The following is a 56,059-nucleotide window of genomic DNA, read 5'->3' on the forward strand; positions in this document are numbered from 1 at the left end:
CTTCTAATAGCTTCCGAGTAGAAGCCCATTTCTTTTTCACTTCTTCTTTAGTCATGTGGCATCGGATCCCCACTATCATCAATTCTTTCGTAGTGTTGTTTGTTAGGCTGTTCTTCTTGTTGCTTTTTGAACCACTCTGGCATTGGTTCGTTAATTGGTTGACGTTTACGTGAGCCACTCTTTTGCTGATATTCACGGCTCATTTGTTGCTCGTGTTGTTGTTCAGACTTTTTAGCTTGTTCCACCGTTTTAATTGACTGTTGATCGTATCGTTCAAACGTTTTTGCTAAATAGCGATCAGCGCCCTTAGAAGCTATATTTCTTCTTAATGCATACGTAATTACATGAAGAACTAAGTCAGCTCCATATTTATTCGTCCACTCAGTTAAATCTTGTTGAGCAATTCCATTAGGAAATCCCCAGTTGTTTTGCCAAAGCTCGAAAACATCTTTGACGGAATGCTGTGCATCACTTAACACTTTATTAGTATTATTTAAATCAGTATTAGTGTTATCAGTGATTAGTAGTCCTTGATTTTCCGGAATCGGTTTTTCCGATTTCGATTTTTCTGGTTTCGGTAAATCGCCTTTCGGCACCGAACTGTGATTTTCTGGTTTCGGTATTTCTTGGAGAACATAATCATACGTTGAAAATTTACCGTCTTTCCGATTTTGAGTTCGCTTCAAATAGCCAAGTTCCATTAACTCTTTCATCGCACTGCTTACAGCTGATTCACCATCTTTAAAATGTGTAGCAATCTCACTGATATAGAATTGCCAATCATCTGGCTTACTCCACATATACGCAAAGAGTCCTAAGGCTTTAAGGTGCATTCTTGGATCATTGATTATGTCATTATCAATGATCGTGAAGCCTTTAATCTTAATTTTTTTAACGCGTGCCATGTTTCTATACCTCGATTTCACTTGCATGTATAAATCCGCTTAACATCTTCGTTTCACGGCAATAATCACATTTGCCACAATGAACAGGTTCTTCTTCTCCAGTCATCACTTTCCAAAAATGCGGTTGTAGTTCTTTCACTTTGTCTAAATCGGCTTGCATTTGGTAATCATCATCAACGCCGTTAAAATCAATTGCCATTTTGTCAGGAGGCGTTTGCTTGCTGATCGCAAAGATAAGTGGCTGGCACTTTTTACCAAAGGTCTGCTTGATTAATTCACGATAAACGGCCATCTGTAGGTCATATTCTCGGTCTTGAATAAATGGCACATATCTATGTTCATAAGTGTTCCAGTGACCCTTGTGGATGTCGTCAACGGTCTTCAAATCACAGAAGTAGCCTTTATCAAGCACAAGGCTGTCAATCTTGCCTTTCCACAAGTAGCCGTCAATCTCACCTGTTACGATTACTTCCTTGTCGCCTGGAGCGTAGAAGTAATTGAACATATCATCGGCTTGCAACGTTTGAATCATGCTATTAGCACCCTTAAATTCAGCTCTAAGGTGTCCGTTTGGATTAGTTTTTGTTGGGTGGGTCATAAGTGCTTTCTTATTCTCTTCGATAAAGTCTTGGTGACTCTTAGCGCTCTCAAAGTAAGAATGTACGTAATTACCAACAAGAAGAGGAACAGGGCTAGAAACGGGTTGCCAATCCTCCTTGAGCTTAGCTAATGCACGAGCTTCACACTTCTCAAAATCCTTGAATAGTGAGACACTCATATATTGCCAATCGGTCTCATGAGAGTAGTAATTATCAGCTGTCAGCTTCATCGGCTGGCTTGATTGTTCTCTCGTTGAAGAGTTCTGTTTGTCCGTCTGCAATTTCTTCACTTGATTCTTCATTGCTGTTGCCACTATTGCTTACCCCTTTAGCCTTTGCTTCTTGTGACTTTTGAAATCCTTCTAGTAATTCATCAGTACTTTGTTTTTCATCCTCAACAGGTGTGACATCTCGGCGCTCATCATCGTATTCGTTGCTTGTTGTATCGTTGATAGCACCCGTTAAGAGGTGGTCGCTATCATCAGAAGTGTTAATGAACATCTTAGCGGCACGATTAAGCACAGTACGCTTTGCCATTTCTGAGCCGAACTTATTCTGTACGTCATGCGTCTTAGATTGATTCCAACTAACTTTGATCTGTTTTTTTGTCATAATTGTTAAATGATCCACACCATCAGCAGTTGTAATAATGGCATAAGCTCCAATTAATTCATTGTCTTGGTTCGTCCAATCAAGATGAGTGTTTTCAGTATCAAGGACTAAATGTCCATGACGATCAATCGAAGTATTTACTTGATCTCCTTCATAAATTGCTTGAGCATCTACATCAGTAATGTTCTCTAGCCTTAGAAGAGCAGCGGTTGTTCCAAAATAACTGCGTCGCAACTGTAATTCGTTGCCATAAGCGATAAAATAGCATTGATCTTTTGCGGGGCTTAATCCTTGCACCACCATATCCATCAAGGATTGAATAATTGAATTAGGCGTACATGCTTGTAACACAGGAGTTTTACCTTTAGTTTTGACAGCTTGGAGCCTTAAAAGTGCTTGTGTTAGCGCATTTGGAACACTGTAATTCGCTGGTAAATCTAAGCCTTGATTTTGCTGTTTATTTATACGTGCATCTATTACGGTTCTTAATTGACCAACAGCTAATGCACCAGTTTGATTGATATTAACGCTACTAAGAATACTATTTGCTTTGTCTTGCAATTCTTGATTAATCGCTACTTGATTATTCATGAACTAGTCCCTCCTCATCAGCTAGGCGATATGCCTCAGCTTCTACTTCTTTTGCATCTTGCTTAAAATCGCTCTGATTATCTAGATCGTCTAACAGATATGTCATTGCCCGTGCTATGTCATAATCATAAGCGCCATCGCTTAAAATCAGATTCACGTTATAGAGGTTTCTTGCTAAAACTTTCTGCATTCTTTTAAGTCGTTGTTTATAAAATTCATTCATGTGTTATAATCTCCTTAGTGTTATAATTTTCTTAGTTACTTATTGCCATCGGCTGTGTCAGAGCCGGTGGCTTTTTTAGTCTTTAAATCCCATAACATCAGCAGGTAGAAAAATAGTAGGAATACTGCTCCTCCATAATCTCCTAAGCCTGTGCAATAGGTTATCCATGCGCCTATCAGCATTGCTGTTACTTTGGAATTAACGATCTTTGTTAGTGTCATTTGTTTCACCTCCTTTCACTGATATAATCATCTCGTTAGGAGGTGATTATTTATGCAAGATAAAATTGTTGTTAGCTCTTTTTGGGCAACCGTATTAGTAATAGGCACATTACTTTCTCCTATAGTGACAATTATTCTTAATCGGATTTTTGATCTCGTTGCGAAACGCCTTAACAATCAACACGAAAGATATGAATCTTATAATTCTCGGAGAAGAGAATTACTTGAGCAATATTTAGTTGGTTTAGTAGAAGCAGAGAGAGCAGAAACTCCTGAAGAACGAAAAAACTTAAAATTGATTGAAGTGTCTTACTTACTGATTCCATATTTACCAAACTATATGCAAGAAACTTTTCAACGTTATGCTCTTGAAGCTGCTAACCGAAAACATGACGCAAAAAGTAATGCAGATTTTCAAACGGTTACCATTTTTATTAAAGAGTTGCTAGACCCACGAGGACGCAGATGGATATACTCCACAAAGCATAAAAAATGGATTTGGAAGCGTCCAAATAAAGCATTATCATGTTTCCGACAATGGCGGTCAAAATGGAAATAGTTAGTAAACTCATCTACCTATTCCTCCTTAACAAACGTAATTCTTGAAATAGCTGATTTACTTCTTCAGGAGCAGGTCGGCTATTTTTATCCGACAAAACTTTTAAGATGTAAGTTGCTAATGCTTTGTATAATTCTTTTTGCACGTCACTACCTCCTAATGCTTCTTCTGATAACGTGGCTTAAGCACGTTTAGCTTCTCACCTTCGATAACGTTGACAATTGCTCCAATTAAGAAGCAGCCAATAATCGTCAACACGCACCACGCTAGATACGCCATTTAATCACCTCTCAACGCTTTTACATATGGACTTTCATGATCTTCGTAGTATCTTTCTGATCGAAATGTTTCAAACTTTTGATATTCCTTCAGATCAACGCGACCACTGGCAAGAAATACTTTTTGCCAATCTGGATAGTTTTCTTGTGCCCATGACCTGCGTCTGTTAAAGGTTGATAATGACATAGGAACTTCAATTTCCTTATTTCCAACCTTTTTTATTGACTTCCAAACATTGCAAAACTCTAGCCTGTTCATCTGGTATAAATATGGGCTCATCTAATCACCTCCTAAGCCTCAATTACTGGTGCATTTAAGAACTTATTAATGAAATATTGTTGTCCTTTGCCAGTCACTTTCGTTGTAATGTTGACAGTTGTATGCCCATCAGAATGATTAATTACTGTTTCTTTAGTCTTAAACAGGCCTAATTCCATCGAACGCTGAGTAGGAACATTACGATTACTTCCTCTTGTTCCCAAGTAGCCATTCTTTCTCATCCAAGCAAACAGTCTATTTTGCCCAATATTTACTCCGTTTTGGCGAAGGATTTTGGCAAGCTGTCCAATTAGAATGCTTGAGTTGCTTGTAGAAACCGCGTCCGCAAACAGTGCCTTTGGCTTCATCTGCTCGTTCTCTGCTTGAAGTTGCTTACGTTGCTCTTGTTCCCTTTTTAACTGAGTAGCAAGATTAATGATTGTATCTGGATTAAGCAGCGCTTTTTCAATCGTTTGTGGTGTCATATAGGCACCATGCTTACGGATGGCTGGTAGCACTTCACTTGTTACCCAGTGCTTGAATTCTTTGGCGGTTGGTAACTTGCTACCAAGGATTAATGAATAAAGACCCGATTCATTGATGAGTGTTACCTCTCGATGTTGGCCTGCCAGAACGATTCGTTCAGTCAGCTTGTCATCTGCATCAACGTGGTCTCGGATTGCCTTTGGACCATTTGAATACTGGAGGATAGCCGTAAGATCACGTCCAATAAAATATGGTTCATCGTTAAGCGTCATTGTCCGGACTTGTTGTCCATGAAAATTAAATAATTGTGGTTCGTTCACACGAGTCATCTCCTTTTCAGTAAAGTTCATTTCGATAATCGCAATATTTTATTTAAAAATTTTTTCAATAGGTATCCCTAGTTTCTTTGCTAAAGGCGGTAATTCGGTAGCTTGAAATCTATATTTCCCTTGTTCACGACGATAATATTTTTCTGGTTCCTTAAGGCCTAAAGCAGAAGCCATATCACCATACGTAAAGCCCTTTTTTGACCGTAATTGTTTAATTAAATTAAGATTTATAGTACCTGGCATTTATTAACCTCCTTCCATTACATTGCGATAAGCGCAATTAATTTACGATTATTATATTACATTGCTATTTTCGCAAAGTCAAGGTTTTTATTGCAAAAATAGCAATATATATTAAAAACATTTGCGAATTGCGCTATACTTATTGCGTAAAGCGCAACAAGAAAAGGAGGCCATCCGTTTGAACGATGACATTTTACGAGAAAAGATAATAAAGCTACGAGAAGAACGTGGTTGGAGTCAGGCAGAACTCGCTCGACGCATAAACATGAATAATACTGCCTTAAACAAAGTTGAAAAGGGAACTCGCAAATTGTCTAGTTCTGAACTCAGTGAGTTGGCTTCTGCTTTTAACGTTACTACTGATTATCTCCTCGGTCGGACACCTACACCTCAATTTACTCGGCGAGATGAACGTGACGTACAAAAAACACTTGAAGAAATGTTCAACGGTTTAAGCGATAAAAACGCCCTTTCCTATATGAAAAACGGCGACCAAGAAATTGATGAAGAAGATGCTGAACTATTACGGGCTTCTCTTGAAAATGCAATTCGTATGTCAAAAATTCTTGCAAAAAAGAAATTCACCCCTAAAAAGTATCGAAAGAACGATGACTAGGGGTGAATGTGAATGCGTAATGCTGATTGGATAAAACAAAAAGCGTTAGAAGTTGTATATGATGCTGGTACAAATAATCCTATGAAAATTTGTGAAGAGAATGGGATCTACGTTTGTCACCAAGATCTTGGCAAAGCTTTTCTTGGACACTATACAAATATAAGACGCATCCCATTAATCACGCTTTCATCGCAAAATAGTGAATTTGAAAATACTTATACATGTGGTCACGAATTAGGTCATCATTATTGTGATCATGGGAATAACACCGAGTGGCTTTCAAGGCAGAATTTAAAATTTAATACTTGGGGTTCAGAATATGAAGCCAATCTTTTTATGGTTAATATTATGTTAGCTGACGTTGACTTATCTGAATTTGAAACAAAGGAACAACTACTAAAAACATATGGTATTCCACTCTGGGCATCACGATACGTTGATCTTTTAAAGTAAAACTTTTCAAACAAAGGCGAAGAACGAAAAGAAATTATCAACTGGGTTAAAGAGGATGACTAACTTTTATGACCAAAATCTGATGTCGTTAAAAGCTGAATTTTATTTATATTAAGGAGTGTCATTTTATGGCTAAGAAAATTACGGATAAAGATGGAAATGTCTATGTGCAGAAAAAGGCATGGTATAAACGTTGGTGGGTATGGGTAATAATTGTACTTGTACTATTATTTGGAATCGGATCAATGGGAAGCGATGACAATAGTACTTCTTCATCATCAGATGCAGCTACCGAAAGTTCAACTAAATCTTCAAGTAGTAGTACCCATGCAACTTCACAGCAAACTGCTGCACTTCATTCAGCCGAAACATACGCTAATGATATGAATATGTCTAAAGCAGCTATCTTAGATCAATTAACTTCAGATGCTGGCGACAAATTTGCCCAATCAGATGCTCAATATGCTGTTGATCATGTAAAAGCTGATTGGAATAAAAACGCCTTAAAATCTGCAGAATCCTATCAAAAGGATCAAGATATGTCAACCGAAGAAATCCGCGATCAATTAACATCCCCTGATGGAGATCAATTTACTCAGGAACAGGCTGACTATGCTATCAATCATTTATCAAAATAAGCAATAATTTATATATTATTACCGGCATTATGCCGGATACATAGTTGTCCAACCAAATTGATGACATTAAAAGCTATTTAATATTCAAGTTTTAAACCGGTCGAAATCGACCGGTTTAAAAAGCACTATAAAAGAACGTATGTACGGGAAGGACTGTTTATTATGAATAAAAATGAACTGCTGGAATATATAGATACTAACTCCACCGCCATTACTATTTTCAAGGATAAGGTACGAACTGAGCAGGAAGCCAAAAATAAAAAGCGTCAACCCGCTAAGCGATGGAACGAAGCTAAGATTGAGCGCACCGTAGATAAATTTACCGATGATTTTATCAGTAATGTTTACGACAAGTTATATAAGGGGGTGAAAGCCAATAGAAATACACCAAGAAATAAATGGATTGAGTTTATCGAAACTAACGAAATCCTTGATAGTTTAGAAGAATCAGTAAGTATGATGGAGATTGGAGAAGATTAATTATGTGGATGCAAGAACGCAATGGGAAATTCCGCTTCTTTGAGCAATATAAAGATCCTCTAACTAATAAGACTAAAATCATTAGTATTACAATGAAAGACCATAAAAAGAGTACTGCTAAGCAAGCTCAAATTATTCTAGATAATCGCATATCCAAAGCTTTATCAAAAGTCGGTATCGGAAAAATAATTCATGGAATTACACTCAAACAGTTACTTGGTGAATATACTAAATATGAAAAGCCGCGAATTAGGAGATCAACGTATTATAGCCATCAAACAATGGTTAATACCTTACTAGATATTTTTGGCAACGATGCCTTAGTTGAAAAATTTACCCCGCTTATCATTACTGAAAAACTAGAAAGTCTAATGTATGGGGATAGAGAGTTGTCCAGTGGCTATGTATCACGATATAAGTACTATCTACACAAGTTATTTGATTATGCCGTAAAACACTCATATACAAAAGATAACCCAGTTGATAACGTTAAAATTGATTATAAGGCCCCTGCTAATGGTCAACAAATTAAAGATAAGTTCCTCGAAGCTGACGAACTGAAAGCCGTGCTCAAGTATCTATATAACAATACTAGAATCTACGGAGAACTTTGCGAATGGTTATATCTCACCGGGCTACGTTTTGGTGAAGCAGCCGCTTTAAGTTTTGATGACGTTTACCAAAAGGACAATCATTGGTTTGTAGATATAACTGGCACATTAGAGTATAAACGAATTAAAATCAAAGAACAAAAAAAGAGTGACGCACCTAAAACCTCATCCTCAGTCCGTAGCGTTGTACTACCAAAGAAAGCCGTTCAAATTTATCTTGATCTGAAGAAAAAATCTAATGGCAAAGGTTTTATCTTCGCAACCGAAAACGGCACACCGATCCAAACGGCATCAGTAAATACTGTTTTAAGATCAGCAAAGAAGAAACTTAAACTTAATAAACCACTAAGTACTCATGTATTCAGACATACCCACATCTCGAAAATGGCCGAGTTAGGAATTCCGCTATATGTAATCCAACAAAGAGTTGGTCACTCCAGTAGTAAGATTACCTCCCAGATATATCTTCATGTGACACAAAAAGCAATTGAAAAGGAAGCGTCAAAACTTGATGAACTATAAAAACCTACCAAAAACCTACCATTTGCTTCGAAAAATTATTTTTACTCTTTCTTTTTTCTTAAAAATGATTTTAAAACAAAAAAGAACCCTTGATACACAAGGGTTCTGCACTACTAGTTGTCGCGACGACGTTCAGCGATACGAGTAGCCTTACCAGTACGTTCACGTAAGTAGTAGAGCTTAGCACGACGTACACGACCGTAACGAAGAACATCAATCTTGTCAACACGTGGTGAGTGAACTGGGAAAGTACGTTCAACACCTACACCGTTACTGATCTTACGTACAGTGTAAGTAGCACTGATACCAGCACCGTGGCGCTTGATAACAACACCTTCGAACATTTGGATACGTTCACGTGAACCTTCAACGATCCGAGCGTGAACACGAACAGTATCACCGGCACGGAATTCTGGAATATCATCCCGTAATTGACTAGCAGTAATCTTTTCGATTAACTTATTTTGACGCATAATATATTTCTTTCCTTTCGCCGACATTCATGTCCTGTATGACGGGCAGCGGAATACCGTTATTCACAGCTAAACAGCCAATAACTACTATACATTGTTTTCGGCTGTCTTTCAAGGGTAAATTAATGGGTTTCTTTATTAATGATTGAATGACGAATTCCATAGATAAAGTAAATTAACAAACCGATCACAAACCAACCAACCATTAAAATTTTTGCATCAGTATTTAGGCCCCAGAAGATCACTGCCGAAAAGATCGCTGAAATTGCTGGAAGCACTGGATATAATGGCATCTTAAACTGAGCTTCGGGCAAATCTACCCCTTCCCGCGGACGCAAGGCATAGATTCCCAGAGAAACAAAGATAAATGCGACCAGAGTTCCCGCAGAAACAAGGGTTGCTAAGAACGTAAACGGAAAAACAGAACCCAAGATCATGGCCAAGAAAGTAATCATCCATAATGCATGATTAGGGACGTGCTTATCATCGATTTGTCCAAGTGATTTTGGTAGTAACCCGTCCCGTCCAAAGGCATAAATTAGTCGAGAGGAAGCTAAAAGAATTGCGATTAATGCCGAGAAAATACCAACAATCGCTACAACGGAAAGCAAGTTCGCCGTAATATAGTGTCCCGACTGTCTTAAAGCCCAGGCTGCTGGTTCTGCATTATTTGCATAACGGCTATATTTAAACATCCCCACTAATACGAGCGAAACTGCAATAAAGAAGCCTGTTCCTAGTAATAGCGTCCCGATCAATCCTCGTGGCATTGTCTTTTGCGGATTAATCGTTTCAGCGGTATTAGCCGCAATCGCATCAAAGCCGACATAGGCAATAAAGATTTGCGCAGTCCCAGCTAATATCCCCTGCCAGCCTCCAAAAGTGGTGCCTGGTTGATGAGCAGGGAGAAATGGGACATAGTTTTGCGGATGGATTGCAGTTGCCCCCACAACGATAAACATTAAAATTACTAGTAGTTTTACACTAACAATAATATTTTCAATCCGGCTAACCTGATGAACGCCACGGGAAATTAAGATTCCAACAATTAGAATTGCAAAGGCGGCCAGAATATCAATATAAGACCCTGTATGTGGATCAAACCCACCAGTTAAGGCATGCGGTAATTTAATCCCAAAGCTGCCTAAAAAGCCTTGCATATAAGCTGACCATCCAGACGCAACAAAGGCGACTGAAATAAAATACTCTGCTAAAAGCGCCCAACCAGCAATCCAGCCAAAGAATTCACCAAACAAAACATTGATCCAGGAAAAGGCGGAACCAGCAAAAGGTAGTACCGAGGACGTTTCCGCATAAGCTAATGCCGATAATCCTGCACCAATTGCGGCTACAATGAAGGCCAATGGAACCGCGGGACCAGTATGCTCAGCTGCCACAATCCCTGGTAAAGTAAAGATAGCCGTTCCCACGACCATCCCCGTTCCTAATCCAATTAAGTCTCTTGTTCGCAAGCTAGGGGTTAGTTGCGCATCCTTTTCTTCATAAACGCGGGGGTTCTGCTTAAGAAATAATCGTTTAATTAATTTTTTCATTCACGTCACCTTAGTCTGGAACAGTTGGATCTTCATCCAGCTTAATATCTTCTAACATTAATTGTTGTTCTCGACTGAGCTTAGCGGTTTTTAAAAGATCTGGTCGGCGGTGAAGAGTCCGTCGTAGTGATTCGCGCATCCGCCATTCTTTAATTTTCTGATGATTACCACTCGTAAGGACTTCCGGTACTTTCATCCCCCGAAAATCTGCTGGACGTGTATATTGAGGATATTCTAACAAACCGTTACTAAATGAATCTCCCATTGGTGAAGACATATTACCGAGGACACCAGGAACAAAACGAACGGTTGCATCAATCATCACCATCGCTGCTAATTCCCCACCTGTTAGTACATAATCACCAAGAGAGGCTTCATCGGTGACTAAATTACGGATTCGTTCATCATATCCCTCATAATGACCGCAGATAAATGTTAAGTGGTCTTCTTGGGCTAATTCTTTGGCGTAAGCTTGATCAAACTTTCGACCAGCGGGATCCATTAAAATAACCCGTCCCTTTGAATACTGATCTTTCGTTTGTTCATGAATTGCATCCATTGCGTCAAAAATCGGTTGCGCTTGAAGAAGCATCCCCGCTCCCCCACCAAATGGCGCATCGTCAACATGATTATGCTTATCGGTAGTATATTGACGAAAATCGGTCACATTAATGTCGATAAATCCATTATCTTGTGCCTTACCGATAATGGATTCCCCCATTGTTGCTTGAAACATATTGGGGAACAAGCTTAAAATATCAATCCTCATTATTCAAGTCCTTCCATTAATTCGACTGTTACAAAATTCTTATCAAGATCAACGTTTTTAACAACCTCATCAATCACTGGTAATAATAAATCCCGTTTTTCTGGGCGTTCAACAACCCACACATCATTCGCACCAGGAGATAGAATTTCCTTAATTTTCCCCAGGTGACGGCCATCTGTTGTTTCAACGTCTAATCCAATAATCTGGTGGTAGTAATATTGACCATCGTCTAAGGGTTGTTGATCATCAGCACTGACCATTAATTCATGGTCACGGAATTGTTCAACATCATTGATATTATCGTAGCCGACAAACTTAACAAGAACAAAGCCCTTATGTTGCCGCGTACTTTCAATCGTCAATGGTAAAGGTTCGCCTGATTGTTGTAGGTACAAGGTATTTCCCTTGGCAAATCGTTCATCAATAAAATCAGTAGTTGCTAATACGCGCACTTCTCCGCGAACACCATGAGTATTTACAATTTTACCAACATTATAATATTCCATAAATTCCTCCTTAAAAGACAAAAACTCCCACAGATTAGTGTGGGAGTTTTAAATTTAGTGACGATGGTCATTAATTAATAACCGGACTCGCTTAGAGTTAGCCCGTCGAGATTGAGTACCCTCGACTATTGTTCGCAATGCTGCGGCAACGTGTCCCTGTCGACCAATTAGACGGCCTACATCATTGGGAGCAACATCAATTATATAACGATGGTAACGTCCATCATCTTTTTGGGTAATTGACAATGCCTGTGGCTGCTTCAATAGCGGAATAACTAAACTACGAATTAACGACTCAATATCTGTCTCAGCCATGACTGATTATCACTACTTCTTAGCGTACTTTGCTTCGTGGTACTTCTTCATAACGCCAGCTGCTTGAAGCATGTTACGAACAGTATCTGAAGGTTGAGCACCCTTTTGTAACCATTCCATAACAGCGTCTTCATCAAACTTGACTTCCTTAGGAGTAGTCAATGGGTTGTAAGTACCTACTGAAGTAATAAAACGACCATCACGTGGGGCACGTGAGTCAGCTACAACGATCCGGTAGAATGGACGCTTCTTTGAACCCATGCGCTTTAAACGAATTTTAACAGACATTCTTTGCACCTCCCTGATTTCTTTTAACAGATAATAATATACCAGTGTTCAAATAGAATGTAAAGTATTTTTTCTTGACAGGCTTAAATTTTTTGAAATTATTTTTTCTTTCGTAATTTGCGAAGCTTTTTAATGCGCTTTTGCTTGTCTTTTTTCATTTTTCGCGCCATGCGGTTCATTGCCATTTGTCCCATCTTGCCACCTGGCATTTGTCCGCCAAACATATTTTGCATTCCATTGAAGTTACCGTTTGTAACCTGCTTCATCATCTTACGCATTTGATTAAATTGCTTAATCATCCGGTTAACTTCAACAATTGGCCGTCCCGCACCAGCTGCTAAACGACGACGACGACTAGGATTCATTATATCAGGGTTTTCACGTTCTTCTGGCGTCATTGAAAGAACAATAGCCCGGATATGAGCAAATTGCTTAGGATCCAAATTAAGATTCTTCAAGGCAGGGTTATTAGCCATCCCCGGCATCATCTTAATAATGTTTTCCAACGGTCCCATCTTGGTAACCTGATCCATTTGTGCCAAGAAATCATTATAGTCAAATGTGTTTTCACGCATTTTATCCATTGTTTCTTGGGCTTGTTCTTCATCAAAATTCTTTTGGGCCTTTTCAATTAGGGTCATCATGTCCCCCATACCCAAAATCCGTGAAGCCATCCGGTCAGGGTGGAAGACATCAAGATCCTCCATCTTTTCCCCTTCACCGACAAACTTAATTGGCTTACCTGTGACTGCCCGGATTGACATGGCAGCCCCACCACGAGTATCACCATCTAACTTGGTTAAGATAACCCCGGTGATATCAAGCTTATCATCGAATCCTTGAGCCGTATTAACTGCGTTTTGACCAGTCATCGAATCAATAACAAGCAAAATTTCATTTGGATTTACTAGCTCTTTAATGTTTGCAAGCTCATCCATCAATTGTTCATCAATCTGAAGCCGACCAGCAGTATCAATAATGACATAATCATTATGATTTTTTTGGGCTACTTCCATCCCTTCGCGAACAATTTCTACCGGATCAACGTCTGTCCCCTTTTCAAAAACAGGAACATCAATCTGATCAGCAACTTGTTGTAACTGCGTAATAGCGGCGGGACGGTAAACGTCGGCCGCAATAAACATTGGCCGCGCATGATTTTCATTCTTTAATCGTAATGCCAATTTACCGGCAGTGGTCGTCTTACCTGCCCCTTGAAGACCAACCATCATGATAACAGTTGGAATATGCGGTGCTTTGTTAAGCGGAACCGCTTCTTCCCCCATCAGTTTTGTCAATTCATCATTAACAATTTTAACGATTTGTTGGGCTGGATTTAACCCTTTTAATACTTCCGCCCCGGCTGCTTTTTCCCGAACGGTCTTTACAAAGTCTTTTACAACTTTAAAGTTAACATCGGCTTCTAAAAGGGCAAGCCGAATCTCACGCATCGTTTCCCGAAGATCAGCTTCCGTAACTTTGGGTTTGCGTCGTAATTTTTCCATCGCCTTTTGCAGACGATCTGTTAAACCTTCAAATGCCATTTTATTCTTCCTCCAAGCTTTCCAGATGATTTACTAAGTGATTGAGCGTTGCATCATCTGGATAGTTTTCTCGGACGTATCGTTGAATTCGATCCGCCTGTTGATTACGAACTTGAAATTCAGCATACAAATGCAATTTGGCCTCGTAATCTTCTAGTATGCTTTCTGTGCGCTTTATATTATCATATACGGCTTGACGACTAACATGGAAATTCTCGGCAATTTCGCCCAATGAGTAGTCATCCCCGTAATAAAGCTCTAAATAATCATTTTGTTTTTTGGTTAATAAGGGTTGGTAAAACTCAAATAATGAATTTATCCGATAATTCTTTTCAATTTCCATATCGTCACACCTGCCTAGTCAACTTCGACTAACCCCTTGAACAGGCCATAAACAAAGTCGCCAGCATCAAACTTCTGGAGGTCGTCTACCTTTTCACCAAGCCCCACATACTTAACCGGTAAGTGGAGCTCATTACGGATAGCAAGGACAATTCCCCCACGAGCAGTTCCGTCTAGTTTTGTTAAAACAATCCCCGTTACATCGGTACTTTCCTTGAATAGTTTAGCCTGGTTAAGAGCGTTTTGCCCAGTTGTTGCATCCAAGACTAACAGTACTTCATGAGGAGCATCTGGAATTTCACGAGTAAGGATGCGCTTCATCTTAGCTAACTCATTCATCAAGTTAACCTTGTTTTGGAGCCGACCAGCAGTATCAACAAACAAGATATCATAGTTTTCATCTTTTGCCCGTTTTACTGCATCAAAGACGACAGCCGCTGGATCACCGTTTTCTGGCCCTGTAACGATGTCAACACCGTCACGTTTTGCCCACACATCTAGTTGTTCAGTTGCCCCAGCCCGGAATGTATCAGCAGCCGCTAAAAGAACTTTCTTACCTTGTTTCTTAAAGAGGGCGGCCATCTTACCAATCGTTGTTGTCTTTCCGGCACCGTTAACACCAACAAACATAATAACAGTTGGGCCTTCCTTTGCCATGGTTAAGTCAGGATTTTCATCTTGACCAGCTTCATCGTAAAGTTCGACCATTTTTTCAATAATGACGTTGGAAACATCCTGCTTGCTCTTAGCGTTTTGCAGTTTTACTTCTTCTCGTAATTCATCACTGAGTTTCATTGCCATATCATAGCCGACATCAGATTCAATCAGCATATCTTCAAGATCATCAAAGAAGTCTTCATCGACATGCCGGAAGTTAGCCAAGAACTTATTTAACCGTGCTCCGAAACCTGTCCGGGACTTCTCAAGCCCGCGATCGTATTTCTTAACCGTTTCAGTTTCTTGATCCTCTTCTGGTTCAGGAGAAGGTTGTTGCTCCTGCTCCTCATCACCATCATTTTCTTCAGAATTGTCATCCTCATTTGATCCTTCAGCAGCTGATGCTTCTTCTGCCGCTTCCTCTGTGGTTGGCATTACTGGTTCTTCAACTGTTTCTTCTTCTGCAACAGGTTCGGTCGGTTCTTCAGTCGGTTCAACGGCTGTCTCAGTTTCAGCAATATTGGAAGAAGATGGTTCTTCTGCAGAAACAGTTTCATCCGGAGTACTAGATGATGATACTTCTTCTTTAGAAATACTTGAGTCTGCCACCTCTTCTGAGTGACTTTCCTCGCTAGTCTCCTCTTCTTTAACCCCGTTATGGAGCGTTTCACGAGTTCCATCCGGGTTAATCTTTTCTTCATAGCTATCGGCAGGAGGAATATTTACCGGTTCCGGATGAATTGGAGCAGAAGCCGGCGCCGCACTCGTCGTATCTGCTGATTCATCTTCAAGCGCGGTTTCAGATTGAACAACTGCGCTTGAACTATCAGGCGTTTTTTCCTCTTCTTTTTTCTTATGACGGCGGAAAATATCAAATAATCCCATACTTGAAGCCTCCTAAATTTAGTTAATTATCACTCTCTTGTAAAGTATCAACAACGTCCACTGATACCATCTTTGAAACTCCTGATTCTTGCATTGTAACCCCGTACAATACATCGGCGTCCATCATCGTTCCCTTGCGGTGGGTAATGACAATAAATTGTGGACCTTCAGTACCAAATTTGCTGAGGTAGTGCGCAAAACGTTGTACATTAACCTCATCCAAGGCGGCCTCTGGTTCATCAAGAATTGCAAATGGAACTGGGCGGACTTTCAAAATAGCGAATAGTAAGGTAATCGCCGTTAATGCTCGTTCCCCACCTGATAACAATGAAAGATGTTGATTTTTCTTTCCTGGTGGCTGGGCCATAATATCGACCCCGGTTGTTAATAAGTCATGGGGATCGGTTAAGACAAGTTTAGCATGACCACCAGAGAAAATTTGTTGGAACGTCTCATCAAACTTTTGTGAAACCTGATTAAAGGTTGTAATAAACCGTTTCTTGACTTGGGCATCTATCTCACCCATCGTTTGATTAAGCTGAGCTCGAGAGGCGAGCAAGTCGTCTTGTTGGCCCTTTAAGAAATCGTACCGTTCACGAACGCGCTCATATTCTTCAATCGCTCCCACATTAACTTGACCAAGATCATCTAATCCCCGCTTTAATAGCTTCAACCGGGTCGCCAAGGTCTCTTCATCCAATTTACTCATCTGCTGACGAGCTTCATCAATGGTCATGGAATATTGCTCAGATAATCGATTAAGAGCTTGGTCAACCATGGATTCATACTTCACGCGCTCTTCATTTAAGTTATTACGATCATCTAGGGCTGCCCGCTGAAGTTCTTGCAGACGATTATAATGTGCTTCGGCTTGTGACAGCTTTTGCTCAAGTTCTTCAAGAGCAACTGAATTATCTTCCAGTTGCACCTTAGCTTTTGCCTGCTCTTCTTTAGCATCTTTTAAGGCTGTCTGTGTCGATTGTTCACTTGTTGATTGACTAGCTGATTGAGTCGTTAATTCAGCGATTGCAATCGTGACCTTTTCTAAACTCTCTTCAACTTCTCGCCGTTGCCGGTTATACTCTTGACTTTGGCGTTGATATTGTTGAAGTCGTTCTTCCGCTACCGCGATTTTTTGTTGCATTTGCGCCAATTGTCGTGCCTGAGTCGACTCATCATTCTGTAATTCATCAATCTGAGTAAGGATTTGCTTAATCTTTGCCACAACTTGCGTCAATTCCTGGTTTACTTTATCAGCTTGTTCATTATTTTGTTGAACTTGTGATTCGTAATCCTGATGTTGAGTGTCTTGCTGTTTATTTTGGGTTTCTAAAATCTGTACCCGATTAGTAAGCGTCTCATACTTACTTGAGATCAACTGACAACTACTTTCTTGCTCATGAAACTTATCTTGTAAAGTCTGAACTTGTTGCTGATAATCAGCTACTACTTGTTCGTTCGCCTTTTGCGCTTGTTGTAGTTTAGCAACTTCTTGCTCTAAGTTTGCTGCAAGCTGTTCCTGTTTTTTTAGCTCCTCTTCTAGTTGTTTAGCCATTTGCTTTTGACTTAAGAGTCCTGTCCGTTGGCTACGGGTGGCTCCCCCAGTCATTGCTCCACTAGCATTGATCAACTGACCGTCAAGGGTTACCACCCGTACCATATGACGACCTGCACGGGCAATCTCAGTTGCATGATCAAGGTTGTCAGCAATAACCGTTGTTCCTAGTAAGTGGTCAGCAATAAGCTGAAACTTTTGATCAAACTTAATAAGTTCTGTTGCACGACCCAAAAAACCAGGAAGGCCAGTTAATTGCGGCCAAATACTTAATGGTCGCCGGTGACTAAGCGTATCAAGCGGCAGAATAGTGACCCGGCCAGCGCGCGTCTTAATCAAGAAGTTAATAATTGCTTTGGCAGTAGCTTGCCGATCAACAACTAATTGCTGAAGCTGACTTCCTAATACTGTTTCAATCGCTTGCGTGTACTTGGCAGGAACATCAAATAATTCGCTGACTGCTCCCGCCAATCCAGGAAATTGCTGCCGTTGCCGAAGAACCTCTTGAACGCCCCGATAATAGCCGCTATATTCATCGGCCATTGACTGGTAAGCATTAATTCGCGACTTAAGTGACCGCACATCTCCTAATGCTGCATACCAATCACGTTGTTTTGTTTGATACCCGTAATTAAGTTTTTCACGGTGATCTTGAGCCGCCTTTAGTTTTTCACTGACATTCTGCAGACTTTCCTTAGTAATAGCCACTGCTTGTTGGTAGCGGTCGAATTCCTGATTAATTTCTGCAAGTTGATTCTTAGTAGCGTCAAGTTCCTCGACATTTTGTCGTTGAAGACTCATCGCCTGTTCATGATTACGTGACAAGAAAGATTGCTGATTGTGAATCGTTGTTCTTTCCTGCATCAAGCTAACTTGTTGGTTACGTAAATCCTCTACTTGCTGTTTTAGGGTCGCGATCCGCTCACTGCTACTCATCTTTCTGGCTGCTTCGAACTCAGCTTGCTGACTATTAATCAGCGCTTTTTGTTCAGCCAATTGCTCGTCATTTGCCCGTTGGCTTGCCTTAACCTCTTTTAAGCGTGCATTGAGTTCAGCCTGTTGGGCAGTTAACCGTCGCTGCTCATTTTCACGCTGCTCGCGGCGAACACTGGAAACAGATTGCTGATTTTCGTACTTAGCAATTGCCTCCGTTTGGTTTAAGATGATTGCTTGAAGTCGATCCTTAGTTGCGTTTAGTTGTTGGCGCTTTTGCTTTAAATTATCAAGTTGTTGCCGATCATGGCCTGCTTGTCTTTGATAGTCCTTCACCATCTCTTCTGCTTGTTTGAGCTTGGCACCTAATTTAGTTAACTTTCCATAGTACTCATCATAATGACGAACTGTTTGTGTCCGATCAAGCACATCAAATTGTTTCTTTTGTTCCAAGTAATCTTGGGCAATTGCACTTTGTTCTTCTAAAGGTTCAATCTGCTTTTCTAACTCACTAATAATGTCATTTACCCGGTTAAGGTTTTCCATTGTCGTAGTAAGTCGCTTTTCAGCTGTTTCTTTGTTCTTCTTATACTTAGCAACTCCCGCAACGGTTTCAATAATTCCCCGCCGATCAATTGGTTTACCATTAAAGATCTCTTCAATCCGTCCCTGGGAAATAATGGAAAAGGATTCTCGACCTAAACCAGAATCAATAAATAAGTCTGTAATGTCCTTTAAGCGAACGTTTTGGTCGTTAATTAAGTACTCACTATCACCATTGCGATATATTTTACGAGTAATGGTAAGCTCAGTAAATTCACTAGCTAAGTAATGATCACTATTATCTAGCGTAATCGAAACTAGGGCCCGGTTTAAAGGTTTACGATCTGATGACCCATTAAAGATAACATCAGCCATCCGATCTCCCCGCAAATGATGAGCCGACTGTTCGCCCATTACCCATTGGATAGCTTCGATAATATTACTCTTTCCACTACCATTCGGGCCAACAATCCCTGTCATCCCGGGCTCAAATTTAATTGTTGTTTTTTGGGCAAAGGACTTAAAGCCGTCCAAAGTTAAAGACAATAATTGCATCAGTTATTCCTACTTACTATTTATTTTTATTTCTCATATTATCAAGTGCCTGTTGTGCTGCTTGCATTTCAGCATGTTTCTTTGATGAGCCCTTTCCTTCACCGATAACGTCACCATTAGCAGTAACATTTACTTTAAATTCAGGGTCGTTTTCTGTTCCGCTTTCCTCTACCAAATGATATTCAATGGCAATATCACCGTCACGTTGGAGGAATTCTTGGAGACTAGTCTTGGCATCAACAGCATGATCAAACCAGCCCATATCAAGTTTAGGAAAGATAACTCGTTGAACAAATTTTTCGACTGCTGGTCGGCCTTGATCTAAATAGAGGGCACCAATAAATGATTCAAAAATATCACATAGCAAGCCTGGACGTTCTCTTGCGCCAGCCATTTCCTCACCATGACCCAAGCGAATATATTGATCAAAGTGACATTCCTTGGCAAATTTAGAAAAACTATCCTCACATACCATTGCCGCTCTTAAGCGGGTAAGTTTTCCCTGTGGCAATTCAGGGAAACGTTTATAAATATATTCTGAAACGATCAGTTCCAACACAGCATCGCCAAGAAATTCAATCCGTTCGTAATATTTTAATCCTTGGTTAGGATGTTCATTTACATACGAAGCTTGAGTAAAAGCTTCTGCTAATAAAGCAGGATTATCAAAATGAATATTAAATTCCTTGGCCAGGTAGTCTTGTAATTCTTCGATCATAAAAAATTCCTTTCGTTTTTGACTTAAAATTATAAAAAATGTCTAAGGCCTATTATACTAAACAACCCGCTATTCCGCAGGTAATTTTAATAATATTCAAAAAATTAAAGGCTGTGAAAAAACTTTCGCCTTTTCTCAGCCCCTTACTTTTCTACCTTAATAATTAAACAGTTCGATTAGTTGGCAGTGTGTTCTGCGATGTAATCAACAACTTCACCGATTGTACTTAATTTTTCAGCATCTTCATCATTAATTTCTTCACCAAACGTATCCTCTAATTCGAGAACAAATTCAACAAAATCAATTGAATCAGCATCCAAATCTGTCTTTAAGTTCAAATCATCAGTAATCTTAGCCCGATCAACATCAAAATGGTCAGCAACAATCTCTGAAACCTTATTAAAGATTTCTGTTTTCTTATTATCAGCCATTATTATTAACCTCTCTTTACTAGTTCGCTACTTATTCTATTCGTTTTTCTGAGAATTGTCTAGATTTTCGGTGCTATCGAAAAATTCAACTGTTTTTTCAATTACACCTGTTTTGAGCATTGTTCTAATTTGACTAATTGTATTTTTCACGGCTAAAGCATCAGCAGATCCATGAGTTTTAACAACTGGTGCCTTAAGCCCTAATAAGACCGCCCCGCCATAAGTTGAAGCACTCATTTTTTGACCGATTTGATGGAAAACTGGCTTTAGCATGAGATAGCCCAACTTAGCACGGAGACCACCATGTAAGATTCCATCTTTAATTAACGTCATCATCATCTTAGCAGTTCCTTCAGTCGCTTTTAAGGCCGCATTTGCCGTCCACCCATCGCTTACAACAACATCTGCCTTGCCAAACAGGAGGTCACCAGATTCAATATTGCCGACAAAATTCAAATCATCTTTGCTATTGAGGATTTGCCATACTTCTTTATGTAACTTGTCACCCTTATCTTCTTCTGCCCCATTGTTTAATAGCGCAATTCGAGGGTTCGCAACTCCCAATACATTTTCGGCATAGAATTTACCAAGGTAGGCATATTGTTCCAAATTTTTCTCTTTACTTTCAGCATTTGCACCAGTATCGAGGTAGACAAAATTGTGCCGACTAGCACCCGGCTTGGCAATTGGCAAAATACTAGTAAGTCCTGGACGATCAATCCCTTTAATGCGGCCAACAATGAAGAGGCCAGCCGCCAAAATTGCCCCAGTATTTCCCGCAGAGAAGAAGGCATCAGCTTTTCCTTCTTTAACTGCTGTTGCCGCGCGAACAATTGACGAATCTTTTTTCCGCCGAATCGCCCGGACTGGTTCTTCACCCATTGAAATTTCTTCACTGGTAGCAACAATATTAAGCCGCTCGTTATTTTTTATTAAGGGTTTTACCTTGTCTGGATTTCCATAAAGATCAAATTCTAAGTCGGGGTAAAGGTCTCGAGCCTCTTCTACCCCTTCAATGATTACTTGGGGAGCATTATCTCCACCCATTGCATCAACAGCAATTTTCATAAAATCTCCTCCTCATATTAGTCAAAGTGCGTCTCCAGTTCATGACGCTTTAAATATAAAACAAGTGGCTGATTTTCATCGACCTGATCCCACTTGGACATGCCTAATAGGTTTCCAGCATCTGCACGGGCAATTTGCAGCATCTTTAAATCAGCAACCGGATCACCCACTTTAAATTCTGGCATCCCCGATTGCTTTTTTCCTAGAACATCTCCAGATCCACGCAGTTTCAAATCTTGCTCAGCTATCTTAAATCCATCATCGGTAGCAACCATCGTTTTCATCCGGGCTTTTCCTTCATCAGTTTTCGGATCGGCAATTAATAGACAATAACTTTGCCGGCTGCCTCGACCAACCCGACCACGTAATTGGTGAAGCTGTGCAAGCCCAAAACGATCAGCATCATATATAACCATTACCGTTGCATTAGGATTATCAACGCCAACTTCAATAACCGTGGTTGCAACTAAAACTTGAAGCTCACCAGATTTAAACTGGCGCATCGCTTCATCTTTTTCTTCCGTCCCCATTCGTCCATGGAGTAAGCCCACTTTATAAGCTGGCTCAAGATCGGCCGATAGCTGATTATAAAGATCAGTTGCGTTTTGTACATCTAGAGCCGCTGATTCCTCAATCAACGGACTCACAACATACGCCTGTGCTCCCTGCTTTAATTGTTCACGCAAAAAATGGATTGCTGCGGCATGTTGGTTAGACTGCAGCCACTTTGTTTGAATTGGTTTTCGACCAGCCGGTAATTGGTCAATTATCGAAACATCCATTTCACCATAATTAGTAATCGCTAGTGTCCGTGGGATAGGAGTTGCTGTCATGGCTAATACATCAGGATGTTCGCCTTTTTCACGAAGTTGCTGACGCTGGTTGACCCCAAAACGGTGCTGTTCATCAGTAATTACCAGACCGAGATTAGCATATTCAACTCCATCTTGAATTAGCGCATGGGTTCCGACAATGAGGTTGACATCTCCTCGCTTCATCGCCGTCAATAGTTCCCGATGTTGCTTAGCAGTCAATGAACCAGTCAGGAGAGCAACCTGGACATGGGTTCCTTCAAAAATTTTCGCTAATTTCTTAGCATGTTGTCCTGCCAGAATTTCTGTCGGCGCCATTAAAGCTGCTTGATAGCCCGCAGTAATAGCTGCATAAATGGCAATAGCAGCAACAATTGTCTTTCCAGAACCAACATCCCCCTGCAACAAGCGATTCATCTGGTATGGTTGACGCATATCACGACAAATTTCATTAACAACCCGTTTTTGGGCATCAGTTAATTCAAATGGGAGTCCGCCAATAAATTCTTTTAACTCGTCATTATGGTATAAAATCCGCTCGCCATCTTCTTGACGGTGGGCACGGCGAATTGCTTGCAGTCGTAACTGAAACAGGAAAAACTCTTCGTAAGCTGCTGTTCGGCGGGCGGCTTTTGCAGTTGCCTGAGTTTGTGGAAAGTGAATTTCCCTAATCATTTGTCGCCGATCCATTAACCGGTATCGTTGACGAATCGTTTCTGGCAAATACGTTGGAATGATATTGGCATATTCCTCGTAAGCTTGACGAATAAAACTTTGGAGGACATTTTGCCGGATATGCTTATTCACCGCATAGACCGCACCAAACTCATTTCGATCATCAGCTTTTTCCTTAAGAAGTTTGTTTCCTGTTACTTGACGGCGAGGTGCATCCCACTTCCCCATTACAGTTACTTGCTGATTTAGTTCGATTTGCTTTTTAATATAGGGCTGATTAAAAAAAGTTGCGATTACCACTTCATTACCTACCTGCATTCGAAAGGTAAGCCGGTTGCGCCGATAACCATAGCGGACCAAGAGCGGTTCTGATACCACTACTCCTTGAAGAGTAATTTTCTGTTTATCCTTGGCGCTTTCAATGTCTGTAGGCGTGAAATCGTTATAGCGAGTGGGATAATACGTCAACAAATCTTCAATAGTATCTATTCCCAGAGTAGCTAGATCTGCTACTCGCTTAGGACCAACTCCTTTTAAATTGGCGACGGAATCCGTTAAACTCCGCAAATCTTTCACCTCTTTTTTAACACAACCAGTAACCAAAATAGGAGTGGGAATAAAAGTAGTCCTTTATTAACCCACTCCTATAGGAATTAATTTAATGTGCCGCTATTCAACCGAAATCAGGTATGGATAAACTGGCTGACCACCATCGTAAATCTGAATATCTAATTCATCATCTACTTCTTCAACTGCTGCTTTAATCTCTTCAGCAGTTTTTTGATCACCACCAGCTCCATATAAGATCGTTACAATTTCACTATCCTCGTCAAGCATGGCTTTAACCATCTTAATAGCGGCTTCTTTCAGATCCAGATCCGTAGTGACGATTTTACCATCAACAATTCCCATGTAGTCATCTTTCTTAATTTCACGACCATCAATCGTTGTATCACGAACAGCATTAGTAACCGCTCCACTGGCAACCGTATTTGTATTAGCTTCCATATTTGCTTGATTTTCGTCCAAAGATGCTTCTGGGTTGTACTCAAGCAGTGCGCTCATCGCTTGGGCAATCGTCTTACTGTGGACAATCTTTGTTGGAATATCAGCAACCTCGGCAGCCTGATCAGCAGTCATAAAGATGTTGCCGTTATTTGGCAGAACAATAGCTTGCTTAGCACCGCTATTATTAATGGCATCGAGAATATCTTGAGTGCTTGGGTTCATTGTTTGACCACCTGTAATGATATGGGTAACACCCAAGCTCTTTAATAATTTCGCAATTCCTTCTCCTGATGCGACAGCAATAACAGCTGTCTGAAGGTCATTTTTAGCTTCTGCAGCTGCTTTTGCCTTCTCAATTGGCGACTCACTGTCAGCGTCTTCTTCATCTTTTTCCATGATTTCTTCTTGTTGCCAAACCATGTTATGAATTTCAATTGTCTGTAAATCACCGAATTGTTGACCCCAAGATAATACTTTACCGGGATGCTCGGTATGAACATGGACCCGCACAACTTGATCATCGTTTAGAACAAGTAAACTATCGCCTAAGTCAGCTAAGTAGTTATAGAAAGTATCATAGTCAAACTTTTGAGTCACCTGCTTACCCTTACCAAGTCGTACCAACATTTGAGTACAGTAAGTATACTTGATATCTTCAGGATTAAGCTTTCCTTGAACGCTTTGGTGATCCATAGCGTGAACCATCTCATCAATTTCAGCATTGTCAGGTTTATAGTCATCACTTTTATCTACGCGGCCACTCAAGGCTTCGTCAAAGGCTTGAAGTACAAAGACGAGTCCTTGTCCACCAGAATCTACCACGCCAACTTCTTTCAGGACTGGCAATAAATCCGGCGTCTTCTTAAGCGCTTCTTCACCTGCTTCATAAATAGTATGCATAATCTCAACAAGATCATCAGTCTCTTTAATCTTATTGAGGCCTGCTTGAGCTGATTCACGAACAACAGTTAAAATGGTACCTTCTGTTGGCTTCATCACAGCCTTATAAGCTGTCTTTGCACCATTAGCATAAGCATCAACAAAGTCAGCAGTAGATAAAACATCCATGCCTTCTGTTGCCTTTGCAAAGCCACGGAAAATCTGCGATAAAATGACCCCAGAATTTCCGCGTGCTCCCATTAAAAGGCCCTTTGCTAACGCTGCACTCAGGTCGCCAACCTTCTTACTGGTTTCGTTGCGTTCGTACTTGGCACCGCTTGCCATTGAAGAAGTCATGTTTGTCCCGGTGTCTCCATCTGGAACTGGAAAAACATTTAATGAATTAATAAATTCAGCGTTCTTACCAAGTTTATCGGCGGCCGCCTGGACCATTTTACCGAATTCAAGGTTTGTAATTTTTGTTACAGCCAATTCGAAATTCCTCCCCAATGCTCGCTTAATCTTCTAGTGTCCGTACACCTTGGACACATACATTAACTGAATTTGCCGTAATACCGAGCATTGTTTCAAGATTATACTTTACCTTTGCTTGGACACTTTTTGATACTTCTGAGATCTTTGTGCCATAGCCTACAATAATATTTACGTCAACAGCTACACCATTATCTTGCTGCCGAACAACAACGCCGCGCGCAAAATTTTCACGACGAAGAATTTGGTTAACCCCATCACGGAGGGGGTTTCGGCTTGCCATTCCAACAACACCGTAGTTATCAGTAGCAGCCCCACCAACAACTGATGAAATCACATCATTATCAATGTCAATTGTACCTGACTTAGTTTTGATTTTTACTGCCATCGTCATGGCCTCCTTATAAAATTACCAATTGATTTTAGAATCCTATGATACTAAAATTCACAATTAAATCAATACCATCATACCATAGCATATTTCACTAAAAAAGTAACTGATGGATATTTTTGCAATCAATCAATGGGGTTAATCAATTAGTGTAAAAAATAAGCCGCCCAAACTGGACGGCATCATTTTAATTAAACCCGAGTCACTTTACCTGACTTCAGTGTACGTGCTGAAACGTATACCTTCTTAGGCTTACCATTAACTAAAATGGTTACCTTTTGCAAGTTAGGCTTCCAGCTACGCCGACTTGAGTTAAGGGCGTGAGAACGCTTGTTACCAAATTGCGTCCGTTTACCGTTGATAAAATCTTTAGCCATTGGTGATACCCTCCTCTTTGCTTCATAATTTTTTCGTTTACGCAAAACTGCGATGTAACTCACCTAATTAATCTACCATAGGCATCGTAACAATGCAATAGTTTTCTTTCAAGTAATTTTCCTTGACAGGGTATTTTCCACTCAAAAACCTATTTTAATTGGTCGCTACACTGAATTACAGAAACAATTCCACTTTCAAATGAAAAATGATTTTCTTCAGCTGTAAATTCATTGCTTGTCCACGAAAATGGAATTTGACTACTCCAGTTTTGCAGTGGATATTTTTCGTCTTTCAACGTAAGGCCTTGAACAGGAGTAAGATTGACAAAGGCCAGATACTTCTTATGCGGCAGGCGAGAAATAGTGTAATCCCCTGGCAAGTAATAAGAGACAACATTTTGACAGTCAATAATCTTAATCCGGGTTAAGTATGGTTTAAATTCACTCTGCAGCGGAAGAAAGAGGTTAGCTAATAAATGGTCTAAGCGCCCTCCCGTTGCACCAAAAATTTCAATTTCATCAGCCTGTTCCTGAATTGCAAATTTCACGCCCAATTGCGTATCGGTATAATCTTTTTCAGGAGGATAAGTTTTTATACGAGTAATTTTACCTTCCAAACCTTGCAATTCATCCCCGGTAACGGAATCAAAGTCACCAATTGCTAATACCGGCTTAATTCCCCACCTTAATAATCTTAAAGCACCCCGGTCAACCCCAATCCATTTTTCATCTTTACGTTGCAAAATCAACTCGGTTGGAACCATTTCAAGCGGACCGCCAACTAGTACATTTACTCTCATTTTTCACTCCTAAAAAAATAGATCTTCAATATTCAGATAAACCCGAACTAGAAGATCCATTTTATTTTTTACTTAATATAACTAATTACTTAGTAGCATCTTCAAGAGCCTTGATTCGTTCAGAAGGATCTTCAGCGTTAAAGACATATGAACCAGCAACTGCTACCGTAGCACCAGCTTTGTAGCAATCTACAACCGTCTTGTCGTTAACTCCACCGTCTACTTCAATATCGAAATTGTAGCCCTTTTCTTCCTTAATTGCGTTTAATTGGGCAATCTTGTCAACAGTTTCTGGCAAGAACTTTTGACCACCAAAACCAGGGTTAACCGTCATTACTAAGACTTGATCAACCATGTGTAATACCGGTTCAATCATCGCAACTGGTGTACCCGGGTTAATAACAACTTCGGCTTTTACGCCACCGTTTTTGATAATTTGAAGAGCACGGTGAATGTGTTGAGTAGCTTCTACTTGAACACCAATAATATCAGCGCCAGCATCAATGAACATTGGCAAAATGTGTTCTGGACTTTCAACCATCAAGTGCACATCCAATACCATGTTTGTAATTGGACGAATGGCCTTAACAAAGCCTGGTCCATAAGAAATACTTGGAACAAAGGTACCATCCATAACATCAATGTGTAAGTATGGTGCACCGGCCTTTTCTACCTTTTCAATGTCCTTTTGTAAATTTACATAATCTGCACTTAAAATTGATGGTGCAACTTTAATCATCCTGATTCCCTCATTTCTTATAATTTGGTTTTTGATTAGCAATCAATTCATGGAACTGAAGATAATCATTATACCGACTCTTCATGATTATACCATTGTTTACCGCTTCCTTCACAGCACATTGTGGTTCTTTTATGTGAAGGCATCCCCGAAACTTACAATCTGCTGAAATCTTAGCCATTTCAGGGAATAACTGCGGCAAATCATTTACCGTCATATCAAATGTCTCATACGACGAAAAGCCAGGGGTATCGGCTATCAGAGCCCCGTTAACATCTAGTAAGCTTACTTTTCGTGTTGTATGCCGTCCCCGTTGAAGTGCTTGGGAAATTTCGCCAGTCGCTAATTTTAATTGGGGAGCCAAATGGTTAAGCAAAGTTGACTTCCCTGCTCCTGTCTGCCCCATCATTGTTACAATATTTCCCTTTAATCCTTCCATCAAATTTGCTAATTGATCGGAATCGAAAGGCTCACGGGCCGCATAGACCTGGTAGCCGATTTTACGATAGCCCTCAATCGTTGGCAAAAGTTGTTGGTATTCATCATCTGTCAGTAAGTCAGTCTTTGAAAAATAAATTAAAGGAGTAACATCTTGTGCTTCTAAAGCAATCAATTGCCGGTCTAAAAGGTTAGCGGAAAATGCTGGTTCTTTAGCTGAGGTTACAACAACTGCCATATCAACATTAGCAACAGGTGGCCGAACCAACTGATTGCGGCGGGGCAGGATTTTTAATAAATACCCTTCCTGTTGATTTTCAGCACTGAATTCAACGTGATCGCCAACTACCGGCTTAATCTTTCGTTGACGGAAATTTCCACGTGCCCTTGTCCGGTAGATCTTTTCATCTGCAATTACATCATAAAAGCCACTTAATGATTGTTGGATTATTCCTGTTTTCAAACTGCACCTCCATTATCCAGTAATATTTGTTGCACTCATAATCGTTCGTCCATTGCGAACAACACGGTATGCACCTGTTTCTCCTTGTTTAAGGGTAAATGGCACATTAATTGTTGTTTCCTGATTAATTGTAATATCTTGATACTCCATCGTTAAATTATGGTTGGCATCTCTAATGTATACCTGCACCCGGTTTTCGCGCTGCCCACCATTTCCATCGAATGGAATGTTAATCTGAATATTCGTCGTTTTTGTTTGGTTACCAGAATTAGCAATGGAAACTGTTAACGTATCACCATGATTTAATGTTGACCCAGCTCGTGGTGTCTGATTAATTACATGGTTAGTCGCAATTATTTTTGATTTTTTCTCTTGAGTTGTCAATTGCAAATTATTTTTATTTGCAAACTGTTGCACAGCACTAATATCTTGATTCTTAAAGTTCGGAATCTTAATTGGTTCTTTCCCTGCACTTACCCGAAAAATAATTGTGTTAGCAGCAGGCTTAACAATCGTACCTTTTTTGTGGTTTTGTCTGATAATCTGTCCCTTATCGATATCATCCGAATACACTGGTTCTTGATGAACTTGAAATCCCTTGCGACGAAGGTTAGCCGCCACTGAAGAATAGTCATCACCAACATAATCAGCCATTTGCAATTGCTTAACTCCTGTACTAACCGTTAGATTAATCGGGGTACTGACACGGGTCTTATGGCTGACGTCAGGATTGGTTGAAACAATTCGGTTTTTATCCACTGCCTGGCTATTTACCAGAGTAATCTTACCAATCCGCAAGTTTTGCTGGTGCAATCGTTGCTCTGCCTTTTGTACCGTCATTCCTTCTACATCGGGGATGATTACTTGACGGATCAAGAACCACCAACTGCAGACTGCAATCAGCACAATCATACCAAGCGTCCCGCTAACAATCCCATATTTTTTCCACTTTTGCGGTTTAGTTGATGGATCAACGGTTGGTGAATCAGTTGACTTCTTTGGTTGATAATCATCAGCTTTTAGGTGTTTAATATCTAACACCTTAGTTTCTCCATTATCATCTTGTTGGATCTTTAACCGCGGCTCATTAGCTCTTTCTGGATCAAGGACGGTTTTCAAATCAGCCGCCATTTCATTAACTGAACTATACCGCTCAGCTGGTTCCTTTGCAGTCGCTTTAATGATTACGTTTTCGAGTGCTTGAGGAATTTCTTTGTTCTGTTCACGAACAGAAGGAATTTCTTCACGGAAATGCTTCAAGGCAATTGAGACAGCCGTTTCTCCCTCAAATGGAACCTTTCCAGTTAGAAGTTCAAACAAGATAATTCCTAGTGAATAGATATCTGATTGTTTAGTAGCAATGCTTCCTCGCGCTTGTTCTGGGGATAGGTAGTGAACTGACCCCATCAAGGTATTAGTCTGCGTTAATGAGTCTTGCGATACAGCAACAGCAATTCCAAAATCAGTAATTTTAACGTTTTTATTTTCATCAATTAAGATATTTTGTGGTTTTAAGTCCCGGTGGATAATCCCATGCGCATGGGCAGTCGCAACTGCTGAAAGCACCTGTTCCATAATATCAATAACTTGTGGAAGTGGAATCGGATAGTGCTTTTTTATATATGCTTTAAGGTCTGTCCCCTTTACATATTGCATTACCATGTATTGCAAGCCATGATCCTCACCAACGTCATAAATTCCAACAATATGAGGATCATTTAACTGCGTCGCGGCCATTGCTTCCCGGTGAAATCGCCGTTTAGTACTTGGATCGTCCCGTAAGTCAAGACGCAATAGTTTAACAGAAACGTCCCGATCAAGAACCATATCATGTGCCAAGTAGACATTAGCCATTCCACCTTCACCCAGTGACCGAATTATCCGATATCGGTGACCAATTTCATATCCAGGATTCATTTCCTATCCCTCCTGGTTACTATTAATCCCAATTAAAACGGTAATATTATCTGGTCCGCCGGCATCATTTGCCATTTTTATAAGTTGAGCACATTTCTCTTCAAGCGGTATCGGCAATTCAAGCACCTTGATAATCTGCTCCTTAGAAACAGTCTTAAACAAGCCATCAGAACACATTAACAGTTGATCACCCTCGTTTAATTCAAAGCGGTTTACATCAACTTGTGCATCAGGAGAGATTCCAATTGCCCTTGTAATTATATTGCTCTGGGGTAGCTTTAGTGCTTCATCTTCTGATATATCTCCCGTTTTTACCAATTCATTAACCAATGAATGGTCTACTGTAATCTGCGTTAATAGGTTTTGATGAAGGATATATCCTCGACTATCACCAATATTAGCAACCACAACCGCATCCTTAAATGTAATAGTGGCGACCATTGTTGTTCCCATCCCCTGCAAGCGAAGATTACGTTTGGATTGCGCTAAGATTTTATTATTGATTAATTGGGTTTCACGAGCAAACCAACGGATCCCCTCCATTGATGTCTGCGGGGGCCGTTTTTTAAACTGACTCCCCAAAGTCGCAACTGTTTGCTCTGCAGCGATATCTCCGCTACGATTGCCGCCAATTCCATCAGCAATAACCATTAATTGATTGCCTAGCTTGTTAGTAAACACAGCAACCCGGTCTTGATTTTGCTTTCGTTGGTGGCCGATATCTGTTTGATAAGCAGCTTTCATTAACTTATTATATTCCCTTCTTAAGGCTACTGATGAAGAAGCCATCAGAATCAAAGTCACTCGGTAATATAGTTAAGGTTGGTGAGTGACGATTATCCTTAACTTTTCGTGCAGTTGTTGTTTTTACTAACTCAAACTCCGGATGTTCAGCTAGAAACGCTTGAACAGTATCATCATTTTCTTGTCGTAAAATTGTGCACGTGCTGTATGTGATTATACCGCCTTTTTTAACTTTTGCGGCAACCGCATTTAAAATTGCTAACTGAATCTTATGTAATTGCTTGCTATCATTTAGCGTCTTTGTATAACGAATTTCTGGCTTCCGGCGTAAAAGTCCGATCCCACTACAAGGTGCGTCAACTAAAATCTTATCGAAACTTTCATCATCAAAAAGTTGATCAACCTCCCGTGCATCAAGGGCATGAGCGGTAACTCGCTTTTCAACCCCTAGTCGACGAGCATTTTTTTCGATCAATCTAACCTTGTGTTGGTGAATATCAAGCGCATCAACGTGACCGTCTTCATCAGCGAGAGTTTCTGCTATTTGAACAGTCTTCCCACCAGGAGCTGCACAAGCGTCCAGGACTTTATCCCCCGGTTCAATATGCATGCTTTCCACGGCTAACATGGCACTTTCATCTTGAATAGTGATTTCGCCATTTTTGAAGAGATCGGAACTGATAATTTCACCTTTCGTAATTACTAAGGCATTTTGCGCAACTTGGCCTTCTTGATATTCAATTCCAGCAGCATCCAAAGTTTGTTTGACGGTCGGAAGGTCAGTTTTGGCGGTGTTAACCCGAATTACTTGATGAGCTGGCTCATTAATTGATTGGAGTATTTTTTCAGTATCTTCTTCGCCATATTCCCCAGTCAGCTCATTGACTAGCCACCGTGGCACACTGTTTTCGATACTTAACCGCAAATCACGTTCATTAATTTGTCGCAGGTCAGGTAATCCTTTCCGCAAAATGGCATGTAAAACACCAGTGACAAACTTTCGAATACCTGGATTTCCTCGGCGTTTAGCTATTTCAATACTTTCGTCAGTTACCGCCCAATCTGGGACTCGTTCTAAATAATGGTACTGGTAAAGTGCAGACAAAAGAAGCGTCTTTACCCAAGGATCAAGCCGTTTTCCCTGGATAAACCCATTCAGCCAATATTCGAGGGTAAGTTTATGCTGCAAAACACCATAAATAATATTGGTTGCCAACCGGCGATCTTTATCTGCCAACGGGTACTTTTTTAATAACTGGTCAACCTGCAAGTTTGAGTATGCACCATTTTCGACAACCCCTTCAAGCGCCACTAAAGCTAATTCACGCGCATTTTGCGGTTGAAATTTAGTCTTCACTTACAACTTGGCCTCCCTCTGTAATATCTTTATGTCCATTAAGGTAGGATGTAATGTCCATCGCCTTTTTCCCTGCTGGCTTTAACTTATTAATCTGGTATGTCGTTCCATCTCCAGCAGCAATTACTAATTGATGTTTCGTGACCCGCACTACTTTTCCTGGTTCAAGGTCTGTTTTTTCTTCTAATGGGGTCACATCGTAAATTTTTGTACGTAATCCATCAATAACCATGTTACCAAGAGGAGCCGGCCGTAATCCCCGCACCTTCGCATCAATTAAATGTGCTGGAAGGCGGAAATCAATCTGTTCTTGTTCACTAGTAATATTGGGAGAAAAGACTACGTTATCCGGATCTTGAGCGACCGGATTAACATCCCCGCTAATAAGTTTAGGCAACGTTTCTAACAGCAAGTCTCTTCCTAGTAAACTAAGCTTCTTAAACATCGTGCCACTATCATCAGTGTCTTCAATCGGAATAGACCTTTGTGAAATAATATCTCCCGCATCCATCTTCTTAACCATGTACATAATGGAGACCCCGGTTTCTTTGTCACCATTAATGATGGAATATTGAATTGGAGCCCCTCCACGATATTTTGGCAGTAATGAACCGTGAACATTGATTGCCGCAATTTTAGCAGCCGCCAATAACTTTGTTGGAAGGAATTGCCCATAAGCAGCAGTAATCATTAAGTCAGGCTGTAAACTAATAATTTTCTCCATTTCAGGACTTTTGCTGAGTTTAGCCGGCTGTAAGACTTCGATATTATATTGTTCAGCTAACTCTTTAACTGGCGATTGATGAAGAGTACGTTTCCGGCCGATATGGTGGTCTGGCTGGGTAAGAACTGCTTGAACATCGTATTCTGGATTATCAATTAAACTTTGTAAAATCGGAACAGCAAACTCCGGTGTTCCCATAAAAACGACTGATGTTGACATTAATAACATCCTTTCTTTTACATAAAATACTGTGGATCTGGATCGATGCTTACTTGGACATCCTTAAAACCGCGACTTTGCGTATCCTGAAGAATATCAAACAATAGCTGATGCAAATACGGATCCTTCTTATATTTGATGACAATTTGGTAATAGTAACGACGCTTCATTCGGGCAATCGCTCGCGGGGTGGGGCCAAGAATAACCGTCGAAGATAATAATCCCTGCTTTAGGCGGCCATAAATATCTGCCATTGCCCGAGCTGCTTTGGCTTCTTCAGGATGACTAGCCATCAAACGAACGGTGTAATAGTATGGCGGATAACTGGCTTGTCTTCGCAGCATCATTTCCTGGTTAAAGAATTTTTCGTAATCATGTGTTTTGGCATCTTGAATAGCGTAATGATCGGGGTTATATGTCTGGATAATAACTTTTCCTTGCTTATTTGCCCGACCAGCCCGACCACTAACTTGACTTAGCAAATCAAAAGTCCGTTCACTAGCACGAAAATCTGGTAAGCCTAGACCAGTATCAGCATTTAAGACTCCTACTAAGGTAACATTAGGGAAATCAAGCCCCTTTGCAATCATCTGGGTTCCTAATAAAATATCCGCTTGGTGTTGACCGAACTGTCGCAATAATTTTGCATGCATTCCCTTCCGCCGAGTGGTATCAACATCCATGCGAATAATCCGGGCTTGGGGTAATAATTGATGCAATTCTTGCTCAACTTTCTCTGTTCCGGTCCCATAGTAGCGAATCTGATGGCTATGGCAATTGGGACATTCACGGGGGATTGGTTCTTCATGACCACAATAGTGACATTTCATTGTCCGCGTATCCATGTGAAGTGTCAAAGAAATATCACAATTCGGACACTTTAAGACATTTCCACAATCACGACACATCATAAAGGACGAAAATCCCCGTCGATTTAGCATTAAAATACTTTGTTCGTTCTTTTGCAGGCGGTCATTTAAGTCGGTTAATAGTTTCTGCGAAAAGTTACTCTCCCCGTATTTTTTAATTTCATCCCGCATATCAACCACTTCAATTGGCGGCAATTCCTGTTTATTTACCCGGTGCGGAAGACGCAACAAGTGATAAACGTTTTTTACTGCTCGCGCACGACTCTCCAGACTAGGAGTAGCAGAACCAAGGACTACAGGCGCTTGATTATATTTCCCCCGCCATTTAGCTACTTCACGCGCTTGATAACGGGGTGATTCATCTTGTTTATAACTAGATTCATGCTCTTCATCAAGAATGATTAGCCCTAAATTGGTCAATGGAGCAAAGACTGCTGAACGGGCACCCACAACTACTTGCGCTTCTCCTCGCTCAATCCGCCGCCATTCATCATACCGTTCCCCGTTTGATAAACTACTATGTAAAACAGCAACCTTGGAACCAAATCGTCGCCGCACACGGTTAACAATCTGGGGAGTTAATGAAATCTCAGGTACAAGCATTAATGCTGTCTTTCCCTGTTGAAGAGCATTAGCAATCGATTGCAAGTATACTTCTGTCTTGCCACTCCCCGTAACTCCTTGTAAGAGGAAAACTTTAGGGTCATGATTGTCGATTGCTTGATTAATCTGGTTAACGGCATTTTGTTGATCGGCGTTGAGCTGCAGGGGGGCTGCTAAATGAGCATCATCAGGAGTGACCTGCATAGCCAAGGGTTGTCGATATACTTCAACTGGTGTTTTCTCTAACCATCCCTTCTGTTGTCCCTGATTGAAGGTGGCTGCTTTTAAACCAGTTTTATGTTCAGCATCCTTTTGCTTAACAACTTGACTGCCAATTGATTGTAAATATGAAAGAAGGCGGTTTTGAGCATGCGCATTGGCATGAAGGGATGCGCGCTCATCTTCCAGTTGTTCAAAGTTAAGTAAAGAGCGAATACCAGTCACCGTTTTAGCCTTGGCCCGGTCTTCCACTTGGTATTCAATCGCTATCTTTCCTTCCTTTTGCAGTTTGAACAATTCACTTAAAATTGCCGGTTTATCTTGTACCGCCGCCATCTCTAATTCATCTCGACCATGAAAAATATCAAAGGCAACATGTTCGTCTACTTCATCTATAATTCGAATAATTCTGGTAGTCTTAGCCTTCAATAAGTTAGGCAACATCGTATATAAGCAAGAAATCCAAAAAGAATAAGTAGTATCAGCCAACCATTTGCTAAGATTCATTAATTCAGGATTAATTACCGGTTGAAGATCCATTATCGCCTGAATTGGTTTAAGTTCTCCCTCATATTGGGATGCATTGTCAAGGGCAACAACGAATCCTTGAACAGTCCGTTTTCCCTTTCCAAAAGGCACAATCACTCTTACCCCGACCTGGATTTGTTTTTCAAGCTTTGGCGGAATCTGATAAGTATATGGTTGGTTTGTTTGCATTGTTGGAACGTCAACAACTACCTGTGCCAACTCTGGCATTTAATCACCTGACTTTAATTTTGCACTAACTAGTTCAATAATCTCGTTTGCAATTTTAGCTTTAGATTGCCGGGCTAATTTAATTGGCGTTTGATCTTTTTGTAAGATGGTCACTTGATTCTGGTCACTGCCAAATGCCCCTGTCTCCCCTGCCACGCTGTTTGCAATAATCATATCCGCATTTTTGCTAGCAAGTTTACGGTTAGCATTTTCCAAGAGATCATTTGTCTCCGCTGCAAACCCAACGACGTATTGACCGGTTTGCTTCATCTTCGCAATATTCTTTAAAATATCAATCGTTTCAGTAAGCGTAATGGTAAGATGCGGGTCACCATCTTTTTTCTTAATCTTATGACCAACTGTTTCAACTGGTCGATAATCAGCAACCGCGGCCGCCATGATTAAAATGTCTGCTTGCGAAAATCGTTCTTTTAAACTGATGTATAAATCTTCAGTTGTGGTTACGCGCACAACTTCAATCGCTGGTGTTTGTGGAAGCGAGACGGTAACTTGACCGGCAATCAAGGTTACCTTAGCTCCTGCTTGAACCGCGGCGTTGGCAAGTGCAATCCCCATTTTACCAGAGGACCGATTACCAATAAAACGAACAGGATCAATATTTTCACGTGTTCCGCCAGCAGTAACAATCACGTGCTTGCCCTTTAAAGCTTGACTGCTAGTTAAAAAGTCCTCTATATATTGGCAGATTGCTGCTGGCTCTGGTAAACGCCCGCGGCCAGCATATCCTTCAGCTAATCTTCCGCTAACTGGCGGCATAATATTGACCCCGTCTTGTTTAAGTTGAGTAATGTTTCGTTGAGTTGCGGGGGCCAACCACATATGGCTATTCATTGCTGGAACTACAATTTTAGGAGCACTAGTTGCTAATAAGGTGGTAGAAACAGCATCATCAGCCAGTCCTGTTGCCATTTTAGCGATGATATTTGCTGATGCTGGTACCACTACTGCTAGTTCTGACCAATCAGCTAACTCAATATGAGGAATAGGCGTTGAATGCTCATCCCATAGGTCAGTAAGAACTGGTGCTTTCGTCAAGGCAAAAGGAGTAGCAGGAGTGACTAACTTAGTAGCGGCGTCAGTCATTCCTACGCGAACCTCATGTCCCATTTTTTGCAGCCCACGCACTACTTCGATTCCCTTGTAAGCAGCGATACTGCCTGTAAGATACACTGCAATTCGTGTCATTATGTCACCTCAACTTATTTTTTCTTAATTGATTATAGCATTTTTAGAAGCAAAAAAGGGGCCAGTGACAATCCTGCCCTAGTCCCTTACTTTTGTTTATCCAGCTTATTTTAATCCTGTAAGTCTTCAGTATGATCAGGATCGATCGTAACTTTTCCAGCCAAAATCTCTTCAAGGGCCTTCCCAACTGATTTGCTTGAATCATAATGTTCAAGTAATGGGGCAGCTCCTGCATCTAATTCATTGGCACGCTTACTAGCAAGCATAACTAATGAATAACGAGAATCAATATGTTTTAATAATTCATCAACTGATGGAAAAAGGATCATTTTTCGGCATCTCCTAACATTTCAAGATAACGTGGCATTACACGGGTAACACGAAGCCGTTCAGTACGAATAATGTCTTTAATCTTTTCAACTGCATTTGGTACTTCGTCATTAACTACTGCATAATCATAGTTTTGCATCATTTGAATTTCACCAAATGCTTTATGAATTCGTTTATTAATGACTTCCATACTATCAGTTCCCCGGTGAATCAATCGTTGCTTTAATTCATCCAAATCAGGAGGGGTTAAGAAAATAAACACGCCATCTGGGCACTTAGACCGTACTTGCATTGCTCCGTTAACTTCAATCTCAAGGAAAACATCTTTCCCTGAATCTAAGGTCTCATTAACATATTTTAATGGGGTACCGTAATAGTTGTCAACATACTTAGCATATTCCAACATCCCACCAGTTTGAATTTGGTGTTCAAACTCTTCTTTGCTTACGAAGAAATAATCAACACCATTAACTTCTCCAGGACGTGGTTTCCGAGTTGTCATCGAAATTGAATATTGAAAATCATTATCATTTGAATCAAAGATAGCTTTTCGAACAGTCCCCTTCCCAACCCCGGAAGGACCTGAAAGAACAATTAACATTCCACGATTTGCCATTATAACGCTCCTATTTATTTAATCGTATTAATACTATAATGCACTAGATTAGTACTGAAATCAAGCATCTGAATAACAAAAAATTATTGAGCTTTTTGCTTGCATTTCTGAATGTATGTTCGTATACTATAATCAAACAAATGTTCGGAGGCGCGATTATGCAAATTGAACAAAAGTCTATTTTTAAATTTACGCCACAAATTATTAGTAAGAAACTTCGCCATATTTTTGAAGAAACACCTGCTGACGATCAGCAAGCAGGGTTGCTTACTCCCCAACCTGCTAAACAACGACAATTATTTTTAAAACGAGCTATTAAAGATAAGATTAAAGCAACGTTTCAGCTAATGCCGATCAACAATGATGGCTATCCGGTAAATGTTACTGGTAATATTGCCCAATTAGCAAATAGCAATCGATACCTTATTACGAATCAAAATGTGAGTTACGTTGTTAACTTTGATCAGATTAGATACATTGCGAATTTATAATATTGGATTTAAAGAGAGTGGAAAATAACCTCCTCGACAAGGCGGTTGGCTAAGCTAGGACGATGATTAGCACGGCACGGGCTGATTATCGTTCGTACTTAGACTCGAGCCTTGTGGTTATTTTCCACGTTATCTTTCTATTGCTCATAAAAGTAGTGGAGGATGAGAGAAAACAAAAGTTTTTTCTCATCCTCTACTCATTTACGGAATAGTAGCAAGATAACGTGGAACTAGCTTCGCGTCGTTACAAGGTTTTCCCCACTTCTCTCTCCCTTTTATTTTGCCATATTAAGCAATTCTTGCGCATGCTCTTTTGTCAATTGGGTAATCTTTTCACCCGATAGCATTCGCGCAAGTTCTTCAACCCGATCGTTTTCTTTCAATGGCGTAACTCGAGTAGTTGTCCGGTCATCATGGACAGATTTCTTAATAAGGAAATGGTGTTGCGCAACGGCTGCTACTTGTGGCAGGTGCGTGATACATAAAACCTGTGAATGTTGAGCAATTAAGCGAATCTTATCAGCAATTGCTTGGGCAACCCGTCCGCTCACCCCAGTATCAACTTCATCAAAAATGATACTAGTAACGCCTTCCTTTTGCGCAAAAATTGTCTTTAGGGCTAACATTACCCGTGACAATTCACCACCAGAAGCAATTTTTGCTAATGGTCCCATCGATTCTCCCGGATTAGTTCGGATATAAAATTCAACCTGGTCAATTCCCGTCGGTGTAAATTGTTCCCGACTTTGATTAGCAAAGCGAACTTCAAATTCTGCTTTTTCCATGTAAAGCTCTTTAAGCTGCTGGTGAACCTTTTTACCAAGTTCATGAGCAGCTTTTTGTCTTACCTGACTCAATTTACGACCGGTCTCTCGAATCTTATTTTCAGCTTCTCCTAACCGTTGCTCTAGGTCACTGCTAGAATCAGCCGCGGCCTCCATCGAATCGAGTTCTTTTTTGATCTTATCATAATACTTCAAAACATCTGCCAATGTATCGCCATATTTATGTTCAAGATCACCGATAGTAGTTAACCGTTGTTCAATCTGAGCTAACCGTTCATCATCAAATTCAAGCATATCTAATTGTTGACTAGCTTCATTCGCTACATCTTGAAGAGCGTAATAAGCATCATTAAGTGCCTTACTAAGATTATCATAAGCATCATCAAATTCAGCAATTGCATTGATTGAGTCCATCACCGTGGCAACTTGATCTAAAACAGGCGCTTGCTCACCTTCATTAAAGGTCGTCACAGCTAGTTGAAGAGCATTATTAATTTGTTGAAAGTGTTCCAATCGATCACGTTCACTAATTAATTCATCTTCTTCATTTTCTTTTAGATTAGCTTCTGCAATTTCATTAACTTGGTACCGAAGCATATCCAATCGCTGCGCCCATTGTTGTTCATTTGCTTGTTTTTTATTTACAGCAGCTTTGAGTTTAGAATAAGCTTGATATTCTTCTTGATATTTTTGAAGTAAAGGCTGAACCTCTTTAGCCGCAAATTGGTCGAGCATTCCTAAATGAGTCTCAGGTTGCATTAATTGTTGATGTTCATTTTGCCCTTGAATATCAACTAATCCCGCACCAATTTGACGAAGAGTTGCCGTGTTAATCAGTTGCCCATTGATCCGGATAATATTACGACCATTACGATGAATTTCCCGAGAGACAATTAAGATTCCATCTTCATGGTCAATTCCTAGCGATTCAAGTAGATTATCAAATTCAGGATCATCAGGAATCGCAAATTGCCCTTGAAGACTTAATTTTTCTTCTCCACGGCGAATAAATTCCTGCGACCCACGACCACCGGCCAACAACCCGACTGCATCAATAATAATTGACTTTCCGGCACCAGTTTCCCCCGTTAGAACAGTCATTTGGTCAGCAAAAGTTAAGGTTAAGTGCTTAATAATTGCTAAATTATCAATCGTCAATTCTTGTAACAAAAATTTTCACCTCGCCTAGTCGAGCATTGCATTAAGCTTTTCTTCTAATTTAATTGCTGCTTCTGGAGACATACAAACTACAAGGACATTTCCATCATCACCAATTGTTGTGAAAACCGTTGGAAAATCCATTTTGCGAATTAAGGTAGCTACTACCGGGCCATTCCCGGGATGAACCGTTAACGCTAAGAAACAGTCATTACGTTTTAATTGTTCCAAACTGTCTTGAAGGGTTTGTGCTAATTGGTTTTCATGTCCTTGGTGATGATATGCTGGCAAGCCATAACGATAGCCCCCATTATCAGCAGGAATCTTTATCAGTTGCATTTCTTTAATGTCGCGCGAAATAGTCGCTTGAGTAACTGTCAATCCCATTTCACGCAGATGCGCAACAAGATCTTCTTGCCGCTCAATGCTCTCATTAGTAATGATTTCCCGAATTTTTTGTTGTCGTTCTGCTTTTTTCATGGATTAAGTCACCTTTATTTATTCCTTATGATTCAAATCATCATCCGCGGCTGCAATAACCTTATCGATATTTACTTTTTCGGCAACGATCCCCGGATTCTCACTTAGGCGTAGGTGAACTAAAAATTCCATATTTCCTTGTCCCCCTTTGATTGGTGAATAGTCTAATCCAAGGATGTCGAAATGATCTTCACGGGCAAAAGTCAGTACTTCTTCCAAAACGGCCCGGTGAACTTTATGATCATGAATGATCCCATTTTTGCCAACATGCTCTTTGCCCGCTTCGAATTGCGGCTTAATCAGCGCTACTACTTCACCACCCATTTTCAGTATCTGTGCCAATGGTGGTAAGATCAAACGAAGGGAAATGAACGAAACATCAATCGAAGCAAATTCTGGTTGACCACTGGTAAAATCTGCTAACTTGCTGTAACGAAAATTGGTCTGCTCCATAACAACTACCCGGGGATCCTCCCGTAATTGCCAAACTAACTGATTAGTTCCGACATCAAGAGCGTAACTTAACTTCGCCCCATTTTGTAACATTACATCAGTAAAGCCACCAGTTGATGAACCAATATCTAAAACCGTCTTGTCCTTAACTGAAATATCAAAAACCTTTAATGCTTTCGCTAACTTCAAGCCACCCCGACTAACGTACGGCATTTTATGACCTTTCATGTGAAGGGTTGTGGTAATCGGAATCTTTTGTCCTGGTTTATCTAATCGTTCATTATTTTTGCCAAGAATTTCTCCTGCCATCACTGCCCGCTTTGCCTGTTCGCGAGAGTCAAACAGCCCTTGTTGGACTAACAATACATCTACACGTTCTTTTTTCATAATCCCTTTCCTTATTTAAAATATGCTAAAAAGTCATCATAACCAGCAAACGACTTGCCAGTAAGCTTTTCAAGATTCTTTTGATTTTGGCCAGCAGCCGCTAAAGCTATCTGTAGCTGCTCCTTTGCGCCATCTACACCGAGCAATCCTGGATAAGTATTTTTTTGCTCATCAGCATCTTTGTGAACAGCTTTTCCCATCTCTTCAGTAGTACTGAGGACATCCATTAAATCATCATAGATTTGAAATGCTAACCCGTAGTTTTCACCAAATGCTGCTAGCTCTTGTTTGATTTCAGCAGATTGATCCATCATAATCCCACCTGCCAAAACAGCATAGCGAATCAATTCCCCCGTTTTTTGACGGTGCAAGTATCTCAATTGGTTTAAAGTTAGATGTTGGTGTTCACCTTCAATATCCCGCGCCTGACCAGCAACCATTCCAGATGGTCCCGCGGCTTTTGCAAGTTCAAGGGTTAATTGGCTCCGAATATTAGCTGGAAGGTGATTATCGGCAACCCACTGAAAGGCCATCGTCAATAATCCATCTCCTGCTAAAGTTGCCATGCCCGCTCCAAATTTACAGTGATTAGTTGGTTTTCCGCGGCGTAGATCATCATTATCCATCGCTGGAAGGTCATCGTGGATTAATGAATATGTATGAAGCAATTCCAATGCAGAAGCCGCACGTAGCAGATCATCATTAAGCGTGCCACCCAGCATCTCAATCGTTGCAAGCGTCAATGCTGGACGCAGCCGTTTGCCCCCAGCCATTAGGGAATAATTCATGGCATCCCTTAAAGTTGCCTGATCAACATCTGCGGCCAGTGACTTGCTGAGATAGTTTTCAATCTGTTCTTTTAAAATCGGCAATGGTGTACTCATCTTTTTCTGCTCCGTTGCTTATTGTTCATCAGCGCTACCAAATCCACGGTTACCACCGCCATTGTTGCTTGGGTCATCGGTTTGCTTTTCGTAGACTTTTTCATCGCCATTATCGTCAATTAAGTGACCAAGCGTTTTTTCAGCATTTGTTAGCTTCGTTTGTAATTCTTTAGAAAGCTTGATTCCTTCTTGAAACTGTTGAAGGGCTTCTTCTAGTGGCACATTCCCCTGTTCAAGGTGATTAACGATCTGTTGTAATTGTGCTAATTGTTCTTCAAATGTTGGTTTTGCTGTTGCCATCTTAGTGCTCCTTTACCTTTTTTATTTCTGCTTGAACTTCCCCGTCATCAAAATGCAGGTGAACATTTTGCCCAACCGTTAATTGACTGGCATGATTAACAACCTTTTCATCACTCGTTACATACGTATATCCCCGACTCATAATTTTAAGGGGACTCAGTGAATCTAATTGTTTAATAAGAGTTGTCACTTGTTGTTTCTTTTCATTTTGGCTGGCAAGTGAGGCTGTAACCAATTGTTTTTTTAATTGATCAACTAACTGTTCTTGTTGTTGAACCCGATGCAGTGGAGAAGCCGCCGTTAAACGCCCACTTAATCTTTCCACGTTCATTTGTAGCTCTTGCATTTTATTTTGCGCTGCTTGACCTAACTGTTGAGTTAATTGGTCAACCTTTTGCGCATAATTTTCATATAATCTTGTCGGTTGCTGAAAAATATAGCTTTGCAGCTGTTTATTCAATTGTTGGCGGTCAAAATTAATTTTAGTCCGCATCGTATTTAATAAACGATTCTGATCATCTTTAAGTGTCATTAATGCATCGTTTAGTTTTACCGGCGTTGCTAATTCAGCAGCAGCAGTTGGGGTTGCTGCGCGTTGATCAGCTACGAGGTCGGCAATTGTTGTATCTGTCTCGTGACCAACTGATGAAATTACCGGAATTTTGCTATTGGCAATTGCACGGGCAACTACTTCTTCATTAAAAGGCCATAAGTCTTCCATTGATCCCCCACCTCGACCGATAATAAGGGTATCAAAGTCGCCGCGGTCATTGGCACGGTTAATTTGTCTAGCAATATCCGCCGCTGCCTTATCTCCTTGAACAACAGTAGGATATAGAACAACTTGAGCAATTGGATAACGGCGTCGAACAGTCGTATTAATATCCCGGATAACTGCCCCATCAATACTAGTAACAACTGCAATTCGTTTTGGAAACATTGGGATCTGTTTTTTAGGTAAATTAAATAGACCTTCAGCGCTCAATTTCTTTTTTAGTTGTTCAAACGCTAAGTATAAAGAGCCCAGACCATCTGGCTCCATCCGATCAATATAAATCTGGTAGCGACCACTTTTTTCATACAAGCTTACATGACCGACTACACAAACTTTCATCCCCTGTTCAGGAGTAAATTTAATTTTCCGGAATTGATGCTCAAACATTACAGCATCGATCACAGCATTATCGTCTTTTAAACTAAAATACTGATGCTTTTGCCGTAAACGAAAATTAGAAAGCTCACCGGTTAAATAAACCGTATGTAGGTATGGATCCCGGTCAAACTTCATTTTCAAATACTTAGTTAATTCACTAACTGTTAAATACTGGCTTCTATCCATGATGCCTCCACCACGCTAAATCAACTGTTTGTTCCATTAATGTTGCAATTGTCATTGGTCCTACGCCACCTGGAACAGGAGTGATTGCCTGAGCTTTTGTCTTTACCGCTTCAAAATCAACATCCCCTGTCAATTTACCATTGCTTAAACGATTAATTCCCACATCAATTACCACTGCTCCTGGTTTTACATCTGTCGCCTTGATAAGGTTAGGCACACCAGTAGCAACAATTAAAATATCCGCTGTTTTCGTTAAAGCAGAAAGGTCGCCAGTACTTCTTCCAGCCATTGTTACAGTTGCGTTAGCATTATTTAAAAGAGCTAAAAGAGGTTTACCAACTAAAATACTCCGACCAACGATAACTGCATTTTTCCCTTGTAAATCAATATTATATTCTGCCAACATCCGCATAATTCCGCGAGGTGTACAAGCCACGGGATAATTACCATGTTGATTGGCAAATAGTTTTCCTAGGTTTAGGGGATTAAGGCCATCAACATCCTTAGTTGGCAATATAGCATTGGTGATTACTTCTGGATCCAATTGAGGAGGAAGGGGTTGTTGAACAAGAATGGCATCAATTGTGTCATCATGATTCAGCTTTTCAATTTCGGCAAGCAGCTCAGCTTGACTAACATCAGCAGGAAATTTTTTTAAAACTGAATTGATTCCTAACTTAATAGCCTTATTATGCTTATTTCGGGTATAGATTAAGCTCGCTACATCATCACCAGCAATCACGACTGCAATTCCCGGGATTATATTTTGTTTTTCTTTTAACTGTGCTACTAGTTCTTTCGTCTGGGAGTTGATTTTTTTAGCAAGGGCCTTGCCATCAATAATTGTCGTCACAGTGATTCCTCCTCGTTAAATTTCCATTTTATATTCTACCATAATAATATTGCGCTTAAGCAAAAAAGGAGTGGAATCAGAAGTTTATCACTTCATTTTCCACCCCATAATTATTGTTAACAGTAATATTAATTATTTTCGTTGACTTGTTTTTCAAATTTACCAAGGGCTCCATTGATAAATTTACGTGACTTATCACTACTGAATGTTTTCGTAAGTTCCAATGCTTCATTAATTGCTACTACTGTTGGAACATTTTCAGCGTATTGAATTTCAAATAGAGCAAGCCGTAAAATCACTAAATCTGGCTTTGCTAAACGGTTAATCGTCCATCCGCTTGCCAGGAGATCATTGATTTGTTCGTCAAGCTGATCTTGATGTTCCCGCACCCCATTTACCAAAGTTAGTAAATAAGGCGGAATTTGCTTTTCATCATGATGAGGAATCGCCTCATATACGGTTTGAATATCAGCTTCAGAATCTGATTGCAAAGCAAAGAGAACTTGGAAAGCCTCCTCACGAATCATGTGTCGGTTCAAACTCATTTTATTCACCAGCCTCGTCGTTAAGATGTTCGCCAAACAAGTCATTAGGGTCTACTTGTTGGTCTTCTTTAGATGTTACGATTCCCTTAATATGAACATTAACTTCTTTTACTTTTAAGTCAGTCATTAATGTGATTTGTTGTTTAACCTTATCTTGAATCATTGCCGCTACTTTAGGAACAGAGACACCATATTCAACATAAACATCCACATCAAGTGATAATTTTTCATCATTGCTGGAAAGCTTTACCCCACGCCGGCGATCAGAGCGTCCCAAAAGTTCACTTACGCTATTTGCAAATGAACCATACATCTTTGAAACACCATCGATTTCACTTGCGGCAATCCCCGCAATAATTTCTAAAACTCGTGGCGAAATTTGAATTGTCCCGAGTGACTTGTCTTCACTACTTAAAACAATCTTTGATTCTTCAGCCATCGTCAGCCCTCCAATTTATTTCTTCTCTTAATTATAGTAATCATTTCTATTCTGCACTATGTTCGAACAAATTGCAACAACTTGGTCAATTAGGAACCTAGCGACAGTATAGAAATTAACCGCGACTTATGATTATACCAATCATGAACGACTAAATCGAGACTAGATGTGGTAAATTGCCCGAAATTAATTGATTTAAATCCTTCTAACGTCTTCAAGAAACGGTCTGCCTGCTGAATAGGACTAGTATACCGTGCAACCGTCACATGTCCTGAAATTGTTGGATATCGTTCTTTTAGCAACAAGTCATGTAACGGCAGTTCTTTCCTAAGTGTGTTCCGTAAAGTTGATAATTCTGCTGAATAATACCCTTTTACAAGAAGCGCTCCTGAACTAGTGATCATTCCTGCTAAACGCCAGTGAATCGGTCCAATTTGTGAAATAATCTGCCCTACTACGTTTTTATATTTTTCCTCTTCAAATGTTGAGAGCAAAAAGTCTGAGCTAGCTGCAATAAGGTCAATAATCGTAATATGCAGGTCAGCAGGAGGATAGAAGTATTGGTTAGGTTCAATTGCAGCCAATTTTTGCAGGCAAAACATAATATTGCGGCTAACATGCGCAGGAAGTGAAGCAGTAAGCGTCAGTCCTCGCCGCATATCTTTATCAGGATTTAGCAAGTTACGATCTAGCTGTTCTTGATGATTTCTAATTGCCGTCATTCCCTGTTGATTAATATTATTATACAGACTAGTAAGTTGCATACTATTTTCCTACGATTATTAGGTCAGTTGGCGCCTTCGTCAGCACTTCAACTCCACCGTGAGTAACCAGAATATCATCTTCTATCCGGACCCCGCCAATTTCAGGAATATAGATACCAGGTTCAACAGTGATAACTTCATTGTTCCGCAATTTAATATTTTGAGCACTTGGTCCATAGCTAGCAGGCAATTCATGAACCGATAAGCCTATTCCATGTCCCATTCCATGGTTGAATTCATCCCCATAACCTGCTATTTCGATTAATTGCCGTCCCGCAAAGTCAAGTTGATCACCTTGTTGCCCAACATGAGCAGCTTGAATTACAGCTTCACGCGCCTCATTGACAATTTGATAAACATCACGTAATTCTGGATCAATTGAACCAACGGCAAATGTTCTAGTCATGTCTGCCGTATAGCCATTGAAGTAGTAGCCAAAATCAACAGTAACAATATCGCCGTCTTCAATCACCTTTTTTGAAGCCGTAGCATGCGGTTTGGCCGCATTTTTGCCACTAGCGACAATTGTCGGAAAAGAGGCCCCGCTCGCTCCATGTTCCTTCATCCAAAAATCAAGTAAGTTCGCAACATGGCGCTCGGTCATCCCAGCGTGAACATTTTCTAAAAGGTACTGGTATCCTGCTGAATGTAAGTCTGCAGAAGCCCGCAAAGCATTTACTTCATCACTATCTTTAATCATTCGCATCCGTTCAAGTTGTTGGTGGAAGGGAACAAGATCTGCTGTCATCTGCTCATCAAGCACATCAAATAAGGCGTAAGTAACTGTATCTTCATATCCAAGAACCGTCACTTTCATCCCCTGACATATTTTATTAAGTGAACCGTAATAGTCACGGGTAATCATTCCCACAACTTCATCATTTTCAAATTCTTCTAATGCAAGTTGGTACCGGTCATCAGTAATAATAATCGCATTATCTTTTGTTACTAAGAGGCATCCATCGCCTCTCATAAGGTTAAAACCAGTAAGGTAATAAATGTTTTTTTCATCCGTTACTAAAAATGCATCGATATATAATTTTTCAAATTTCTTCTGTAGACGTTTAATTCTAGACATAGCACATTTCCTTTAATACTGCCGGTTAGAGTAATCACGAGGGCCAAAGATAGCTGTCCCAACCCGCACACAGGTTGAACCTTCTTCTACCGCTATTTCATAATCATGGGTCATCCCCATACTAAGAACATCTAATTTTAATTGATCATTTTGGTTGTTCATTTCATCGCGCAATTCACGTAGGCGGCGAAAAATCGGCCGTGTTTTTTCTGGGTCATCATAATAGGGAGCACTAGTCATTAATCCCCGCAACTTTACATGTGGCAATTGAAGACTTGCCTCAGCTAATTCCATGCAATCTTGCAAAGTTGGCTTAACCCCAAATTTACTCTCTTCTTCTCCAACATTAACTTCAATTAAAATCGGAATTATTCGATCGTGCTTTCTCCCTTCTTTTTCGATCGTATTCATTAGTTTAAGGGAGTCAACCGATTGAATCATTGTAACGTAATCAGCAATGTATTTAACCTTATTACGTTGAAGGTGGCCAATCATATACCAGTTAATGTCTGCTGGTAATTCATCATGCTTTTTGGCTAATTCCTGAACATAATTCTCGCCAAAATTGTTCCATCCTGCTTTGTAAAGTTCTGCAATATCTGCTGCCGGATGATTTTTGCTAACTGGTAACAGTTGAACGTCTTGGGGATCTCGACCGCTTCGCTTGCATGCAGCAATAATTTTTTCTTGGACTTCTTTAGCTTTATCAACAATCGTCATTAAACATTATGCTCCCTTCAATTGTAGGTTAATTATATTCTTACATTATAGATTAACATATATGAAAAATTATTTTAAAAATAAAAAGACTACTATTTCATGTAGAAAAGTAGTCTTTTTTATAATTATTCGGCAACTGGGTAAACTGATACCTTACGCTTACTGCGGCCCATGCGTTCAAATTTAACAACACCGGCTACCTTAGCGTATAATGTATCGTCTCCACCACGACCCACGTTTTCACCTGGGTTGATGTGAGTACCACGTTGACGGTAGATGATTGATCCAGCAGTTACGATTGAACCATCAGCAGCCTTAGTACCAAGACGACGACCAGCTGAGTTCCGACCGTTAGCAGTGGAACCACCCCCCTTGTGGTGGGAGAAGAATTGCAAATCCATAATCATAGTTGTTCACCTCCAGCAATGAACTTTAATCAAACATTTTTACTTCAATGTTTTGTGGATAGCTTTCCTGGATATCACATAATCCATTTAACAAAGTTTTGAGAAGGATCTGACTATCATGACCAAGGTCTAATCCTGTAACTTCTAAAAAGCCACCATTATCATTATCTTGTTTAAGGTGAGGCTTTGTATGAACAACTTGTTCAAGCCCGTTCACCGTTGAAATAGATAATGCAGAAACTGCGGCACAAACAATATCCTGCCCATATGGACCAGAGTCAGCATGCCCAGTCATTTTAAAAGAAGTGATCCGCTGATTCGAATCTAAAGTAAACTGTGCTCGAATCATGATCTCACCTCCACATTAAGCGTTGATCTTGTTGATAGTAACCTTAGTGTAAGGTTGACGGTGACCTTGCTTAGTGTGAGTGTGCTTCTTAGGCTTGTACTTGAAGGTAACAACCTTCTTTTCCTTACCTTGCTTATCAACAGTACCTTCAACAGAAGCACCGTCAACTACAGGAGTACCGATCTTAGTGTCGTCTCCACCGACAAAGATAACTTGATCGAAAGTTACCTTGTCACCTTCCTTAGCATCAAGCTTTTCAACGTAGATAGAAGCACCTTCTTCTACCTTGTATTGCTTACCACCAGTAACGATAATTGCGTACATACTTTGTGCACCTCCTTAATATCTCAGACTCGCCGTACTAAGCAGCTAAATAAGCTTTAGACTTAATAACGTGCGGTTGTAGTTGTTGGTTCACAAATACAACGTTTGTATAATATCAAATATTATTCTCTTCGTCAACCATAATCTCTACTTTATATAACGAAAAAAGACCTTGAAAAAAGTTTTTTCAAAGCCTCTTTTCTTATAGTAGCTATTAAATCTTTTCTAAAGTTCCTTCTAATTCACCATCAAAAAAATTAACCAAAGAAACATTCTCGCTACTAAACTGATCCAACATCTTTGCCACGCTTTGTGTCATGTAACGTGGAGTATAAATCATGCCATCTTCTAGCCATCGACTTACTAGGCCAAGAAATGCTGAGTCAATAAAGGAAATCTGCAAATTAAGCGGGACTTTCAACTGTTGGTTCTTATTCACTTGCTCATTAAAGTGTGTCATCTCATTTGCTAACCGATTGTAGAGTTGTTCATAAAAGAAGTTATTCTTTTCATTATTTAATAGAACATCAAAAATATCGGCGTTATTTTCGATATACTGAAATGCTTTGCGGAGTGAAAACACCTTTACCGTCCGTTCTTTCGAAAAATTACTATCGATCATTACTTGGTTGAAGAAATCGTCAATAATCTCTTGGATTGCTGACTGAATAAAATCTTGTTTATCCTTATAGTGAAGATAGAAAGTTCCTCGGGTGATGTTGGCAGTTTCAGTAATCTTTTGGACGCTAATATCTTCAAGCTTTTCACGTCTCATCAGATATACAAGAGCTTTGCGCAGACTATTACGTGTTTTAATTACACGCGGGTCTGTCTTATTAGCAGCCATTTAATCATCATCCTTCCATCATACAGCTTAAGTCCTTTCTACTTTCGTACTTCTACTATATTTAAAGTATAGTTGTCATGAAAGCGTTTTGTCAACGAAAGTGCCGACTTTATCTTAATAAAATAATTATATCAGATTATTACCATTGACAACTTTGTAGTGAAAATTATATACTTAAATCTGTTTGGAGCGGTAGCTCAACTGGATAGAGCATCGGTCTTCTAAACCGAGGGTTGCGAGTTCAAGTCTCGCTCGCTCCATATAAACGTTAAAAAGAGGATAGAGAAACATTTCTGTTTCCTTATCCTCTTTTTTAGTTGTCTCAATATAAACTTAGGGATAATTTTCTAATTTTCCACTTTTATTTTTTAAGTATTTCTTAAATACGTCCTCATATATTACACTTTCGTTGCAAAAATAAACATTTTTAATAATAATGAATATAGAGATTGCTTTTTGAGGTGATTATTATGCTACCATTTCTTATTATTGTTTTAATTTTGGTTGCGTCGGTAATTGGTGAATTTATGTTTGGCAGTCTTAGTAACCAAGAAACTGGTAAACATAGTACAACTACCAATCGCTTACGAGATCGAAAAGCTTAATCTTATATTCCGTTCAACACGAGAGGCCGGGGAAAAAATTCCTCGACCTCTCGCTTTTTTATTCTAATATTGATTAATCATTGCTTGATAAGCACTAGAAATCTGATCAGGCGTTAATTGCCAATCGCTAATTCCCATTTTTAACAAAAGATGCCAAGCATGCCGAAAACTTTCTTGTTGATGATTAAAATAGGCATCACTCAAGAAATGTTTAATTGCTAGATACGATTTATTAAGGTCTGCTAACTTTGTAGAGCTTTTTGCATTCGTAATCCGTTGCCAGGCTTGATCATCGAGTACAACCAGGTGTGTCCATTGCATCTTTGCACTATACAATAAAAGTAGCGCTACCGATTGAACATACGATTTTAGCAAATCTTCTTTGTCTGCTTCTCTAGGATTAACTACCTTATACCACCCTGCTGCTTCAGCCATATTTGATAAAGAAATATCAAGGTCAACAAAAATTGTTTGCTTTCTTGTTTCTGGCCCAATCATTAATTCCTTTTCATCATCAATCTTTAATTCTAAATCGATAATTTGGTGAAGCATTTTAGTAATATCTAACATTGCTGTGCCTCCACAATAAAATCCGTTGCTTATTCTTCCTCATCAGGAGCTGGATCTTCTGATGGTTCAGCTGAAGATGCTTCATCTAAAGATTCATCTTCTGCTACCTCTGTCGTTGCTGGTGGTTCTTCATCAACAATCTCCATATGATCTGTTCTCACGGCCAGGGCAGAACGGTTTGCTAAATACCATTCGCGAACCAGGTCGTAATGAAGCAATACATCAAAGAATGAAACTTGCTCATCAGAATCTTTAACCAAGAAGGCCCACTCTTGACTATAATCATCCGGATCAAAAGCAATGTCAAGTTTTGTCCCCTGATCTAATAGTAACTCAGCCCCATTGTTCCGTGGCAAATTCATCAACATATAATCTTCATCAGCAGTCGCAACAAATAAACGATCAATTACTGTCAGTGGAAGTTCAGGCTTATTCAACATAAAGCGGCGATCATTTGCAGTTGCTAAAATGCCTAGATCAATCGTGAAATCAAGATCTTTTTGCAAGTATTTAGCAAAATCAATCAGAGGTTTAACCGCATCACGTAATTCAAGGTCAGTATGCTGTTTAAGCGCATAAACGATAAAATAATTTACTAATGCACGGTTATTAAATTGCATTAATTTATCTTCTAAACTCAGGTAGAAAAGTGATTCGTGCTGACTTTGCTCTGTAAAAGCTGCTTCTCCTCGACTATCAACTTCAAATTTAAAAACAGCTTCACTACCAATAGCCGCAACAGTCGCTTCAAATTCATGATTTAATTCATTTTCTGCAACGTTAACAGCTGTATCACCATGCATTTTTAATAGGCGATCCATAAAAATCAGATAATAGTCAGCTGCTTTATAATGTGGTGGAAAATCAATAAATGCATTCGCCAAGTCCAATTTTGCTAGTTTATTAGTAGCTGATAATAAATTCTTAGCATCCTTAGTCTGGGCTAACTGGTCTAAGAGGTCAACATACCTTTGTCCAAGACTTAAAACATCCTTAAATGAATCAGAAAGGGCTTGAACCCGTTCACTAGGAGAAGTCACGATTCGATTATTGCTCATCGTCGTCCACCTGCTTTCCTTCTGATCCATTTAAACTGGCTAAATAATTAGCATATAAATTGCGATTAGCTAATTCGAAATCTTCAAAGCTGCCAAAAATATCGATAATACTCTTTTGTTCATAACTTAAAATCGTATTTTCTTTTGATAAGGATAGGACAACGCGTTCATTATCCTTAATAGTTTGGGCTGCATTACGAGATTCTTCTTCTTGGTCCTCTAACTTTTGCAGCTGCTCAACCAGTTCCTGGCGACTCTCCTTGTTACGACTTGATTCCCAAATGCCAGACCGTGAACTAATTTCTTTTAATTGTTCTTGAAGGGCTTCTTTACGTTCCTCACGTTCTCGTTGATGATCAATCAAATCTTGGAGACGGTCATTTTCACTAGAGATTTTACTAATCCGGTCACTATTGTAACGTTTATTGTCACGCGCTAATTCAAAAGCTGTCCGTAATTTATCATATTCTGTTTGGTCAAAAGAAAAGCGGACATTTAAAACGTCTAACTCACCAAATTGACGGCGATCCCACCAGTTACCAAAATAAATCCGATAGTGGCCAGTTTGGTATTCTTCATAATAAAAGAACGGATAAGTTTTGCCCAAATATTTAATTAAGTTTTCACTAAGGTAATTACTTAATTGATCGGCTAAATCATCGACTAGGTTCATTACACCTTTATCATTTGGTTGTTGTTCTCGATGTTCAATCTCTTTAGCATAGCGCTGGTTATCTAGTAATTGGTAGATTTCCCGATCACGATGGTTTGAAATTGCATCATTAAAGCGTCGCAAATACTTTATCTTTGTAATAATTTGTTGATTGATGACTTGAGTAACATCAAGTGAATCACTATTAGTTTCTACACTCGCCATAAGCATGCTCCTTGTCTAAATAACTACCTATTATAATAAATAACTTTACTACCTTTTTTCCACTCTTTTTAAATTTTTTTCAAAAACTTTATATTTTTAGTACAGATCTGTTTTTTGAAGGTAAAAATAGGGACTGTGACATAAGTTAAGTTACTTTCATAAAAAGCAAATACGCAGTACAACAATGGCCTCCAACGTCCGGTTTAAAAACCGAACGCTGGAGGCCTATTGTTGCTTGCGGGGGCTCCCAGAGGCTAGCTGCGCGTCGAAAAACGAAGTCACAAGTGACTTCTGTCTCGCTCCCATTCCCTTATCCAATTATTAAATATCAATGAACCCCTAATGATAATTTAGCAAAGCGGCTCATCCGATCAATCGTCCAAGCAGGTTCCCAGACAAATTCTACATCAACATTTTTTACCTCTGGAACCTCTTTTACCGCTTTAATCACCATATCAGCCAATACATTTGTTAATGGGCATCCCATTGTCGTTAGCGTCATTTCAATCAAACATATTCCATCATTATCGAGATCAATTGTATAAACGAGTCCCAAATTAACAATATCGATATGAAGTTCAGGATCAATAACTGTTGCTAATCGTTGAACAATATCGTCCTTAATTGATTGTTTGTCTCTCATAATTAATTGTTTTTCCAATACTTCTCAATAAATTGTTGTCGGCCACCAGCTTCTTCTAAGGCAAAACGTTGCGGATCTTTCTTATAAAAGCCCTGATGATAGTCTTCTGCAGGGTAGAAAGGCTGCACATCCTCAATTGTTGTTACAATCTTTGCATCGCCAAAACGGCCGCTTTCCTGTAAAGCCTTTTTCGATTTCTCTGCAATTTTACGCTGTTCATCATTTTTAACGAAAATTACAGGACGATAATTATCTCCCCGATCCTGGAATTGACCACTTGCATCAGTCGGATCAGTTTGGTGCCAATAAATCTCTACTAAGTCTTTGTATGAAATTTTATCAGGATCAAAAGTAATCTTTACTGCTTCTGTATGGCCTGTTGTTCCAGAACATACCTGCTCGTAGGTTGGATTGGCAACATGGCCACCAGTGTAACCTGATTCAACTTTCTCAATTCCCGGATAAGTATCAAACGGCTGGACCATGCACCAGAAACATCCGCCTGCAAATATCGCTGTGTCTAAACTCATATATATCAACCCTTTCTTAATTACGACCATAGATTGGCCATGCTGCTTCTTGTGCACCCTTATATGTCTTGTTAATAGCTTTTTCAGTTTGCTCTGTCTGATATGCTTTTACAATCTCCTTATATACTTTATTATCCTTATTCTTTTCTTGAACCGCAATAATATTAACATATGGTTTTGCAGCTTTATTAACTGGTTCAAGATAAATTGAATCCTTCTTTGGGTTTAACTTTGCCGCTACTGCATAATTTCCATTTATAATTGAGGCATCAACCGAATTTAACGCTCGCGCAGTCGTTGCCGGATCAACCTCTTTAAATTGTAAATGTTTAGGATTACTTACAATATCTTTTAAGGATGGCTTAATTCCACTTCCTTTCTTTACTTTAATCAAGCCAGCCGACTGCAAGACATTTAACCCTCGTCCAAGCGTTGTGGGTTCATTAGGAATTGCGATCGTTGCTCCTTCCGGAAGATCTTGAATTTTTTGATACTTGTGGGAATAAACTCCTAATGGTGAAATCACAGTATTTCCAATTGATGTTAAGTGTGCGTTTTGCTCTCTGTTATATGATTCAAAATAATAACGCGTTAAACATGAGTGCATGTCAATTTTACCTTCCTTTAACGCAACGTCTGGTTGAACATAATCATTGAAAACAACATACTCAATATTGATTCCTTGTTTCTTCAATCTTTTACGAACATTATCCCAGACTGGTTCCGAATCTGTTCCTACTAAGCCTAAACGAACAGTTTTGGTTGAAGTTTTATCCAAG

68 protein-coding genes, 1 tRNA gene and 1 other annotated feature (2 of these 70 cut by a window edge) are annotated in these 56,059 nt (G+C 39.9%); of the genes, 9 read left to right on the top strand and 60 right to left on the bottom strand.

Translation table 11 applies throughout. The features are described 5' to 3' along the window. The 6 genes in view from LREU_RS05960 to LREU_RS05985 are tightly spaced (at most 35 nt apart) and all read right to left on the bottom strand, a layout consistent with a single transcriptional unit that may run on beyond the window. Positions 1-55: the start of a hypothetical protein gene (locus tag LREU_RS05960; protein ID WP_003666901.1), read on the bottom strand. 275 nt of this gene lie to the left of the window's left edge; 55 of the gene's 330 nt are visible here — the first part of the coding sequence; its start codon is at positions 53-55; its stop codon lies beyond the left edge, outside the window. Next, on the bottom strand, positions 48-905 hold the full coding sequence (locus tag LREU_RS05965) for a DnaD domain protein (protein ID WP_003673373.1): 858 nt from the start codon (positions 903-905) through the stop codon (positions 48-50). Before LREU_RS05965 ends, LREU_RS05960 begins: the two co-directional genes overlap by 8 nt. 4 nt (positions 906-909) lie before the next feature. Beyond that, positions 910-1,734 carry a PD-(D/E)XK nuclease-like domain-containing protein gene (locus LREU_RS05970; RefSeq protein WP_003668359.1) on the bottom strand — a complete coding sequence of 275 codons (825 nt, stop codon included), beginning with the start codon at positions 1,732-1,734 and terminating at the stop codon, positions 910-912. Further along, positions 1,718-2,707 carry a recombinase RecT gene (locus tag LREU_RS05975; protein WP_003668360.1) on the bottom strand — a complete coding sequence of 330 codons (990 nt, stop codon included), beginning with the start codon at positions 2,705-2,707 and terminating at the stop codon, positions 1,718-1,720. Before LREU_RS05975 ends, LREU_RS05970 begins: the two co-directional genes overlap by 17 nt. Then, positions 2,700-2,930 (bottom strand): hypothetical protein, encoded by a 231-nt coding sequence (locus tag LREU_RS05980; RefSeq protein ID WP_003666975.1) that lies wholly within the window; start codon positions 2,928-2,930, stop codon positions 2,700-2,702. Before LREU_RS05980 ends, LREU_RS05975 begins: the two co-directional genes overlap by 8 nt. Before the next feature lie 35 nt (positions 2,931-2,965). Next, positions 2,966-3,151: a hypothetical protein gene (locus tag LREU_RS05985; protein ID WP_003666974.1), complete on the bottom strand. Its 186-nt coding sequence runs from the start codon at positions 3,149-3,151 to the stop codon at positions 2,966-2,968. Positions 3,152-3,203: 52 nt separating this feature from the next. Here LREU_RS05985 and LREU_RS05990 point away from each other — a divergent pair, with 52 nt between their 5' ends. Further along, positions 3,204-3,710 (top strand): hypothetical protein, encoded by a 507-nt coding sequence (locus LREU_RS05990; protein ID WP_003666973.1) that lies wholly within the window; start codon positions 3,204-3,206, stop codon positions 3,708-3,710. A gap of 13 nt (positions 3,711-3,723) precedes the next feature. On the opposite strand, the gene LREU_RS10640 is transcribed toward LREU_RS05990, so the two are convergent. The 4 genes from LREU_RS10640 to LREU_RS06005 all read right to left on the bottom strand — a co-directional run bounded on the left by LREU_RS10640 (position 3,724) and on the right by LREU_RS06005 (position 5,305). Continuing rightward, on the bottom strand, positions 3,724-3,855 hold the full coding sequence (locus LREU_RS10640; protein ID WP_003666971.1) for a hypothetical protein: 132 nt from the start codon (positions 3,853-3,855) through the stop codon (positions 3,724-3,726). A gap of 134 nt (positions 3,856-3,989) precedes the next feature. Then, on the bottom strand, positions 3,990-4,268 hold the full coding sequence (locus LREU_RS05995; protein WP_003666969.1) for a hypothetical protein: 279 nt from the start codon (positions 4,266-4,268) through the stop codon (positions 3,990-3,992). An 11-nt stretch (positions 4,269-4,279) separates the two neighbouring features. Further along, the gene (locus LREU_RS06000; protein ID WP_282595905.1) at positions 4,280-5,005 is read right to left on the bottom strand and encodes a phage antirepressor KilAC domain-containing protein; all 726 of its coding nucleotides are present in this window, start codon (positions 5,003-5,005) and stop codon (positions 4,280-4,282) included. 96 nt (positions 5,006-5,101) lie between these two features. Continuing rightward, positions 5,102-5,305 (bottom strand): helix-turn-helix transcriptional regulator, encoded by a 204-nt coding sequence (locus tag LREU_RS06005; RefSeq protein WP_003666967.1) that lies wholly within the window; start codon positions 5,303-5,305, stop codon positions 5,102-5,104. A 178-nt stretch (positions 5,306-5,483) separates the two neighbouring features. Here LREU_RS06005 and LREU_RS06010 point away from each other — a divergent pair, with 178 nt between their 5' ends. The 5 genes from LREU_RS06010 to LREU_RS06030 all read left to right on the top strand — a co-directional run bounded on the left by LREU_RS06010 (position 5,484) and on the right by LREU_RS06030 (position 8,625). After that, positions 5,484-5,921: a helix-turn-helix domain-containing protein gene (locus LREU_RS06010; protein ID WP_011953501.1), complete on the top strand. Its 438-nt coding sequence runs from the start codon at positions 5,484-5,486 to the stop codon at positions 5,919-5,921. A gap of 12 nt (positions 5,922-5,933) precedes the next feature. Continuing rightward, positions 5,934-6,374 carry an ImmA/IrrE family metallo-endopeptidase gene (locus tag LREU_RS06015; RefSeq protein ID WP_003666963.1) on the top strand — a complete coding sequence of 147 codons (441 nt, stop codon included), beginning with the start codon at positions 5,934-5,936 and terminating at the stop codon, positions 6,372-6,374. A gap of 128 nt (positions 6,375-6,502) precedes the next feature. Beyond that, a complete protein-coding gene (locus LREU_RS06020; RefSeq protein ID WP_003666961.1) occupies positions 6,503-7,012 on the top strand; it encodes an Ltp family lipoprotein in 510 nt (169 codons plus the stop codon). 162 nt (positions 7,013-7,174) lie between these two features. Further along, positions 7,175-7,492: a hypothetical protein gene (locus LREU_RS06025; RefSeq protein WP_003666960.1), complete on the top strand. Its 318-nt coding sequence runs from the start codon at positions 7,175-7,177 to the stop codon at positions 7,490-7,492. Between the two features lie 2 nt (positions 7,493-7,494). Next, positions 7,495-8,625 (top strand): tyrosine-type recombinase/integrase, encoded by a 1,131-nt coding sequence (locus tag LREU_RS06030; protein WP_003666958.1) that lies wholly within the window; start codon positions 7,495-7,497, stop codon positions 8,623-8,625. Positions 8,626-8,738: 113 nt separating this feature from the next. Here LREU_RS06030 and rplS read toward each other — a convergent pair whose 3' ends face one another. The 28 genes from rplS to gmk all read right to left on the bottom strand — a co-directional run bounded on the left by rplS (position 8,739) and on the right by gmk (position 38,394). Beyond that, positions 8,739-9,098 (bottom strand): 50S ribosomal protein L19, encoded by a 360-nt coding sequence (rplS, locus tag LREU_RS06035; RefSeq protein WP_003675625.1) that lies wholly within the window; start codon positions 9,096-9,098, stop codon positions 8,739-8,741. Positions 9,099-9,220: 122 nt separating this feature from the next. After that, positions 9,221-10,651, bottom strand: a complete 1,431-nt coding sequence (locus LREU_RS06040) for an APC family permease (protein WP_003668364.1) — start codon at positions 10,649-10,651, stop codon at positions 9,221-9,223. Positions 10,652-10,661: 10 nt separating this feature from the next. Beyond that, entirely contained in the window at positions 10,662-11,420 is a 759-nt protein-coding gene (gene trmD / locus LREU_RS06045; RefSeq protein WP_003663813.1) for a tRNA (guanosine(37)-N1)-methyltransferase TrmD, read from the bottom strand. Continuing rightward, positions 11,420-11,926: a ribosome maturation factor RimM gene (gene rimM / locus LREU_RS06050; RefSeq protein ID WP_003668365.1), complete on the bottom strand. Its 507-nt coding sequence runs from the start codon at positions 11,924-11,926 to the stop codon at positions 11,420-11,422. The genes trmD and rimM overlap by 1 nt, the downstream gene beginning before the upstream one ends. 54 nt (positions 11,927-11,980) lie before the next feature. Beyond that, positions 11,981-12,241: a KH domain-containing protein gene (locus LREU_RS06055; RefSeq protein ID WP_003668367.1), complete on the bottom strand. Its 261-nt coding sequence runs from the start codon at positions 12,239-12,241 to the stop codon at positions 11,981-11,983. A 12-nt stretch (positions 12,242-12,253) separates the two neighbouring features. Then, the gene (gene rpsP / locus LREU_RS06060; RefSeq protein WP_003663816.1) at positions 12,254-12,529 is read right to left on the bottom strand and encodes a 30S ribosomal protein S16; all 276 of its coding nucleotides are present in this window, start codon (positions 12,527-12,529) and stop codon (positions 12,254-12,256) included. Positions 12,530-12,627: 98 nt separating this feature from the next. Beyond that, entirely contained in the window at positions 12,628-14,073 is a 1,446-nt protein-coding gene (ffh, locus tag LREU_RS06065; RefSeq protein ID WP_003668369.1) for a signal recognition particle protein, read from the bottom strand. A gap of 1 nt (position 14,074) precedes the next feature. Then, complete coding sequence (locus LREU_RS06070) at positions 14,075-14,416, bottom strand: putative DNA-binding protein (protein WP_003663818.1); 342 nt, start codon at positions 14,414-14,416, stop codon at positions 14,075-14,077. Between the two features lie 14 nt (positions 14,417-14,430). Next, on the bottom strand, positions 14,431-15,957 hold the full coding sequence (ftsY, locus tag LREU_RS06075) for a signal recognition particle-docking protein FtsY (RefSeq protein WP_003668372.1): 1,527 nt from the start codon (positions 15,955-15,957) through the stop codon (positions 14,431-14,433). 22 nt (positions 15,958-15,979) lie between these two features. After that, entirely contained in the window at positions 15,980-19,543 is a 3,564-nt protein-coding gene (gene smc, locus LREU_RS06080) for a chromosome segregation protein SMC (RefSeq protein ID WP_003668374.1), read from the bottom strand. Positions 19,544-19,559: 16 nt separating this feature from the next. Next, on the bottom strand, positions 19,560-20,261 hold the full coding sequence (gene rnc / locus LREU_RS06085; protein ID WP_003663822.1) for a ribonuclease III: 702 nt from the start codon (positions 20,259-20,261) through the stop codon (positions 19,560-19,562). Between the two features lie 176 nt (positions 20,262-20,437). Next, positions 20,438-20,692, bottom strand: coding sequence for an acyl carrier protein (acpP, locus tag LREU_RS06090; RefSeq protein WP_003663823.1), 255 nt, complete (start codon positions 20,690-20,692; stop codon positions 20,438-20,440). Positions 20,693-20,728: 36 nt separating this feature from the next. Continuing rightward, positions 20,729-21,760 (bottom strand): phosphate acyltransferase PlsX, encoded by a 1,032-nt coding sequence (plsX, locus tag LREU_RS06095; protein ID WP_003668375.1) that lies wholly within the window; start codon positions 21,758-21,760, stop codon positions 20,729-20,731. 17 nt (positions 21,761-21,777) lie between these two features. Beyond that, complete coding sequence (gene recG, locus LREU_RS06100) at positions 21,778-23,850, bottom strand: ATP-dependent DNA helicase RecG (protein ID WP_003668376.1); 2,073 nt, start codon at positions 23,848-23,850, stop codon at positions 21,778-21,780. A gap of 66 nt (positions 23,851-23,916) precedes the next feature. After that, complete coding sequence (locus LREU_RS06105; protein WP_011953503.1) at positions 23,917-25,626, bottom strand: DAK2 domain-containing protein; 1,710 nt, start codon at positions 25,624-25,626, stop codon at positions 23,917-23,919. 25 nt (positions 25,627-25,651) lie between these two features. Then, positions 25,652-26,014: an Asp23/Gls24 family envelope stress response protein gene (locus LREU_RS06110; RefSeq protein WP_003663831.1), complete on the bottom strand. Its 363-nt coding sequence runs from the start codon at positions 26,012-26,014 to the stop codon at positions 25,652-25,654. Between the two features lie 194 nt (positions 26,015-26,208). Next, on the bottom strand, positions 26,209-26,394 hold the full coding sequence (gene rpmB / locus LREU_RS06115) for a 50S ribosomal protein L28 (protein ID WP_003663833.1): 186 nt from the start codon (positions 26,392-26,394) through the stop codon (positions 26,209-26,211). A gap of 149 nt (positions 26,395-26,543) precedes the next feature. Beyond that, positions 26,544-27,194: a thiamine diphosphokinase gene (locus LREU_RS06120; RefSeq protein WP_003668380.1), complete on the bottom strand. Its 651-nt coding sequence runs from the start codon at positions 27,192-27,194 to the stop codon at positions 26,544-26,546. 85 nt (positions 27,195-27,279) lie between these two features. Beyond that, positions 27,280-27,933: a ribulose-phosphate 3-epimerase gene (gene rpe, locus LREU_RS06125; RefSeq protein ID WP_003663836.1), complete on the bottom strand. Its 654-nt coding sequence runs from the start codon at positions 27,931-27,933 to the stop codon at positions 27,280-27,282. A gap of 10 nt (positions 27,934-27,943) precedes the next feature. Then, positions 27,944-28,834, bottom strand: coding sequence for a ribosome small subunit-dependent GTPase A (gene rsgA, locus LREU_RS06130; RefSeq protein WP_003668384.1), 891 nt, complete (start codon positions 28,832-28,834; stop codon positions 27,944-27,946). Between the two features lie 12 nt (positions 28,835-28,846). Further along, positions 28,847-30,751, bottom strand: coding sequence for a Stk1 family PASTA domain-containing Ser/Thr kinase (gene pknB, locus LREU_RS06135; RefSeq protein WP_003668386.1), 1,905 nt, complete (start codon positions 30,749-30,751; stop codon positions 28,847-28,849). 3 nt (positions 30,752-30,754) lie between these two features. Beyond that, on the bottom strand, positions 30,755-31,495 hold the full coding sequence (locus LREU_RS06140) for a Stp1/IreP family PP2C-type Ser/Thr phosphatase (RefSeq protein WP_003668388.1): 741 nt from the start codon (positions 31,493-31,495) through the stop codon (positions 30,755-30,757). A gap of 7 nt (positions 31,496-31,502) precedes the next feature. Continuing rightward, positions 31,503-32,852 carry a 16S rRNA (cytosine(967)-C(5))-methyltransferase RsmB gene (gene rsmB, locus LREU_RS06145; RefSeq protein ID WP_003668390.1) on the bottom strand — a complete coding sequence of 450 codons (1,350 nt, stop codon included), beginning with the start codon at positions 32,850-32,852 and terminating at the stop codon, positions 31,503-31,505. Then, positions 32,842-33,795 (bottom strand): methionyl-tRNA formyltransferase, encoded by a 954-nt coding sequence (fmt, locus tag LREU_RS06150; RefSeq protein WP_003668391.1) that lies wholly within the window; start codon positions 33,793-33,795, stop codon positions 32,842-32,844. Before fmt ends, rsmB begins: the two co-directional genes overlap by 11 nt. A gap of 17 nt (positions 33,796-33,812) precedes the next feature. Next, positions 33,813-36,242, bottom strand: coding sequence for a primosomal protein N' (gene priA / locus LREU_RS06155; RefSeq protein WP_003668393.1), 2,430 nt, complete (start codon positions 36,240-36,242; stop codon positions 33,813-33,815). Next, positions 36,243-37,448, bottom strand: a complete 1,206-nt coding sequence (coaBC, locus tag LREU_RS06160) for a bifunctional phosphopantothenoylcysteine decarboxylase/phosphopantothenate--cysteine ligase CoaBC (protein ID WP_003668395.1) — start codon at positions 37,446-37,448, stop codon at positions 36,243-36,245. A 110-nt stretch (positions 37,449-37,558) separates the two neighbouring features. Further along, a complete protein-coding gene (rpoZ, locus tag LREU_RS06165) occupies positions 37,559-37,777 on the bottom strand; it encodes a DNA-directed RNA polymerase subunit omega (protein ID WP_003663855.1) in 219 nt (72 codons plus the stop codon). Beyond that, complete coding sequence (gmk, locus tag LREU_RS06170) at positions 37,774-38,394, bottom strand: guanylate kinase (RefSeq protein ID WP_003663856.1); 621 nt, start codon at positions 38,392-38,394, stop codon at positions 37,774-37,776. The genes rpoZ and gmk overlap by 4 nt, the downstream gene beginning before the upstream one ends. A 140-nt stretch (positions 38,395-38,534) precedes the next feature. Here gmk and LREU_RS06175 point away from each other — a divergent pair, with 140 nt between their 5' ends. Beyond that, the gene (locus tag LREU_RS06175) at positions 38,535-38,885 is read left to right on the top strand and encodes a hypothetical protein (protein WP_003668397.1); all 351 of its coding nucleotides are present in this window, start codon (positions 38,535-38,537) and stop codon (positions 38,883-38,885) included. 275 nt (positions 38,886-39,160) lie between these two features. Here LREU_RS06175 and recN read toward each other — a convergent pair whose 3' ends face one another. The 16 genes from recN to LREU_RS06255 form a co-directional block, all read right to left on the bottom strand. Further along, on the bottom strand, positions 39,161-40,840 hold the full coding sequence (gene recN, locus LREU_RS06180; protein ID WP_003668399.1) for a DNA repair protein RecN: 1,680 nt from the start codon (positions 40,838-40,840) through the stop codon (positions 39,161-39,163). Positions 40,841-40,855: 15 nt separating this feature from the next. After that, positions 40,856-41,308 (bottom strand): arginine repressor, encoded by a 453-nt coding sequence (locus LREU_RS06185; RefSeq protein WP_003668400.1) that lies wholly within the window; start codon positions 41,306-41,308, stop codon positions 40,856-40,858. Between the two features lie 18 nt (positions 41,309-41,326). Continuing rightward, complete coding sequence (locus LREU_RS06190) at positions 41,327-42,148, bottom strand: TlyA family RNA methyltransferase (RefSeq protein WP_003668402.1); 822 nt, start codon at positions 42,146-42,148, stop codon at positions 41,327-41,329. An 11-nt stretch (positions 42,149-42,159) separates the two neighbouring features. Continuing rightward, positions 42,160-43,032 carry a polyprenyl synthetase family protein gene (locus LREU_RS06195; RefSeq protein WP_003668404.1) on the bottom strand — a complete coding sequence of 291 codons (873 nt, stop codon included), beginning with the start codon at positions 43,030-43,032 and terminating at the stop codon, positions 42,160-42,162. A gap of 18 nt (positions 43,033-43,050) precedes the next feature. Further along, positions 43,051-43,332, bottom strand: coding sequence for an exodeoxyribonuclease VII small subunit (locus LREU_RS06200; protein WP_003663862.1), 282 nt, complete (start codon positions 43,330-43,332; stop codon positions 43,051-43,053). Between the two features lies 1 nt (position 43,333). Next, positions 43,334-44,671 (bottom strand): exodeoxyribonuclease VII large subunit, encoded by a 1,338-nt coding sequence (gene xseA / locus LREU_RS06205; RefSeq protein WP_003668406.1) that lies wholly within the window; start codon positions 44,669-44,671, stop codon positions 43,334-43,336. Further along, entirely contained in the window at positions 44,664-45,524 is an 861-nt protein-coding gene (locus tag LREU_RS06210) for a bifunctional 5,10-methylenetetrahydrofolate dehydrogenase/5,10-methenyltetrahydrofolate cyclohydrolase (RefSeq protein WP_003668408.1), read from the bottom strand. The genes xseA and LREU_RS06210 overlap by 8 nt, the downstream gene beginning before the upstream one ends. Before the next feature lie 128 nt (positions 45,525-45,652). After that, a complete protein-coding gene (gene nusB, locus LREU_RS06215; protein WP_011953504.1) occupies positions 45,653-46,069 on the bottom strand; it encodes a transcription antitermination factor NusB in 417 nt (138 codons plus the stop codon). Position 46,070: 1 nt separating this feature from the next. After that, positions 46,071-46,508: an Asp23/Gls24 family envelope stress response protein gene (locus tag LREU_RS06220; RefSeq protein WP_003663867.1), complete on the bottom strand. Its 438-nt coding sequence runs from the start codon at positions 46,506-46,508 to the stop codon at positions 46,071-46,073. 89 nt (positions 46,509-46,597) lie between these two features. Continuing rightward, entirely contained in the window at positions 46,598-47,272 is a 675-nt protein-coding gene (locus LREU_RS06225; protein WP_003668411.1) for a 2'-5' RNA ligase family protein, read from the bottom strand. A gap of 1 nt (position 47,273) precedes the next feature. Continuing rightward, on the bottom strand, positions 47,274-48,350 hold the full coding sequence (locus tag LREU_RS06230) for a M24 family metallopeptidase (protein ID WP_003668413.1): 1,077 nt from the start codon (positions 48,348-48,350) through the stop codon (positions 47,274-47,276). A gap of 12 nt (positions 48,351-48,362) precedes the next feature. Continuing rightward, positions 48,363-49,070, bottom strand: a complete 708-nt coding sequence (locus LREU_RS06235) for a YggS family pyridoxal phosphate-dependent enzyme (RefSeq protein ID WP_003668415.1) — start codon at positions 49,068-49,070, stop codon at positions 48,363-48,365. Positions 49,071-49,195: 125 nt separating this feature from the next. Further along, positions 49,196-49,477, bottom strand: a complete 282-nt coding sequence (gene rpmA, locus LREU_RS06240; RefSeq protein ID WP_003664006.1) for a 50S ribosomal protein L27 — start codon at positions 49,475-49,477, stop codon at positions 49,196-49,198. Positions 49,478-49,502: 25 nt separating this feature from the next. Further along, positions 49,503-49,826 (bottom strand): ribosomal-processing cysteine protease Prp, encoded by a 324-nt coding sequence (locus LREU_RS06245; protein WP_003668417.1) that lies wholly within the window; start codon positions 49,824-49,826, stop codon positions 49,503-49,505. Between the two features lie 15 nt (positions 49,827-49,841). Next, positions 49,842-50,150 carry a 50S ribosomal protein L21 gene (gene rplU, locus LREU_RS06250; protein ID WP_003664009.1) on the bottom strand — a complete coding sequence of 103 codons (309 nt, stop codon included), beginning with the start codon at positions 50,148-50,150 and terminating at the stop codon, positions 49,842-49,844. A 15-nt stretch (positions 50,151-50,165) separates the two neighbouring features. Continuing rightward, positions 50,166-50,238, bottom strand: a sequence feature (ribosomal protein L21 leader region). Between the two features lie 126 nt (positions 50,239-50,364). Further along, positions 50,365-50,997, bottom strand: a complete 633-nt coding sequence (locus tag LREU_RS06255) for a TetR/AcrR family transcriptional regulator (protein ID WP_003668419.1) — start codon at positions 50,995-50,997, stop codon at positions 50,365-50,367. A gap of 186 nt (positions 50,998-51,183) precedes the next feature. Here LREU_RS06255 and LREU_RS06260 point away from each other — a divergent pair. Further along, positions 51,184-51,257 (top strand) — tRNA-Arg (locus tag LREU_RS06260). Positions 51,258-51,467: 210 nt separating this feature from the next. After that, positions 51,468-51,602: a hypothetical protein gene (locus tag LREU_RS10645; protein ID WP_003668421.1), complete on the top strand. Its 135-nt coding sequence runs from the start codon at positions 51,468-51,470 to the stop codon at positions 51,600-51,602. A gap of 63 nt (positions 51,603-51,665) precedes the next feature. Here LREU_RS10645 and LREU_RS06265 read toward each other — a convergent pair whose 3' ends face one another. The 6 genes from LREU_RS06265 to LREU_RS06290 form a co-directional block, all read right to left on the bottom strand. After that, complete coding sequence (locus tag LREU_RS06265; protein WP_003668423.1) at positions 51,666-52,172, bottom strand: hypothetical protein; 507 nt, start codon at positions 52,170-52,172, stop codon at positions 51,666-51,668. A gap of 29 nt (positions 52,173-52,201) precedes the next feature. Beyond that, entirely contained in the window at positions 52,202-53,230 is a 1,029-nt protein-coding gene (locus LREU_RS06270) for a hypothetical protein (RefSeq protein ID WP_003668425.1), read from the bottom strand. Further along, entirely contained in the window at positions 53,220-54,107 is an 888-nt protein-coding gene (locus LREU_RS06275) for a hypothetical protein (protein ID WP_011953505.1), read from the bottom strand. The genes LREU_RS06270 and LREU_RS06275 overlap by 11 nt, the downstream gene beginning before the upstream one ends. A gap of 328 nt (positions 54,108-54,435) precedes the next feature. Further along, the gene (locus LREU_RS06280) at positions 54,436-54,750 is read right to left on the bottom strand and encodes a metal-sulfur cluster assembly factor (RefSeq protein WP_011953506.1); all 315 of its coding nucleotides are present in this window, start codon (positions 54,748-54,750) and stop codon (positions 54,436-54,438) included. A 2-nt stretch (positions 54,751-54,752) separates the two neighbouring features. Next, on the bottom strand, positions 54,753-55,280 hold the full coding sequence (gene msrA / locus LREU_RS06285) for a peptide-methionine (S)-S-oxide reductase MsrA (RefSeq protein WP_011953507.1): 528 nt from the start codon (positions 55,278-55,280) through the stop codon (positions 54,753-54,755). Between the two features lie 16 nt (positions 55,281-55,296). After that, on the bottom strand, positions 55,297-56,059 hold the 3' portion of the coding sequence (locus tag LREU_RS06290) for a MetQ/NlpA family ABC transporter substrate-binding protein (protein WP_003668431.1). It continues 89 nt past the right edge of the window; the window shows 763 of its 852 coding nt (coding positions 90-852); the start codon falls outside the window, past its right edge; its stop codon occupies positions 55,297-55,299.

The organism is Limosilactobacillus reuteri subsp. reuteri (assembly GCF_000016825.1).
In the GTDB taxonomy this organism is placed as follows: domain Bacteria; phylum Bacillota; class Bacilli; order Lactobacillales; family Lactobacillaceae; genus Limosilactobacillus; species Limosilactobacillus reuteri.

Excerpts from the sequence above, each read along its gene's own strand:
- LREU_RS06070 (WP_003663818.1), bottom strand. The coding sequence starts at position 14,416 with ATGGAAATTGAAAAGAATTATCGGATAAATTCATTATTTGAGTTTTAC.
- rnc (WP_003663822.1), bottom strand. The coding sequence starts at position 20,261 with ATGATCGAAGAATTACAAGACTACCTGGCCAAGGAATTTAATATTCAT.
- LREU_RS06005 (WP_003666967.1), bottom strand. The coding sequence starts at position 5,305 with ATGCCAGGTACTATAAATCTTAATTTAATTAAACAATTACGGTCAAAA.
- fmt (WP_003668391.1), bottom strand. The coding sequence starts at position 33,795 with ATGTCAACATCAGTCGTTTTTATGGGAACACCGGAGTTTGCTGTTCCG.
- LREU_RS06245 (WP_003668417.1), bottom strand. The coding sequence starts at position 49,826 with ATGATTCGAGCACAGTTTACTTTAGATTCGAATCAGCGGATCACTTCT.
- LREU_RS05975 (WP_003668360.1), bottom strand. The coding sequence starts at position 2,707 with ATGAATAATCAAGTAGCGATTAATCAAGAATTGCAAGACAAAGCAAAT.
- rpmB (WP_003663833.1), bottom strand. The coding sequence starts at position 26,394 with ATGGCTAAAGATTTTATCAACGGTAAACGGACGCAATTTGGTAACAAG.
- nusB (WP_011953504.1), bottom strand. The coding sequence starts at position 46,069 with ATGAGTTTGAACCGACACATGATTCGTGAGGAGGCTTTCCAAGTTCTC.
- LREU_RS06255 (WP_003668419.1), bottom strand. The coding sequence starts at position 50,997 with ATGGCTGCTAATAAGACAGACCCGCGTGTAATTAAAACACGTAATAGT.
- LREU_RS05990 (WP_003666973.1), top strand. The coding sequence starts at position 3,204 with ATGCAAGATAAAATTGTTGTTAGCTCTTTTTGGGCAACCGTATTAGTA.
- LREU_RS06020 (WP_003666961.1), top strand. The coding sequence starts at position 6,503 with ATGGCTAAGAAAATTACGGATAAAGATGGAAATGTCTATGTGCAGAAA.
- LREU_RS06230 (WP_003668413.1), bottom strand. The coding sequence starts at position 48,350 with ATGTCTAGAATTAAACGTCTACAGAAGAAATTTGAAAAATTATATATC.
- LREU_RS06110 (WP_003663831.1), bottom strand. The coding sequence starts at position 26,014 with ATGGCAGTAAAAATCAAAACTAAGTCAGGTACAATTGACATTGATAAT.
- LREU_RS06120 (WP_003668380.1), bottom strand. The coding sequence starts at position 27,194 with ATGAGAGTAAATGTACTAGTTGGCGGTCCGCTTGAAATGGTTCCAACC.
- rpmA (WP_003664006.1), bottom strand. The coding sequence starts at position 49,477 with ATGATTATGGATTTGCAATTCTTCTCCCACCACAAGGGGGGTGGTTCC.
- coaBC (WP_003668395.1), bottom strand. The coding sequence starts at position 37,448 with ATGACACGAATTGCAGTGTATCTTACAGGCAGTATCGCTGCTTACAAG.
- LREU_RS06140 (WP_003668388.1), bottom strand. The coding sequence starts at position 31,495 with ATGAAAGCTGCTTATCAAACAGATATCGGCCACCAACGAAAGCAAAAT.
- rplS (WP_003675625.1), bottom strand. The coding sequence starts at position 9,098 with ATGCGTCAAAATAAGTTAATCGAAAAGATTACTGCTAGTCAATTACGG.
- LREU_RS05970 (WP_003668359.1), bottom strand. The coding sequence starts at position 1,734 with ATGAAGCTGACAGCTGATAATTACTACTCTCATGAGACCGATTGGCAA.
- LREU_RS06235 (WP_003668415.1), bottom strand. The coding sequence starts at position 49,070 with ATGACGATTGTTGATAAAGCTAAAGAAGTCCAAGAAAAAATTATTGCT.
- xseA (WP_003668406.1), bottom strand. The coding sequence starts at position 44,671 with ATGGATAGAAGCCAGTATTTAACAGTTAGTGAATTAACTAAGTATTTG.
- LREU_RS05995 (WP_003666969.1), bottom strand. The coding sequence starts at position 4,268 with ATGAGCCCATATTTATACCAGATGAACAGGCTAGAGTTTTGCAATGTT.
- LREU_RS06280 (WP_011953506.1), bottom strand. The coding sequence starts at position 54,750 with ATGAGAGACAAACAATCAATTAAGGACGATATTGTTCAACGATTAGCA.
- trmD (WP_003663813.1), bottom strand. The coding sequence starts at position 11,420 with ATGAGGATTGATATTTTAAGCTTGTTCCCCAATATGTTTCAAGCAACA.
- rpoZ (WP_003663855.1), bottom strand. The coding sequence starts at position 37,777 with ATGATCCTTTTTCCATCAGTTGATGAATTATTAAAACATATTGATTCT.
- plsX (WP_003668375.1), bottom strand. The coding sequence starts at position 21,760 with ATGAAAATTGCTGTTGATGCAATGGGTGGAGATAATGCTCCCCAAGTA.
- LREU_RS06040 (WP_003668364.1), bottom strand. The coding sequence starts at position 10,651 with ATGAAAAAATTAATTAAACGATTATTTCTTAAGCAGAACCCCCGCGTT.
- LREU_RS06000 (WP_282595905.1), bottom strand. The coding sequence starts at position 5,005 with ATGACGCTTAACGATGAACCATATTTTATTGGACGTGATCTTACGGCT.
- acpP (WP_003663823.1), bottom strand. The coding sequence starts at position 20,692 with ATGGCTGATAATAAGAAAACAGAAATCTTTAATAAGGTTTCAGAGATT.
- LREU_RS06175 (WP_003668397.1), top strand. The coding sequence starts at position 38,535 with ATGTTCGGAGGCGCGATTATGCAAATTGAACAAAAGTCTATTTTTAAA.
- priA (WP_003668393.1), bottom strand. The coding sequence starts at position 36,242 with ATGCCAGAGTTGGCACAGGTAGTTGTTGACGTTCCAACAATGCAAACA.
- LREU_RS05965 (WP_003673373.1), bottom strand. The coding sequence starts at position 905 with ATGGCACGCGTTAAAAAAATTAAGATTAAAGGCTTCACGATCATTGAT.
- LREU_RS05980 (WP_003666975.1), bottom strand. The coding sequence starts at position 2,930 with ATGAATGAATTTTATAAACAACGACTTAAAAGAATGCAGAAAGTTTTA.
- LREU_RS06015 (WP_003666963.1), top strand. The coding sequence starts at position 5,934 with ATGCGTAATGCTGATTGGATAAAACAAAAAGCGTTAGAAGTTGTATAT.
- LREU_RS10645 (WP_003668421.1), top strand. The coding sequence starts at position 51,468 with ATGCTACCATTTCTTATTATTGTTTTAATTTTGGTTGCGTCGGTAATT.
- LREU_RS05985 (WP_003666974.1), bottom strand. The coding sequence starts at position 3,151 with ATGACACTAACAAAGATCGTTAATTCCAAAGTAACAGCAATGCTGATA.
- LREU_RS06200 (WP_003663862.1), bottom strand. The coding sequence starts at position 43,332 with ATGGCAACAGCAAAACCAACATTTGAAGAACAATTAGCACAATTACAA.
- LREU_RS06195 (WP_003668404.1), bottom strand. The coding sequence starts at position 43,032 with ATGAGTACACCATTGCCGATTTTAAAAGAACAGATTGAAAACTATCTC.
- LREU_RS06225 (WP_003668411.1), bottom strand. The coding sequence starts at position 47,272 with ATGCAACTTACTAGTCTGTATAATAATATTAATCAACAGGGAATGACG.
- gmk (WP_003663856.1), bottom strand. The coding sequence starts at position 38,394 with ATGGCAAATCGTGGAATGTTAATTGTTCTTTCAGGTCCTTCCGGGGTT.
- smc (WP_003668374.1), bottom strand. The coding sequence starts at position 19,543 with ATGCAATTATTGTCTTTAACTTTGGACGGCTTTAAGTCCTTTGCCCAA.
- rimM (WP_003668365.1), bottom strand. The coding sequence starts at position 11,926 with ATGGAATATTATAATGTTGGTAAAATTGTAAATACTCATGGTGTTCGC.
- LREU_RS06220 (WP_003663867.1), bottom strand. The coding sequence starts at position 46,508 with ATGGCTGAAGAATCAAAGATTGTTTTAAGTAGTGAAGACAAGTCACTC.
- LREU_RS06275 (WP_011953505.1), bottom strand. The coding sequence starts at position 54,107 with ATGGCGAGTGTAGAAACTAATAGTGATTCACTTGATGTTACTCAAGTC.
- rpsP (WP_003663816.1), bottom strand. The coding sequence starts at position 12,529 with ATGTCTGTTAAAATTCGTTTAAAGCGCATGGGTTCAAAGAAGCGTCCA.
- ffh (WP_003668369.1), bottom strand. The coding sequence starts at position 14,073 with ATGGCATTTGAAGGTTTAACAGATCGTCTGCAAAAGGCGATGGAAAAA.
- LREU_RS06055 (WP_003668367.1), bottom strand. The coding sequence starts at position 12,241 with ATGGCTGAGACAGATATTGAGTCGTTAATTCGTAGTTTAGTTATTCCG.
- LREU_RS06030 (WP_003666958.1), top strand. The coding sequence starts at position 7,495 with ATGTGGATGCAAGAACGCAATGGGAAATTCCGCTTCTTTGAGCAATAT.
- LREU_RS06265 (WP_003668423.1), bottom strand. The coding sequence starts at position 52,172 with ATGTTAGATATTACTAAAATGCTTCACCAAATTATCGATTTAGAATTA.
- rpe (WP_003663836.1), bottom strand. The coding sequence starts at position 27,933 with ATGATTAAAGTTGCACCATCAATTTTAAGTGCAGATTATGTAAATTTA.
- msrA (WP_011953507.1), bottom strand. The coding sequence starts at position 55,280 with ATGAGTTTAGACACAGCGATATTTGCAGGCGGATGTTTCTGGTGCATG.
- LREU_RS06185 (WP_003668400.1), bottom strand. The coding sequence starts at position 41,308 with ATGAAAAAAGCAGAACGACAACAAAAAATTCGGGAAATCATTACTAAT.
- LREU_RS06270 (WP_003668425.1), bottom strand. The coding sequence starts at position 53,230 with ATGAGCAATAATCGAATCGTGACTTCTCCTAGTGAACGGGTTCAAGCC.
- ftsY (WP_003668372.1), bottom strand. The coding sequence starts at position 15,957 with ATGGGATTATTTGATATTTTCCGCCGTCATAAGAAAAAAGAAGAGGAA.
- LREU_RS06190 (WP_003668402.1), bottom strand. The coding sequence starts at position 42,148 with ATGAAAAAAGAACGTGTAGATGTATTGTTAGTCCAACAAGGGCTGTTT.
- pknB (WP_003668386.1), bottom strand. The coding sequence starts at position 30,751 with ATGAATCCTGGATATGAAATTGGTCACCGATATCGGATAATTCGGTCA.
- rplU (WP_003664009.1), bottom strand. The coding sequence starts at position 50,150 with ATGTACGCAATTATCGTTACTGGTGGTAAGCAATACAAGGTAGAAGAA.
- LREU_RS06025 (WP_003666960.1), top strand. The coding sequence starts at position 7,175 with ATGAATAAAAATGAACTGCTGGAATATATAGATACTAACTCCACCGCC.